The sequence below is a fragment of the Sphingobacterium phlebotomi genome (genome assembly GCF_008180195.1).
GTDB lineage: Bacteria > Bacteroidota > Bacteroidia > Sphingobacteriales > Sphingobacteriaceae > Sphingobacterium > Sphingobacterium phlebotomi.
On record NZ_VTAV01000017.1, the window covers coordinates 1 to 57,671 of the forward strand.

General features: G+C 40.0%; 48 protein-coding genes (1 of these 48 running past the window's edge). 29 read left to right on the forward strand and 19 right to left on the reverse strand.

Features of this window, described 5'->3' with window-relative positions; genetic code table 11:
- Nucleotides 1-217: 217 nt before the first annotated feature.
- Together FXV77_RS18120 and FXV77_RS18125 are read right to left on the reverse strand one after the other, a co-directional pair.
- Nucleotides 218-2,056 (reverse strand): UbiD family decarboxylase, encoded by a 1,839-nt coding sequence (locus FXV77_RS18120; RefSeq protein ID WP_148920656.1) that lies wholly within the window; start codon nucleotides 2,054-2,056, stop codon nucleotides 218-220.
- Between the two features lie 66 nt (nucleotides 2,057-2,122).
- Nucleotides 2,123-2,980 carry a Rossmann-fold NAD(P)-binding domain-containing protein gene (locus tag FXV77_RS18125; RefSeq protein WP_148920657.1) on the reverse strand — a complete coding sequence of 286 codons (858 nt, stop codon included), beginning with the start codon at nucleotides 2,978-2,980 and terminating at the stop codon, nucleotides 2,123-2,125.
- Nucleotides 2,981-3,192: 212 nt separating this feature from the next.
- Between FXV77_RS18125 and FXV77_RS18130 the strand changes: the two genes are divergently transcribed.
- From FXV77_RS18130 to FXV77_RS18145, 4 genes are all read left to right on the forward strand, one after another.
- Complete coding sequence (locus FXV77_RS18130; protein WP_148920658.1) at nucleotides 3,193-4,437, forward strand: deoxyribodipyrimidine photo-lyase; 1,245 nt, start codon at nucleotides 3,193-3,195, stop codon at nucleotides 4,435-4,437.
- A gap of 129 nt (nucleotides 4,438-4,566) precedes the next feature.
- Complete coding sequence (locus tag FXV77_RS18135; RefSeq protein WP_148920659.1) at nucleotides 4,567-7,296, forward strand: 2-oxoglutarate dehydrogenase E1 component; 2,730 nt, start codon at nucleotides 4,567-4,569, stop codon at nucleotides 7,294-7,296.
- Between the two features lie 48 nt (nucleotides 7,297-7,344).
- Complete coding sequence (gene odhB / locus FXV77_RS18140) at nucleotides 7,345-8,577, forward strand: 2-oxoglutarate dehydrogenase complex dihydrolipoyllysine-residue succinyltransferase (protein WP_148920660.1); 1,233 nt, start codon at nucleotides 7,345-7,347, stop codon at nucleotides 8,575-8,577.
- A gap of 86 nt (nucleotides 8,578-8,663) precedes the next feature.
- Entirely contained in the window at nucleotides 8,664-9,674 is a 1,011-nt protein-coding gene (locus tag FXV77_RS18145; protein ID WP_148920661.1) for a hypothetical protein, read from the forward strand.
- 19 nt (nucleotides 9,675-9,693) lie between these two features.
- On the opposite strand, the gene FXV77_RS18150 is transcribed toward FXV77_RS18145, so the two are convergent.
- Complete coding sequence (locus FXV77_RS18150) at nucleotides 9,694-11,631, reverse strand: LTA synthase family protein (protein ID WP_148920662.1); 1,938 nt, start codon at nucleotides 11,629-11,631, stop codon at nucleotides 9,694-9,696.
- A gap of 146 nt (nucleotides 11,632-11,777) precedes the next feature.
- On the opposite strand from FXV77_RS18150, the gene FXV77_RS18155 reads away from it, so the two are divergent.
- From FXV77_RS18155 to FXV77_RS18170, 4 genes are all read left to right on the forward strand, one after another.
- Nucleotides 11,778-14,396, forward strand: a complete 2,619-nt coding sequence (locus tag FXV77_RS18155; protein WP_148920663.1) for a valine--tRNA ligase — start codon at nucleotides 11,778-11,780, stop codon at nucleotides 14,394-14,396.
- 195 nt (nucleotides 14,397-14,591) lie between these two features.
- Nucleotides 14,592-15,035, forward strand: a complete 444-nt coding sequence (locus FXV77_RS18160; RefSeq protein WP_148920664.1) for a DUF4488 domain-containing protein — start codon at nucleotides 14,592-14,594, stop codon at nucleotides 15,033-15,035.
- Nucleotides 15,032-15,445, forward strand: a complete 414-nt coding sequence (locus FXV77_RS18165) for a DUF6157 family protein (RefSeq protein WP_148920665.1) — start codon at nucleotides 15,032-15,034, stop codon at nucleotides 15,443-15,445. The genes FXV77_RS18160 and FXV77_RS18165 overlap by 4 nt, the downstream gene beginning before the upstream one ends.
- Nucleotides 15,446-15,493: 48 nt before the next feature.
- A complete protein-coding gene (locus FXV77_RS18170; RefSeq protein ID WP_148920666.1) occupies nucleotides 15,494-16,243 on the forward strand; it encodes an isocitrate lyase/PEP mutase family protein in 750 nt (249 codons plus the stop codon).
- Nucleotides 16,244-16,268: 25 nt separating this feature from the next.
- Here the strand turns inward: FXV77_RS18170 and FXV77_RS18175 are convergent, their stop codons facing one another.
- Together FXV77_RS18175 and FXV77_RS18180 are read right to left on the reverse strand one after the other, a co-directional pair.
- Entirely contained in the window at nucleotides 16,269-16,988 is a 720-nt protein-coding gene (locus tag FXV77_RS18175; protein ID WP_148920667.1) for a hypothetical protein, read from the reverse strand.
- Nucleotides 16,988-17,554 (reverse strand): RNA polymerase sigma factor, encoded by a 567-nt coding sequence (locus FXV77_RS18180; protein WP_148920668.1) that lies wholly within the window; start codon nucleotides 17,552-17,554, stop codon nucleotides 16,988-16,990. Before FXV77_RS18180 ends, FXV77_RS18175 begins: the two co-directional genes overlap by 1 nt.
- 124 nt (nucleotides 17,555-17,678) lie before the next feature.
- On the opposite strand from FXV77_RS18180, the gene FXV77_RS18185 reads away from it, so the two are divergent.
- The 4 genes from FXV77_RS18185 to FXV77_RS18200 all read left to right on the forward strand — a co-directional run bounded on the left by FXV77_RS18185 (nucleotide 17,679) and on the right by FXV77_RS18200 (nucleotide 23,193).
- A complete protein-coding gene (locus FXV77_RS18185) occupies nucleotides 17,679-19,673 on the forward strand; it encodes a PKD domain-containing protein (RefSeq protein WP_148920669.1) in 1,995 nt (664 codons plus the stop codon).
- Nucleotides 19,661-22,264 (forward strand): CHAT domain-containing protein, encoded by a 2,604-nt coding sequence (locus tag FXV77_RS18190; RefSeq protein WP_148920670.1) that lies wholly within the window; start codon nucleotides 19,661-19,663, stop codon nucleotides 22,262-22,264. Before FXV77_RS18185 ends, FXV77_RS18190 begins: the two co-directional genes overlap by 13 nt.
- A 395-nt stretch (nucleotides 22,265-22,659) precedes the next feature.
- Nucleotides 22,660-22,941, forward strand: coding sequence for a DUF4342 domain-containing protein (locus FXV77_RS18195; protein ID WP_148920671.1), 282 nt, complete (start codon nucleotides 22,660-22,662; stop codon nucleotides 22,939-22,941).
- 36 nt (nucleotides 22,942-22,977) lie between these two features.
- Nucleotides 22,978-23,193, forward strand: a complete 216-nt coding sequence (locus FXV77_RS18200) for a YqaE/Pmp3 family membrane protein (protein ID WP_148920672.1) — start codon at nucleotides 22,978-22,980, stop codon at nucleotides 23,191-23,193.
- A gap of 24 nt (nucleotides 23,194-23,217) precedes the next feature.
- Here the strand turns inward: FXV77_RS18200 and FXV77_RS18205 are convergent, their stop codons facing one another.
- The 4 genes from FXV77_RS18205 to FXV77_RS18220 all read right to left on the reverse strand — a co-directional run bounded on the left by FXV77_RS18205 (nucleotide 23,218) and on the right by FXV77_RS18220 (nucleotide 26,175).
- Nucleotides 23,218-23,685 (reverse strand): PepSY-like domain-containing protein, encoded by a 468-nt coding sequence (locus FXV77_RS18205; RefSeq protein ID WP_148920673.1) that lies wholly within the window; start codon nucleotides 23,683-23,685, stop codon nucleotides 23,218-23,220.
- 19 nt (nucleotides 23,686-23,704) lie between these two features.
- Entirely contained in the window at nucleotides 23,705-24,148 is a 444-nt protein-coding gene (locus tag FXV77_RS18210; RefSeq protein ID WP_148920674.1) for a PepSY-like domain-containing protein, read from the reverse strand.
- 73 nt (nucleotides 24,149-24,221) lie between these two features.
- Nucleotides 24,222-25,499 (reverse strand): sensor histidine kinase, encoded by a 1,278-nt coding sequence (locus tag FXV77_RS18215; RefSeq protein WP_148920675.1) that lies wholly within the window; start codon nucleotides 25,497-25,499, stop codon nucleotides 24,222-24,224.
- 4 nt (nucleotides 25,500-25,503) lie between these two features.
- Complete coding sequence (locus FXV77_RS18220) at nucleotides 25,504-26,175, reverse strand: response regulator transcription factor (RefSeq protein ID WP_148920676.1); 672 nt, start codon at nucleotides 26,173-26,175, stop codon at nucleotides 25,504-25,506.
- A gap of 271 nt (nucleotides 26,176-26,446) precedes the next feature.
- Between FXV77_RS18220 and FXV77_RS18225 the strand changes: the two genes are divergently transcribed.
- The 5 genes from FXV77_RS18225 to FXV77_RS18245 all read left to right on the forward strand — a co-directional run bounded on the left by FXV77_RS18225 (nucleotide 26,447) and on the right by FXV77_RS18245 (nucleotide 36,768).
- A complete protein-coding gene (locus FXV77_RS18225; protein WP_246162516.1) occupies nucleotides 26,447-31,732 on the forward strand; it encodes a translocation/assembly module TamB domain-containing protein in 5,286 nt (1,761 codons plus the stop codon).
- On the forward strand, nucleotides 31,701-34,031 hold the full coding sequence (gene tamL / locus FXV77_RS18230; protein WP_148920678.1) for a translocation and assembly module lipoprotein TamL: 2,331 nt from the start codon (nucleotides 31,701-31,703) through the stop codon (nucleotides 34,029-34,031). The genes FXV77_RS18225 and tamL overlap by 32 nt, the downstream gene beginning before the upstream one ends.
- Before the next feature lie 69 nt (nucleotides 34,032-34,100).
- On the forward strand, nucleotides 34,101-35,045 hold the full coding sequence (locus FXV77_RS18235) for a malate dehydrogenase (protein ID WP_148920679.1): 945 nt from the start codon (nucleotides 34,101-34,103) through the stop codon (nucleotides 35,043-35,045).
- 48 nt (nucleotides 35,046-35,093) lie between these two features.
- Nucleotides 35,094-35,531 (forward strand): retropepsin-like aspartic protease, encoded by a 438-nt coding sequence (locus FXV77_RS18240; RefSeq protein WP_148920680.1) that lies wholly within the window; start codon nucleotides 35,094-35,096, stop codon nucleotides 35,529-35,531.
- A gap of 1 nt (nucleotide 35,532) precedes the next feature.
- On the forward strand, nucleotides 35,533-36,768 hold the full coding sequence (locus FXV77_RS18245) for an acyloxyacyl hydrolase (protein ID WP_148920681.1): 1,236 nt from the start codon (nucleotides 35,533-35,535) through the stop codon (nucleotides 36,766-36,768).
- A gap of 9 nt (nucleotides 36,769-36,777) precedes the next feature.
- Here FXV77_RS18245 and FXV77_RS18250 read toward each other — a convergent pair whose 3' ends face one another.
- A complete protein-coding gene (locus FXV77_RS18250; RefSeq protein WP_148920682.1) occupies nucleotides 36,778-38,001 on the reverse strand; it encodes an MFS transporter in 1,224 nt (407 codons plus the stop codon).
- A 125-nt stretch (nucleotides 38,002-38,126) separates the two neighbouring features.
- On the opposite strand from FXV77_RS18250, the gene fsa reads away from it, so the two are divergent.
- The 6 genes from fsa (at nucleotide 38,127) to rnr (ending at nucleotide 45,087) form a co-directional block, all read left to right on the forward strand.
- Entirely contained in the window at nucleotides 38,127-38,786 is a 660-nt protein-coding gene (gene fsa, locus FXV77_RS18255; RefSeq protein WP_148920683.1) for a fructose-6-phosphate aldolase, read from the forward strand.
- A gap of 211 nt (nucleotides 38,787-38,997) precedes the next feature.
- Entirely contained in the window at nucleotides 38,998-41,103 is a 2,106-nt protein-coding gene (locus FXV77_RS18260; RefSeq protein ID WP_148920684.1) for a ribonucleoside triphosphate reductase, read from the forward strand.
- A complete protein-coding gene (gene nrdD, locus FXV77_RS22565; protein WP_148920685.1) occupies nucleotides 41,100-41,273 on the forward strand; it encodes an anaerobic ribonucleoside-triphosphate reductase in 174 nt (57 codons plus the stop codon). Before FXV77_RS18260 ends, nrdD begins: the two co-directional genes overlap by 4 nt.
- Entirely contained in the window at nucleotides 41,266-41,949 is a 684-nt protein-coding gene (locus tag FXV77_RS18270; protein ID WP_148920686.1) for an anaerobic ribonucleoside-triphosphate reductase activating protein, read from the forward strand. Before nrdD ends, FXV77_RS18270 begins: the two co-directional genes overlap by 8 nt.
- 47 nt (nucleotides 41,950-41,996) lie before the next feature.
- Nucleotides 41,997-42,443 carry a Fur family transcriptional regulator gene (locus FXV77_RS18275; RefSeq protein WP_148920687.1) on the forward strand — a complete coding sequence of 149 codons (447 nt, stop codon included), beginning with the start codon at nucleotides 41,997-41,999 and terminating at the stop codon, nucleotides 42,441-42,443.
- Between the two features lie 514 nt (nucleotides 42,444-42,957).
- Nucleotides 42,958-45,087, forward strand: a complete 2,130-nt coding sequence (gene rnr, locus FXV77_RS18280) for a ribonuclease R (RefSeq protein WP_148920688.1) — start codon at nucleotides 42,958-42,960, stop codon at nucleotides 45,085-45,087.
- A gap of 116 nt (nucleotides 45,088-45,203) precedes the next feature.
- Here rnr and FXV77_RS18285 read toward each other — a convergent pair whose 3' ends face one another.
- Nucleotides 45,204-46,508, reverse strand: coding sequence for a MutS-related protein (locus FXV77_RS18285; RefSeq protein ID WP_246162517.1), 1,305 nt, complete (start codon nucleotides 46,506-46,508; stop codon nucleotides 45,204-45,206).
- Nucleotides 46,509-46,664: 156 nt separating this feature from the next.
- On the opposite strand from FXV77_RS18285, the gene FXV77_RS18290 reads away from it, so the two are divergent.
- Nucleotides 46,665-47,051 (forward strand): DoxX family protein, encoded by a 387-nt coding sequence (locus FXV77_RS18290; protein WP_148920689.1) that lies wholly within the window; start codon nucleotides 46,665-46,667, stop codon nucleotides 47,049-47,051.
- 77 nt (nucleotides 47,052-47,128) lie between these two features.
- Here FXV77_RS18290 and FXV77_RS18295 read toward each other — a convergent pair whose 3' ends face one another.
- A complete protein-coding gene (locus tag FXV77_RS18295) occupies nucleotides 47,129-47,608 on the reverse strand; it encodes a GNAT family N-acetyltransferase (RefSeq protein WP_148920690.1) in 480 nt (159 codons plus the stop codon).
- A gap of 110 nt (nucleotides 47,609-47,718) precedes the next feature.
- On the opposite strand from FXV77_RS18295, the gene FXV77_RS18300 reads away from it, so the two are divergent.
- The gene (locus FXV77_RS18300; RefSeq protein ID WP_148920691.1) at nucleotides 47,719-48,318 is read left to right on the forward strand and encodes a nitroreductase family protein; all 600 of its coding nucleotides are present in this window, start codon (nucleotides 47,719-47,721) and stop codon (nucleotides 48,316-48,318) included.
- Here the strand turns inward: FXV77_RS18300 and FXV77_RS18305 are convergent, their stop codons facing one another.
- The 5 genes from FXV77_RS18305 to FXV77_RS18325 form a co-directional block, all read right to left on the reverse strand.
- Complete coding sequence (locus tag FXV77_RS18305) at nucleotides 48,319-49,524, reverse strand: NAD(P)/FAD-dependent oxidoreductase (RefSeq protein WP_148920692.1); 1,206 nt, start codon at nucleotides 49,522-49,524, stop codon at nucleotides 48,319-48,321.
- An 83-nt stretch (nucleotides 49,525-49,607) separates the two neighbouring features.
- Nucleotides 49,608-50,354, reverse strand: a complete 747-nt coding sequence (gene pstB, locus FXV77_RS18310; RefSeq protein ID WP_148920693.1) for a phosphate ABC transporter ATP-binding protein PstB — start codon at nucleotides 50,352-50,354, stop codon at nucleotides 49,608-49,610.
- Nucleotides 50,344-51,201, reverse strand: coding sequence for a phosphate ABC transporter permease PstA (gene pstA / locus FXV77_RS18315; protein WP_148920694.1), 858 nt, complete (start codon nucleotides 51,199-51,201; stop codon nucleotides 50,344-50,346). The genes pstB and pstA overlap by 11 nt, the downstream gene beginning before the upstream one ends.
- On the reverse strand, nucleotides 51,191-52,081 hold the full coding sequence (gene pstC / locus FXV77_RS18320) for a phosphate ABC transporter permease subunit PstC (RefSeq protein ID WP_148920695.1): 891 nt from the start codon (nucleotides 52,079-52,081) through the stop codon (nucleotides 51,191-51,193). Before pstC ends, pstA begins: the two co-directional genes overlap by 11 nt.
- Nucleotides 52,071-52,853, reverse strand: a complete 783-nt coding sequence (locus FXV77_RS18325) for a substrate-binding domain-containing protein (protein WP_246162518.1) — start codon at nucleotides 52,851-52,853, stop codon at nucleotides 52,071-52,073. The genes pstC and FXV77_RS18325 overlap by 11 nt, the downstream gene beginning before the upstream one ends.
- A gap of 430 nt (nucleotides 52,854-53,283) precedes the next feature.
- Here FXV77_RS18325 and rpsL point away from each other — a divergent pair, with 430 nt between their 5' ends.
- The 4 genes from rpsL to rpsJ all read left to right on the forward strand — a co-directional run bounded on the left by rpsL (nucleotide 53,284) and on the right by rpsJ (nucleotide 56,773).
- Nucleotides 53,284-53,691 (forward strand): 30S ribosomal protein S12, encoded by a 408-nt coding sequence (rpsL, locus tag FXV77_RS18330; protein WP_105715705.1) that lies wholly within the window; start codon nucleotides 53,284-53,286, stop codon nucleotides 53,689-53,691.
- A gap of 19 nt (nucleotides 53,692-53,710) precedes the next feature.
- Entirely contained in the window at nucleotides 53,711-54,178 is a 468-nt protein-coding gene (rpsG, locus tag FXV77_RS18335; protein ID WP_148920697.1) for a 30S ribosomal protein S7, read from the forward strand.
- Nucleotides 54,179-54,280: 102 nt separating this feature from the next.
- Nucleotides 54,281-56,404: an elongation factor G gene (fusA, locus tag FXV77_RS18340; RefSeq protein ID WP_148920698.1), complete on the forward strand. Its 2,124-nt coding sequence runs from the start codon at nucleotides 54,281-54,283 to the stop codon at nucleotides 56,402-56,404.
- Nucleotides 56,405-56,467: 63 nt separating this feature from the next.
- Entirely contained in the window at nucleotides 56,468-56,773 is a 306-nt protein-coding gene (rpsJ, locus tag FXV77_RS18345; protein ID WP_002993539.1) for a 30S ribosomal protein S10, read from the forward strand.
- Nucleotides 56,774-56,841: 68 nt separating this feature from the next.
- On the opposite strand, the gene FXV77_RS18350 is transcribed toward rpsJ, so the two are convergent.
- Both FXV77_RS18350 and FXV77_RS18355 read right to left on the reverse strand, forming a co-directional pair.
- Complete coding sequence (locus FXV77_RS18350) at nucleotides 56,842-57,453, reverse strand: porin family protein (RefSeq protein WP_148920699.1); 612 nt, start codon at nucleotides 57,451-57,453, stop codon at nucleotides 56,842-56,844.
- A gap of 78 nt (nucleotides 57,454-57,531) precedes the next feature.
- Nucleotides 57,532-57,671 carry the final stretch of a porin family protein gene (locus tag FXV77_RS18355; protein WP_148920700.1) on the reverse strand. It continues 451 nt past the right edge of the window, so only the last 140 of its 591 coding nucleotides appear in the window; its start codon lies off the right edge, out of view; the stop codon is at nucleotides 57,532-57,534.

Here is a 57,671-nt window from a genome sequence, read left to right on the forward strand (position 1 = left end):
ATAATGACACAAAGAAACATATTAAAAAATTAAATTCATAATTTTTTTTTATTTCTATTAAAAATAAAACAACAAAACAAAGATTTGTTTAAAAAATTAATATAAAAAAATTGATTTCAATACAAAATAGTATTTTCACAATCGTCTATTCCCTGATCCGCGAACCACCATGATTATGCCATTACGGAACATAACGTCGTTATCGCTTGTATCTTCGTTAAATAACCCCATACAAAGATCCCCCCTTGGCACCAAGACGATCTACCCTTCGCTCCACCGTTTCATCTTTTATCAAATCCGGCGCATGATGTGGTTTGCGTCGCGCATCGATAATAACGGGGCCTTTGCAACCCCAATGTTTAAAGGAAGTAAAACTATCGATACCATAGATATCATAGGCGGGATTACTGCGTGTAAACGTTACCCAAACAAAATTATTGACAGTGTCTGCCGTGAAGGCAGCATCATCCGCCAGTACGATCAGTTGAATACCATCCCAATCTTGTGATTGCGCGTCCCTACACCAATCTTCAATAGCATCACCTTCTCCCCGGTATGTTGTAAAGGGCTTCCCGTCAACCACGATAACACCCGGTAGCGGCATTTTTGCCTGATTAAACGGCCCCGGAAAGTCCAAGGAAGATGGAATCTCTTTCCTTAACTCCCGCTTCTTCTTTCCTACTGCTGCAAACGTAACCTTTGAACCAGCATTCAGTCCATCGCCGGAATAATCCAACGTATCAATAGTCGTATTCGTTAGAAAGTGTAAATCACGAGTCAAATCTATACGCTCCAGTATGTGTATAAAAAAATCTGGTATATCATGAATATCCAGTTGCGGATTATCCTCACGCGCAGCAATAAAAAGATATTTTGCCAAACTGAGCTGATTCGTTCCTAAGAGCTGATTGGCAATCGTTAAGACCTCCTGTGGACGGTCCACCTCTTGGTACGGTGTATAACGTTCACTTCCTATCGCAAACAATAATGGATGCACACCTGCAGGGTCGACCGCGTGGACAGCATGCAGACCATTTATCTGCTGCGGGATCGCATTCCCTGTGATTTCATGAATCAATGCACCGAAACTGGTGTCTTCCTGCGGTGGTCTGCCTACTACCGTAAACGACCAGATGGGATTTTGACGATGGTAAACCCTATGCACTTTCATTAGCGGGAATGGATGTGTTAAGCTATAATAGCCAATATGATCACCAAAGGGCCCCTCGGGTTTCGTTTCATTGGGATATACCGTGCCGGTAATGACGAAATCCGCATCTGCGGAAATACAGAACCCTTCTTCATCATAAAAATAACGAAACCGCCGGTTACCCAACGTCCCGGCAAAAATCATCTCGGAGAGACCCTCTGGCAATGGCATTACTGCCGATAATGCGTGCGACGGTGGGCCGCCAACAAAAATACTGACCTTTAAGGGCATCCCAAGCTCGTTAGCCTTTGTTTGATGCACACCGATCCCACGATGTAATTGATAATGGAGACCGATTTCTTGATCCAACACATAGTCGTTTCCAGACAGCTGGATACGATACATCCCTAGATTTGCTTGCATAATACCTGGGTGCGAAACATCTTCTGTATACACTTGCGGCATGGTTACAAAAGCACCACCGTCCATCGGCCAATTGACGACTTGAGGTAATGCAGAAATCTGCGTCTGCCCATATAAAATAGGAGCTCCACTCCTCTTCTTCCACGGCAGCGCACCAAGTGCAACCATGGACGAGCCGACATAAGCAAAGGGATTTTTCAATACCGACATGGGGTTCATCTTGACATCGACCAATTTTTTCACATGGTCTAATGTATCGCGAAACATAAATTTGGAACGGCCGAGTGTCCCAAAGAGATTGGAAACCGCCGGAAATTTAGACCCTTTGATGTTTTCGAAAAAAAGTGCGGGTCCTTCAGCGTCAAACACGCGCATGTGAACAGCCGCCATTTCCAAATAAGGATCGACTTCCTCTTTGATCCGCACCAAATGCCCGTTTTGTTCCAAATCAGCGACACACGCTGCTAAACTGTTGTATCCCATGTCTTGCGAAATATAGTAAACAACAAAAATAACAGAATAACCCGAAAACAGGCATGGCGAAGGAAATTACTCTGCTAAAAGAATTTCTTTTAGTGGTGTAAATTTGAACGGTAAATAGTTGCTCCAGCTATTATCGACTACCCCATTTACTTGCATAAGCCGCAAAAACTCCGAAACCTCTGTATTGTCATTCATATTTCGCCGATATATCAACCCAAACAACCAGTTCGGCAAGGATATAATCCGTTGCACTTTCAATTTCATCTTTAATTTTCGATAAAGGCGATACAAATCAACGGTCGAGATTGCCTCTCCTCCTCCCAATTCTATCACATTGTAATGAAAATTAGGCACGTGTAAAATAGCTTTTAACCACCGTATAAAGTCGTGTATTCCGATAGGCTGAAGCAACCCTCCACCGTATTGTTTGGAATAAAACACAGTCTTGCGAACGGATATCTGCTGGTAAATATCATAGAGTAAACAATCTTTGCCCACAACAATATTTTTCAAAACCACCGTATAGTCCATTTGAAATTCTTTCAACAGATCTAAAATGGGCTGTAAGTACTGTCTGTCCATCAGCCTCGCTACATAAACCAATCTATTGCAATTTAGACGCTTTATTAAGCGGATAAAATTACGCAAGTACAACAATTCCACTTTTACGTTTACCATATCATCCAACGTCGGAACCTGTGTAAAATAAAAAGATGCATCTAAATAGGGAAGCTGGATATCATCTCCTGCGTCTCCCTTCAATAGATCTACTTCAGCTATTTGAGCGTGGATCGGGTCAGACATACGCTGTTCAAACAACTTTCTATTTCTCGTGATAGCGAATAAGCGAAAATTCTCATCGGCCATCAAGCTGGTGCATCGCCGTCCTATATAGTTATTGAGTCCGCTTATCAATATGTCCATAAAAAATTTAGTTATATAATCATCTGATTTCATAACACCATACGACGGTGAATGTTCACAGCAAACTTCATTTGTTACAAAAAAATACGTCTTTATATTTGCGTTACCATTTGTCGCTCCTTTGTAAAAAGACCTCATACGCGTGAATAGCATGATATTTTACCCTATATTTGTGCTAATCGTTAATATCCCCGCTTGGCATTTTTTCTGGTATGACAAAAAAAGTAATTTTAGTTTGGTTCAGGAATGATTTACGTGTTCATGATAATGAAATTTTGCATGAGGCAGTGCAAAAGGGCGACATCGTCATACCGGTTTATTTTTTTGACCCCCGTTATTTCAGAACAAACGACTTAAAATTTCAGAATACGGGCATTATCCGTGCCAAATTTCTTTTGGACACCGTTGCCCATTTTAAATACACCCTACAAGAAATTGGAGCAGACTTACTGGTTTTTCACGAAAAGCCAGAAGATGTAATGGGTACGCTCTGTGCCAAATATGAAGTGACCGAGGTATATCACCACCGAGAAGTTGCCCAAAGAGAAACGAGCATATCAGAACGTGTGGAAGAGGCGCTTTGGAAAGAAAAGATTAATTTGAAGCACTTTATAGGCCATACTTTATATCATAAAGAGGATTTACCCATCCCTATTAGAGATATCCCCGACTCTTTTAACTCGTTCAAGAAAAAAGTAGAAAAAGAGAGCTTTGTACGCCCTGTGCTACCGGCTGTCACTCATATTACGACACATCCGCACTTGGAGGCCACCCACATCCCTACATTGGAAGCGTTAGGTTTTCCACAGGAGGTCTTAGCTTCGTTGGATGATATAGAAGTTCCTTTACAGGGTGGAGAAGGAAAAGCGCTAGAAATGATTGAAATGACGCTTTCTGCAGATTATAATGATATAAACGATTATAACCTTGTATCTCCTTATATAGCAACTGGAGCAGTCTCGCCGGCTCTTTATTATCATAAAATCAAAGCGTTTTATGATCCGTCGAACAAAAAGAAATATGATCGATTACTGATGCGCCTTTTATGGCGGGATTATTTTCGATTTATGTTAAAAAAATATCCAAATATATTTTTTAAGCCAAGTTATTCAGACAAAAGCACGCTGGTTACTTCTGGGGATGACCTAAGGGTGCTTATGCGTAGTGGCAGACATCACCCTGTTATCGACGAACTGATCCATGATCTACAAACAACAGGCAACTTGCCCTATGAGTACCGAGATATTTTAGCTGCCTATATGCTGCAAGAATGGGACGTTAGTCATTTGACTGGGGCGAGTTTTTTTGAAGAATACCTATTGGATTATGCACCAGCAACAACATACGGTTACTGGCTTCATTTTGCTGGATCCGGCACTAGTCCAAAGGACAATTTAAAAATATCGTGGGAAGAGCTTCTGAAGAAGAATTATCAAACAAAAAAGGTTGTAAAATAGCCTTTTGTCATATAATTTCTATACACAACACTATTTGCCATTTAAACTTGTTTTTTATTGCATTTATCCATGACATAATATTTAATATTTGTTAACTTTGGGCAAAATTTTTATACGTAAGATTTCCTCATGGATAAATTAACATATTTGAGTAACGCAGATTCAGGATATATTGACTCGTTATATCAAGCATACAAGGAAGACCCTAATTCAGTAGATGTCAGTTGGCAAAAGTTTTTTGAAGGATTCGATTTCGGACAAACCTACGGAGGAGAAACCATTGCCGAACAAACTCCCGAACACACCATTAAAGAAATCAAAGTATTAAACATGATTCATGGTTATCGTGACCGTGGACACCTGTTTACAGAGACCAACCCTGTTCGTGAGCGTCGCAAGTACTTTCCTGGGAAAGAATTGGAAACGTTCGGTTTATCTGAGGCAGATATGGATACGGTTTTCAACGCCGGTGTGGAAATTGGTCTCGGCCCTGCAAAACTTAGGGATATCCGTCAATTTATTGAGGAGACTTACTGTCGCTCTATCGGTGCAGAATTTCGTTATATCCGCCATCCCGAAAAAATCAAGTTTCTACAAGATCGGATGGAAGCGGATAGAAATATGCCTAACTTCCCGATAGAAAGTAAAAAACGTATTTTAAAGAAACTAAACGAAGCTGTCATTTTCGAGAGTTTTTTGGGCACGAAGTTTTTGGGACAAAAACGGTTTTCGTTAGAAGGTGGCGAGTCCTTGATACCTGCATTAGACTCTGTTATTCAGAAAGGCTCATCGCTTGGCATCGAAGAATTTGTGATCGGAATGGCACATCGTGGTCGTTTGAATGTGCTGTCCAACATTATGGGAAAGCCTTATAAAACCATATTCTCTGAATTTGAAGGGAAAATGTACGAAGCAGATCCAGAAACCCAGTTTGGTGGCGACGTAAAATATCACTTAGGTTTTTCTTCCGATATCACCAGCCAGGAAGGCAAAAACATTCACCTTAGCCTTGCACCAAACCCCTCCCACCTAGAAACAGTGGATGGTGTGGCTGAAGGTATGGTACGCTCCAAAATCGACATGAAATATGCTGGTGATTCTTCCAAGATAGCGCCAATCCTTATCCATGGGGATGCAGCTGTAGCAGCTCAAGGCATCGTTTACGAAACTATACAGATGTCAAAACTGGATGGCTATAAAACAGGTGGTACTATCCATATTGTGATCAACAATCAGGTAGGTTTCACGACCAACTATAAAGAAGGAAGGTCGTCGACTTATTGTACGGATATCGCGAAGGTAACGCTATCTCCTGTTTTCCATGTTAATGGGGACGATGTAGAAGCATTAGTCTACGCAATCAATCTGGCGGTAGAATATCGTCAGAAATATAAAACAGATGTTTTCATTGATTTATTGGGATATAGACGATATGGACATAACGAAGCAGATGAACCGAAGTTTACACAACCTTCGTTATACAAACTCATTGAAAAGCACCCGAATACCTTGGCTATATACGTAGACAAACTTATCAAACAAGGTTCTGTCGATGCTGAATATGCCAAAACATTAGAAAAAGATTTCCGTGCTATTTTACAAGATCGTCTGGATGCGGCAAAAACCGTAGAGGAAATTAGTGATGAACGCCCGATGTTTGCTGGTGCCTGGAAAGGCCTTCGTCCGTCAAAATCATCGGATATTGGCAAACCGGTGATTACCAAAGTTACCAAGACATTATTTTTAGAATTGGCAAAGGAACTGAACACCTTGCCAAAAGATAAAAAATTCTTCCGGAAAATTACGAAGGTGTATGAGGATCGGTTAAAGATGATCGACACCGACAAATATGACTGGGCTATGGGCGAGCTAATGGCTTATGCTACCTTGTTGAATGAAGATTATCGTGTCCGTATCTCCGGACAGGATGTACAACGTGGCACGTTCTCTCATCGTCATGCTGTAGTAACACTGGAAGATTCAGACGAAACGTATACACCGCTCAGTAAATTGAAAGGGGGAGATAAATTCAATATTTATAACTCGCTTCTTTCAGAATATGCTGTACTCGCTTTTGAATACGGTTATGCATCAGTTAATCCAAATTCATTAACGATTTGGGAAGCACAATTTGGTGACTTCGCCAATGGTGCACAGATTGTATTTGATCAATATATCTCCTCGGGAGAGACCAAATGGAAACGCTCAAATGGACTCGTTATGCTTCTTCCACACGGAATGGAAGGACAAGGACCGGAGCACTCTTCTTGTCGTATCGAACGTTATCTGGAGCTGAGTGCAAACGACAATATTATTGTAGCGAATTGTACAACACCAGCAAACTACTTCCATCTGCTACGTCGTCAGCTTCACCGCGACTTCCGTAAACCGTTGGTCGTAGCAACGCCAAAAAGCCTATTACGTCATCCGAAAGCCGTTTCTTCCCTTGCTGATTTTACGCAAAAAAGCTTTCAAGAAATAGTAGACGATGCAAACGTAACGGCTAGATCTGTAAAACGTGTCGTTTTATGCTCGGGTAAGATCTATTACGATTTACTGGAAAAACAAGAAACGGATAAACGTAAAGATGTTGCATTGGTGCGTGTAGAACAATTATTTCCGATTGCATTCGATCAACTTGACGCGCTGCGTAAAAAATATGCGAAGGCAGAATTTGTATGGGTACAAGAGGAGAATGAAAACATGGGAGCATGGCCTTTCTATTGCCGTAAACTCAGTGGTTCATCGCTGAACCTAAGCGTTATTGCCCGCCCGGAAAGCGGATCTCCGGCTACAGGCTATATGAAACGTCATTTGGCACAACAAGCAGAGATAATTAATAAAGCATTCGAAATATAAAACATATCAACAAGTATCCTTGTTGTTGATATAATAGAAAACAAAAATATGAGCTTAGAAATCAAAGTGCCTGCCGTAGGAGAATCGATCACAGAGGTGACCTTGGCACAATGGCTAAAACAAGATGGCGATTACGTTGAAATGGACGAAAACATCGCTGAATTGGAATCCGACAAAGCAACTTTTGAATTACCTGCAGAAAAGGCAGGAATCCTTAAAATTATTGCACAAGAGGGTGACACTTTAGAAATTGGTGCGGTAGTATGTACCATCGAAGATGGGGATGCTCCAGCTGGGGGTGCAGATAAAAAAGAAGAAGCTCCTGCTGAAAAAGAGGAAACAACTGCACCAGCAAAAGAAGAAACGGAAAGCTCAGATTCTTATGCTGCGGGAACAGCATCTCCGGCTGCAGCGAAAATATTAAGAGAAAAAGGAATCGACCCGTCTACCATCAAAGGTACGGGCAAAGATGGCCGTATTACCAAAGAAGACGCTGAGAAAGCGCAGGCAAAACCGGCAGCACCTAAAGCAGAAAGCAAACCTGCCACGGAGCCAGCTGCATCTGCACCTGCTCCGGGCTCACGCAATGAACGTCGGGAAAAGATGACGTCGCTGCGTAAAACCATTGCGAAGCGTTTGGTCACGGTGAAGAATGAAACGGCGATGTTGACTACGTTTAACGAGGTAAACATGCAGCCTATCATGGATCTCCGTGCGAAATACAAAGATGCCTTTAAAGAAAAACATGGTGTTGGGTTAGGGTTCATGTCCTTCTTTACGAAAGCGGTAACCATGGCGTTGAAGGAGTGGCCAGCGGTTAACGCACGTATAGAAGAAAACGAAATCGTTTATTCAGACTTTGCCGATATTTCTATTGCCGTATCTGCTCCTAAAGGTTTGGTGGTTCCGGTTATCCGCAACGCAGAATCCATGAGCTTATACCAGATAGAAAAAGAGGTCATTAACCTAGCGACAAAAGCACGTGATAACAAATTAACTATTGAGGAAATGACAGGTGGAACATTTACGATCACCAACGGGGGTGTGTTTGGCTCCATGATGTCTACACCGATCATCAACGCCCCTCAATCGGCTATTTTGGGCATGCATAACATCGTGCAACGTCCAGTAGCAGAGAATGGGCAAGTGGTTATCCGTCCGATGATGTATATTGCATTATCGTATGATCACCGCACCATCGATGGTCGTGAATCCGTAAGCTTCCTCGTTCGCGTGAAGCAATTACTGGAGGACCCTGCACGGTTATTATTGGAAGTGTAAAGATACGCTCATACTTTTTAAAAGGTCGTCTTCTTCATAGGACGACCTTTTTTCTGAAAATACGTATTGCTGAACAAATATTGCTCATGAAAGAATATATACTCGTTTTAGCTATTGCCCTCTTGTGCTGCGGCGTTACCTCAATATCCAAAGCACAGCAACAAATGGGTTTAGAAGTCGATTTCTTTGGATATGTTGATAACAGAGAATATAAATCCAGTTACACAGAAGACAAGACTTTCCTAGGCACCATTTTATCGCCTAAACTGTATTTTGCCTTAGACAGCAACCACCGCATTTATGGCGGGCTTCATTATAATCAAGACTTCGGCATACATCAGGAAAATAAGGAACGTATCTCCCCAATTGCTTACTATAATTTCCGCAATAAAAATATTGATTTTGCATTAGGACATATGCCCCGTCATGAGCGATTGGCAGACGTGCCCCGAATGGTATTGGCGGATACCTTTATGTATGACCGTCCGAATATAGAGGGTATGTATTTTGCATTTCAGAATCGATATATCAAGCAAGCTATCTATATCGATTGGCTAAGCAAACAAAGCTATCATCAGCGGGAACGTTTTGTAGTCGGCCTTTCGGGAAAATATACTTTCGGCAGCTTCTATGTAGCCGATGATGCACTACTCTACCATAACGCAAAAACGAGCAATGAGGAGCTTGAAGATAATATACAGGATAATGGTATCGTGCTTTTGCGTATAGGTGCTGATTTAAGTCGCAAGACATTTTTGGATTCCCTTACTGTAGATGCCGGTATGGCCATTGGCTTCGACCGCGTACGCAACGAGTACGACCTCCGTGTAGCAAGAGGCTTTATTTCCAACATTTACATCGGATATAAACAGTTTTTCCTCGGCAATACCTTATATCTTGGTGATGCCCAAAATCTTCCCAATGGAGATTCGTTCTATCACCGTGATACCTACGATCGTCTTGATTTGGGCTGGACACCTTTCAGAAAGGGAAATCTGGAAGGGAGATTTACAGCATCGTTCCATTTTGCCCCCGATCAGGTCAGTAACCAACAAGCATTTACCCTGCGATACAGGTTCGGCAAAACGTTATTTTAAAGTAATGGACTTGGCCTTCTTAAGGTACAACCAAATGGTTATGGATCATACGGTTATTATATTGCTGGATGAAAGCCTTCAAGCTACGTTCTAAGCTATCCGCGACCTGCGTCTCGTTCGTCAATATATCATGTTGCTCTAAGCGATCTTCTTTCAAGTTAAATAAAGAAATTGGTTTTTCTCCATCGTGCGTCATAAAATATTCGTCTTGGAAAAAGCTATAGGTACCGCTAATGTTATTAACCAAGAAATTATTCCTATCATTGGAAAAAGCATCAAAACCAAACGAAAAATAGGGTTTATTATAGCCGAGATAATTCATTACAGTCGGCATAATATCAATTTGCTGCACCAATTTATCCGAAATACCGCGCAAGTTTTCATCTTTTCGGTGATAGAAGATAATCGGAATAGCCACACTATTAGCGGACGTCTTATATTCGGGCAAATGGCTTACGGTCGCGTGATCAGCACAGATAACGAACAAAGTATTGTCAAACCATGGCATTTGTGAGGCCGTCTTGAAAAACTGCCGTAAAGCATAGTCGGTGTAACCCACAGGCTCCTGCACCGGGAGAGGACCTTTCGGAAATTTGCCCTCGTATGGAGCGGGTACCTTAAAGGGGTGGTGAGATGACAAAGAAAAAAAGCCAGCAAAAAAAGGTTGCTGGAATCCGTTCAGCTCTTTTGCCATAAATTGCATGAAAGGCTCATCCCAAATCCCCCATATCCCATCAAAATCTTGGTCATTATTATATTCATTCTTCCCAAAATAATGCCGGACTCCCGCAAGTTGCATATATGCCGAAAATCCCATACTACCATTGGGCGCTCCATGGAAGAATGCGGTTTCATACCCTTCATCGCCCAATAGCTTCGCCATACTTGTTGTCTTATTTCCAGAGTAGATAGACAGTACAAAAGGCTCGCCTATCGATGGAATTCCTGTGATAATCGAAGGTAATGCATCAATAGATTTTCGGCCGTTCGCAAATGACCTAGAAAACGTATAAGAATCTTCAATCAAGGTATCCAAAAACGGTGTGTATCCTTTGTAATTTCCGTCTTGTATATCTTTGTTCAACGCCCCGATATGCTCCTTCGCAAAACTCTCCAGAATCAATATCACAACATTCATTTTCTTAAATTCAGCAGTGTCATCGGGTTGATGAACAACCGGATAAATCTTTTCTAGTTCTTCTTCGGTATAATAATGCGCCTCCTGGAGCTGGACGGCCTTTAATGTTTTTAATATACTAAAGGGTGTATTCAACACGATATTCATTTCTTCGGGGTTATGTACGTAATCGCCCGCATTACTCAGTGTGATTGGACGCGTACTGTGCGCCCATCCGCCACGAACCCCTCCTACAAACATAAAAGCAACCAATAGAAATAATGCAGCATGGGTGGTATAAAATGGGAAAGAACGTTTTTTTTGAGGGCGGTATACGATAACAATACAAGCAATGGCTCTTACCACGAACACCAAGGCAATAAATAGCAGCACCAATTCCCAATACCCCCATACAAAATCAAAAGCCAGTTTAGTGAGATTCTCTTCGTTGGCAAATTGGCTAAACACTGTTCCTGTTGTCCTTTTTAATGTAAAAGGATAATAAGCATAGTCGATCAGATTTAATGCGACGCCGAAACTATTGGTAATAATAAAAACCCATTGCGCAATTTTTTGATATGAACGAGCATACTTAAATAAGAAAGGTATTGCCTGCATTAAAATATAGAGGATATTCAGATATAACAAAGCGACCACGTCAAACTTAACCCCGCCCCATAACATCAGGAGGAAATCATCAGTGTCTACATTAGGAAAAAGCGAACTATTATAAGCGTAAAATCCTATACGCAACAAAGCGTACAAAAGCAATAATAGAAGAAATTGAATAGCTAACAACCAAAAGGTGTTGACCAAGTTATAAGACACCCTATATTTCATCAGACAAAGTAAAAAAGAAATCTTCCTAAAGATAAATTAACATAAAATTAACTACAAATTTACGTAATATTATACATTAAAAGGTTATTAGTACAATTGCTGCTAATTCTGTATTTTTGCGTTTCGATTTTTGAACGATTACAATAATGAGCATAGCAAAAACTTATAACCCAAAAGAAGCTGAAGAAAAATGGTATTCTTACTGGATGGAGAACGGTTTTTTCCGTTCTACGCCCGATGAACGCGAACCATACACGATTGTGATGCCTCCACCAAATGTCACCGGTGTGCTGCACATGGGGCATATGTTGAATAACACTATTCAGGACGTCTTGATACGCCGTGCGCGTATGCAGGGTAAGAACGCTTGCTGGGTACCCGGTACTGATCATGCCTCTATTGCTACAGAAGCTAAAGTGGTCGCTATGCTGAAAGAGCGGGGCATCGATAAAAAATCGTTGAGCCGCGAGGATTTTCTGAAACATGCTTGGGAATGGAAAGAGAAATACGGTGGTATCATCTTAAAACAACTGGAAAAATTAGGTGCATCGTGCGATTGGAAGCGCACGAAGTTTACGATGGATCCTGATTTATCTGAAGCCGTTATCGATACCTTCATTAAGTTTTACAAAGAGGGTTACATCTATCGTGGTGTACGTATGGTAAACTGGGATCCCCAGGGAAAAACTGCGCTTTCAGACGAAGAGGTTATCCGCAAAGAAGTCAACCAGAAACTATATTATGTTCGCTATAAAATCAAAGATAGCCAAGACTATATCATTATTGCCACTACTCGTCCCGAAACGATCATGGCAGACACAGCCATCTGTATCAATCCCAATGATGAACGCTATCAGCATCTCCAAGGAAAAACAGTCCTTGTTCCTTTAGTAAATCGTGAAATTCCGATTATCCAGGACGAATATGTCGAAATGGAATTCGGTACAGGTTGTCTGAAAGTAACACCAGCACACGATTTGAACGATTACGAATTAGGACAGAAGCATAATCTTCCTGTTATCGATATTTTGAACGATGACGGAACGCTAAATGAAAAAGCGCAAATACTCGTTGGTGAAGACCGTTTCATTGCACGAAAGAAAACGGTTAAAATGTTAGAGGAGGCTGGTCAGATTGAAAAAATCGAAGACTATAAATCGCAAGTCGGTTTCTCTGAACGTACGGATGCTGCTATTGAACCAAAGCTCTCTATGCAATGGTTTTGCAAAATGGATAAGTTAGCTACACCGGCTTTGGAATATGTGGAAAATGGAACGATCAAATTGATTCCGGAAAAATTCTTTGCTTCATACAAGCATTGGATGGAAAACGTAAAAGATTGGTGTATTTCCCGTCAACTGTGGTGGGGACAGCGTATTCCTGCTTGGTACAACGAAAATAATGATTGGGTGGTCGCCAAAACAGAAGCAGAAGCTGTACAAGCTTTTGAAGCGCAAGGAAAATCTGCAACGGGTCTCCGTCAAGAGGATGACGTATTAGACACTTGGTTTTCCTCAGGTTTATGGCCGATGTCTGTATTCGATGGGGTACGCCATCCGGAAAACGAAGAATTCCAATATTACTACCCAACCAATGATTTGGTAACGGCACCGGAGATTCTGTTTTTCTGGGTTGCGCGAATGATTATCATGGGGCATGATTATACACAAAAACCTCCATTCCGAAATGTATATCTAACGGGGATCGTGCGTGATAAATTGGGTCGAAAAATGTCCAAATCACTAGGCAATTCACCCGATCCCATTGAGCTGATGGAACAATATGGTACCGATGGCGTACGTGTGGGTATGCTTCTCTCCTCTCCGGCCGGTAATGACCTCATGTTCGACGTGGCTTACTGTGAACAGGGGCGGAATTTTGCCAATAAAATCTGGAATGCATTCCGTTTGGTCAAAGGTTGGGAAAGTACCGATACACCGGCTACGGCGGCACAAAAAACGGCCGCAGAATGGTTCGAGAACCGTTTCAACCAGGCCGTCGTCGAAATCGACGAACATTTTGCAAATTATCGTCTTTCAGACGCTTTGATGGCAACCTACAAACTCATTTGGGATGACTTCTGTGCTTGGTATTTAGAATTGGTAAAACCGGCTTACCAAGCACCTATTGAGCAGGAAACCCTTGAAACTGTTAAAGGGTTCTTCCAAAAGGTATTGACACTGGCTCATCCTTTTATGCCCTTCCTGACTGAGGAGCTATGGCATGATGAATTATTTGGATCGCGAGAAGTCAAAGATTGTGTTATCGTGGCTCAATATCCTACTGTACAAGCTTATGACGAGCAAATCATCAGGGAATTCGCTACGGTACAGCAAATCATTTCGGAGGTGCGTAATGTACGGAACACGAAGGGTATGTCGCCTAAGATCGCCCTGCCATTGGCCATAAACAGCACCGAGATTGATTTCGCAAAATACCAAGATGGCATTATCAAATTAGCGAATGTTTCGGATTTAACCTTCGTGCAGGACAAGGTAACCGGCGCATTAAGTTTTCTTGCCGGAAAGAGTGAATGCTACGTAAAACTCGATACGGAGAATATCGATGTAGAAGCGGAACGTGAACGTATTACAAAAGAAATCGTTTATCTTCAAGGGTTTCTGGTTTCTGTTGACAAAAAGCTATCCAACGAACGTTTCATACAAAATGCCAAAGTGGAAGTTGTGGAAAACGAACGGAATAAAAAAGCTGATGCCGAAGCTAAAATTAAGATTTTAGAAGAAAGCTTAGTTAGTTTGGGATAGATCAGCTTATTACATACAATCTTCTTAACACCAGGAATTCTCTGTCTTTAATGCACTAAAATATAGTTTCTATAATTAAGCAATAGTCAAATATCAAAACGGTTGTTAATACAAAAACAAAAATATTTCAAATATTATCATTATAATTATGTGTAATTAACAGATATAGGTAACTTGAAATAAAAAGCCACATACATGAAAAGGATAAAAATCATCTTAACAATTGGTCTTTTCTTGACTTGCTTTGCTGTAGAAGCGCAGGAAAAAGAAAAAGCGCTCGACGGTGTTTGGGAACTTAAGAAAAGTACCAGAGGCGATGGCGAAATCATAAATATCCCCATGGGATTCTTTAAAATTTTTGATTCCAATGGAAATTTCTCAAACATGCGACTTAACCAAAAGGGAGCATTTCTTTCACATAAAGGAACATATGAAGTGACCGGAACAGACAAATATGTTGAAACAGTAGAAATTCAGGCAGGATCTGGAATCGATAAAAAGCAAACTAGTCTGCATTATACCCTTTCCGAAGACAATTGTACTTTAACCTTAACGGGAGACGTCTTATTAAATGAAGGAAACCATCGCCATAAATTATATGAAGTCTGGGAAAAGGTCAGCATATACGAGGAACGATGAAAACCCATACAACAAACTATATTGACACCTTCATTACCGTAGCGGATGATACTAAAGCGGCTTCTGGAACGATACCACCATCCAGAGGCGATAAAAAGACGATTGCGGAAATGCAGTATGAACTGTTGGCGCAAAACCCTTATAAATTTTCATCCGATGATGTGCTGTTTCAAGTGTTTGCTGATCGGAACGATTTAACTGAAGCAGAATACGAACAGGCGCGAAAACATTTTTTTTCCAAAGGGCAACCTTGCTTCCGAGCCTCTCCCCTAACGAAGACATATGGTTTTGGTGTCCATTATGATAATCAGGGAAAAATGGCTATTTATGGTATGGAAACTCAAGACTACGAAAAGTTTGTCGCCGATAAACAGCTAAAGCATGTTAAAGCGATGAAATCTAGCAAATAGAAAACCAAACCTCCTTCCTGCTGTTCTTCTAGTAAAAACACATTAATTATGTCTTATACTATATTTAAACAGCTTCATCAAGAAAATCAGGTATTAGTACTAGGAAACGTATGGGATGCGCAAAGCGCGAAAGTAGCACAAGACGCGGGATTTAAAGCACTGGGCAGTTCTAGCCACGCTATCGCTAATCTTTTAGGATATGATGATGGAGAACAGATATCGGTGGACGAAATCCTTTTTATGGTGGAACGAATCGTGAAAGCCGTTGACATCCCCGTATCGGTGGACTTCGAAGCCGGTTATTCCGACGATCCTGATACTGTAGCCAAATATGTGCAACAATTGGTTGACATAGGGGTGGTAGGCATCAACCTGGAAGATGGAAAAGTCATTGATGGCGAACGAAAATTATTAGATGCTCCGTTATTAGCGGAAAAAATCAAAGCGATCAAGACCAATACACCTGATGTGTTTGTCAATGCTCGGGCAGATACTTACACGACAAAACACGCACAAGCACTGGAAGAATCCATTAAGCGAGCTACTTTATACGAAGAATTCGGCGCCGACGGACTCTTTATTCCGCTTGTGGAAACAAAAGAAGATATTCAAAAAATAGTTTCGTCTACCCAGCTTCCGCTCAATGTTTTCTTAACCGATAATCTACCCGATTTGGACACATTACATCAATGGGGTGTGAAACGACTAAGTCACGGAGCGAAAATTTATGAATGGCTGGTTGAAAAGAATGTAGACGTATTTCAGTATTTTGTAAATGACCCTAGGCTTCCAAAATAAAATTAGGGCTTTACAAGCCCCAATTTTATTTCATCTTATCTAGTAATTTTTGTGCTTTATCGTAAATTTTAGATGATTGATCGATATTCGATAATCTTTCCTTTGCTTGGTCTGCTTGCTCAGATTCCATTAGTGCAACAGCTAAATAATAAATAGCCTCTTGTTGAAAAACGGATTCGCCATCGGCCAAAGGCAATAGATACTTCTCAGCTTCATCAAATTTCTTCTCGCCTATTAAACTAAGTCCGAGGTAGAATTGATACTGTAGAACCGCTTCGTCTGTTTGAGATAACTCTAATAAAATCGAGGTGCTTTTAGGATAATCTTTAGCATTAAAAGCCTCCACAGCGCGCTCATAACTATCTGCTTCGCTACTTTGGTTTCCACGTACAACTTCCGAACGCATTTCGGGGAGTTCATATAATGCAGTATCTGATGGGAAGAAGACAAATTTCGCAACAATTAGGATACAGGCTGCAGCAGCCACGGGTATAAGCCACTGTTTCCAAGAAACAACTTTGCCTTTTTCTCTTCTATATTTTGTATCCACTTCCGCAATTGTAGTACGCAAGGCCTGCTCGCCGGACGAAAGCCTACGGGTAAGCAAATCGGTTATTTCTTCCTGCAATGCCAACTCTGCCCGAAATTCAGCATCACTTTCATAAAGCATATCAAATAGCTCTTTATCTTCAGCTGATAAGACCTTGTCAATATAATCCTGAATAAGTTCTTCTCTGGGTTTCATTATTTATTGTCTTTAAAAAAAGGATGAGCTTTAACTTTGTCACCCAATTTTGCCATACATTCACTTTTTTTCTTCCTGAGATATGCATACGTAAGTCCGAGAGACACTGCTATCTTTTCTTGATTCTTAGATACCATGCAACGCTTAATAATTTCTCGGCACCGTTCGCCTAACGTATCTAAGAGTTCCATCAATATGTTTTCTTTTTCAACCAATGTCATGTGTTCCATATACGCTGTTTGTGAATCATCTTCCATATCAAATACATGGTTCTCCACATTTGTTACCTCTTTGTTTTTTCTTTTTTTCAATTCGTTCAGCCATTTTCTTTTGCAAACCAACAACAGAAAAGATTCAAAAGAGGTCGTTAATTGAAAATCTTTATATTTCGCCATATGGTAAATATCCACCAATGACTCCTGTAGAATATCAAAACCATCGTCATCACTCCCGCTATTATAACGGATTAATGCAACTACTTTATCCGCAAATTTTCGATAGATATGCTGTATCCCCTCTCCATTATTCTGGAGTAGAAATTGAATATATTTTTGATCGCTGTGCATCAACTTGGTCAGATTTTTTTCATTATAATAAATTGTTAAATTTTACCTATCGGTTTTCTTAAGTTTATAACAAATTAAGTTATTTTTGAAAATAATACAAAAGATTTTTACCAATTGGTAAGTTATGAAAAGAAAACTCTACTACCTGTTTGTGGCTTTTTATTGCCATGTTGCTTTCGGGCAGGACAGCTTGTTGGTACGGCAGGACACGTTTCCATCATCTATCCAAACGGAATATCTAACAAATAGTATTAAGTTTACCCCGGTTATACGACCGCTGGTTCCCATTCCGGGAGGCCGCCAGGCCTATTACACTTATTTATGGGATTTTGGAGATGGTCAATTCAGTACGCAGGAGTCGCCGGAACACCAATACGAAAAGTCCGGTGAATATGATGTTTCCCTATATATTGTTAACAATTACGATAATGGTCCTCGTCCGAAAAAGCCTAAAACGAAAGTGAAAGTCGAATCCAAATTAGCACATACAGATAAACTTCCGAATACATTCGAACGCAATTTTTTCAAATCGAACGAAGTTTTTCAACTATTCAAGAACGCCAACGCCGTACCTGGCGAAGACATGTCGTTAGTCGTTGGCGTGAAACCAAATGCTTCTAAGGGAAAAATCTTGGTGTTAACTAACGAAAAGCTAATCAATCCCAATGGTTTCGTTGTTGCTAATCAAAGTCGTTATCATAATGAAAATATTCTTTCTGTTGAACGCAAGAGAGAATTGGAATCACTATGGGCAAATGTAACGCATACCTCCATTACGCAAAGTGGTAGCCCCGATTATGGCATCCGTGAGGAGTTAAATTTTACAGGCAATGAAGCCGCACGTTTTTTCAACAGCCTGTTGGACGAATACAATACCGTTACCCAATACGAAATCGAGGGCGATGTGGGGGATACCCAATTTTCTATTATCAATCTGGATATTACCCCCGAAATGCTTGCGGATACGAACGCCATTGTCACGGTTACTGGAATATATCTTGCGGACGGAGGCAACCCTGTTATTCATAAACTTGACGTACCCATCATCAAATCACATGATCCTAATAAAATGTCTGTAAGACCTGCCCTAATGGATTATCGTTTACAGTTTAAAAAGAAAGTGCTGACCTATAAAGTGCAATTTCAGAATGATGGCGAAGGTGACGCAAAAAGTATCCGTTTAGAAATGTATTTTCCCAATCAAGTAGATCTTAATACCTTTGAACTAGTCAACCTTTACCCAAAATGCGACACTTGTTTAACCGAACAAGATTTGGGATGTTATACGTATCAGATTAAAGATGACGACAAGATCATTTTCCATTTTCGTGGAATTGCATTACCCGGGACAGCTTCGCCCACGATTACGGATCAAGATAGCACAAAAGGGTTTATCCGCTTTACATTGAAATCGCATAAAAAATTGCAAAACAGGTCACTCCCGAGCTATACCAATATCTACTTTGATAAAAACGATCCCATTCGTACCAATACTTCAACTGCCCGTTTCCGTCCGGGATTATCCCCGATAGTGACATTGGGGTTAAATGCACCCGCCAAACATCCCAATGATGACATCGGAAAATTAACAAAAGGACTGACTTTGGGTGTAGGACTTGCACCTATCGCTCCTTATAAGAAGCCCTATTGGCAGGTCGAACTTTATGCGAGTACATTCGGGGTGGATTATGCCGCCTCCTTTTTGGACCGAAAAGGGGAAATACCGCTGCCCAACGAGAGAGGGGGCGTAACTTACTATGGGTACAGCGGTATAGATAGCACCGCTAAAAAAAAATACCTCAGCCTACAAGTACCCGTACAGATTCGCTACAATATTAGTCGATACGTATCCGCAGGCGTGGGTGCACTTGTGAAAACAAATGTTAATTTGCAAAATGATCAGCAAACAACCTATCATTTAATAAATGCTAACGGGGTGCAAACAGCGCATACAGTAGACATACCAACGGAGAAGGAGAAGCTGTCACCTTTGTTATTTTCACCTTTGGCAGACCTAAATATAGGGCGCACTTATTTGGGGCCTGCATTCGGCGTACGCTACCATTTTGACAAAATGTATAAGAGCAATCTCAATTTCTATTTGGTGTGGCGATTGTAAGGACATTCCTACTCGGGTTTATTTTCAGTTGTTTCGCTTGTAAGAACCAAACGGAGGTACATGTACTGGACAACACATCGTTGGATTCCATAGCAACCTCTTTAATCGATTCGCTTGGAGAATTGGCATACGATCATTATGCTTCGTTTGAAAAACAACCCGATATCCTCCTCAAACCGATAGAAAATAAGGTGCTTAACGAAGCACAGAAAGAAACATATATTTGGATTTTAATCAACATGGCATATAGTTTTCAAGAACACAGCCGTTTTTTAGCGTCCATCAAATATTATGAAAAGGCATTATTGTATGATAATGAAAACAACGTGCTGAATCTAGCGGATAGATTAACCTATATATACAAACCACTTGCTAATAATTACACGGTGATTGCGGACTACGAAAAGGCAGAAAAGTTGCAGTTAAAAAGTATACATGAAGCACAGAACAACGAAACAAAAGCATCGTTCTACCACAACCTTGCTCTCCTATATGTTTACAAGGGTGAAAATGAAAAATCAAAAGACGCGGCGCTTTCCGGGTTAACATACAGCACAGAAAACGGTTATTTGAAAGTTCTTTTACATTATTCCCTGTCTTCTGCCTATGTTACTTTGAATGATATAGATTCTGCTAAATGGCATAATAATTTTGCCCTTCAAGTCGCAAATACATTGCCTATGGACGAAAACTTGGCCTTGAGCAAAATCCCGGTGCTTGAACGAAGATCTTTATTTCTATTACAAGAAGATCAAACAGATTTAAGCAGAAAATATCTCTTAGAAGCCTTATCAGTGGAAGAAACCTTTTTTCCTCACACCCGTTTTAGAGAAAAAGCCAATCTTTATAATTCACTTGGTGAGAACTTTTTAATAAAAGACGAATTTACACAAGCTAAAGTCTGTTTCGAAGAAGCAAAGAAGTTATTCAATGACCACGTCGTTTCATCCGATATTTCAAGCTATACTAAAATCTCCGTATTAAAAAACTTAGGTTTGATTTGCGCGAAACAGCATATAGATTCCGCATTTTATTATTTTGAGCAAGCAATTGAAGAAGATTTTGCTTTCCAACAAAACATTACAAGCAAAAGCAGTCATATTACCGGAAATAAATGGAACCAACATCTTTTAAGCCTGGTTTTCAATCACATTGGAAATCCAGAAGATTTTGATCAAGAAAAGCTGGCCAAGCTCCTGTGGTTGACAGAACTAGCAAAAGGTCGTATGCTTTGGAACGACATCAATAGGGCAACGTTTTGGGAAAGTGATACCGCCGAGTTAAGCCAAGGAATGAGACAACTCCAGCAGCTTTATTTGATACGGGATAACCTAATGGATAGTACTGATATCAAAGAAATAAATCAATCGATTCAATCCATGCTCACTGATTTTCAATTAGAAGAGCAGTATTTTACAAGAAAAGTGGCACTGCCAAACTTCGATAATTTCCAAAAACAACTGACCGGCAGCTTATCTATAACGTATTCCTATTTCATCCATTCGGATAGTAGCTTATCCATATTCAAGGTAGATAACGGTAAAATTTCCTACAGACATCAGAAGAATATAGGTCTATTAGACTCCATTGCTCAATTTAAAACAGATTATTTTTCGACATCCCCTCATCTCTTCAACAACAATCCAAAACGTTATTTTACCAGAGCACAACACTTGAAAAACCAGTTATTACCCTTCCTCCCATCGCGACCTATAACACTCCGGCTCTCGCTTCATGATGAGTTGTATGTTCTCCCTTTTGATGCACTAAGCGAATCTAACAGGTTTTTGATTGAAGACTTCGATATTCAATACGTCAATTCCCTTTTAATTAAAGATTTGTATCCCAACACATCATTTTACAATCCTCAAATCAATATTCTGTACCGGGACAAATACAGCGCTCCACTTGCTGATCTTCATTTTGTAAAAAAAGAAGTGGACAACCTCCAATCGCATTATAAAACGACAACTTTCTCTTATGAAGATTTACCTTTAAGAAAGTTGGAACATGCCTTCAAAACATCATCTATTATACATATTGCAGCTCATACAGTTGTCACACCAAAGCAAGAAGCCAGATTGCTCCTTCACCAATCGATTTCCGCCGATCAACTTCGCTATTATCATATCAAATCACCATTAGTCGTTCTATCGGCCTGCAATACTGCATCAGGCAATCTTCTTCCCTCCGAGGGATTAGAAAGTATCAATAGGGCGTTCTTAAGTAAAGGGATTCCGGGCGTTATGGCAACACATTGGTTCGCTAGCGATGATGCTATGCTTGGTATCATGGCAAAATTCTATAATGAATTGACCACATGTAAAAGTCCTATCCGTGCTCTCGCAGAAGCTAAAAGACAGTACCTTTCCGAACAATCGGCGTTAGGTTCTAATCCTTGGTACTGGTCTAATATTGCGTATACCGGAACAGATATAAAAATAGACTTGCAAAAGTATGCAAGTCTACGCCAATCTGCATGGAAAATTTTAGTTCTTTCCCTTGTTCTAGCCAGTTGCCTTTATGGCATATTAAGGTTTACAAAGTTTAAAAACAAACAATATAAAACCTACCATAAACATCAGAAATGATTCGTTTGGTATCATCCTCTGCTGTATGCTTTCATGGCTTCCCTGAGGCACGTCAAAATTCTTTTCCATAATTTAAATCATTTGATGTTTTAAACCTCTTTTTTTCTTTTGAAGTGTTGATGTCGTTTTAAGAACAATCATCCTCGATAAAAGTTTTTCCATAATGTTAATTTTTTAGTGAATAAATTTGTTAATTTCATAGATATATCAGCTGGCGACCGGAAATGTTACCATCTAAATCAAAGAAATCTAATTCATATTTTCTATTTCACCGAGTGATACGCTGCTTTTACCGATAAATGGGTTTGGCACACCTATTCTATCTAGCGTCGTTTTGGCAATTGGACTATCTTTGGAGTATACAAAAAGAAATAAATAACTACATTAAAAGTATCATGGAAACGAAAAAAACATTCACATTAGACAGCGATAATATCTGCAACGCATTTCAAAAAACCATTGACTGGATTCAGGAAACCCAGCTCAGCATAACATCAAAAAAGGGCAAAGCATATATCAAACTTCCGTTCATTATCGCTTTGGTTATCGCTATACTTGTTCCGTTTGCCTTAATTATAGGTATTATTTTTGCTTTGGCTTTTGGTATAAATATCACTTTTGAACGCTACAGGAAAAAAGAGACATCCGTTCAAAACAAAGAAATAAAATCTTATTAATCGACGAAATTGACAAAACATTAAAACAATAACACAATGATATTGATTGCAGTCTTGTTCCCTTGGCTATCATTCTTTTTAAGAGGAAAAATATTGATTGGTTTTATCTGTCTTATCTTGCAGTTTACGTTGATCGGTTGGCTCCCTGCAGCGATATGGGCTGTAGCTTCCCGTATCGATGGGAAAAATAAGAACCGCATCCGACAATTGGAAAGGCAGATGCAGCGTCCAGTTTATTATGAGAACAGATAGGGCGCGATTCCTGCCCCCTGTCTGTTAATTATCTACTCTTACAAAATCACCGTTGGTATCAAAAATCAGGTCAGTATCCGAAGTCACTAAATCTACGTCAAAACCACGCGTATTCTTTTCGATTCCATTAATGTTTTCCTTATCTGCATTAGGTGCTGGATTAGGATAGTTATCCGCTACATAAGCAACAATTTTAGGTAAGATAAAGCCTGTTGGGATATAAACTCCATCGTCTCCGTCTACCTCAATCCAATTACCGTCCGCATCAAAGTCTACTTCGATTTGATTACCCTGCTCACCAAGCTTCACGGAATAGTTTCTTCCATCCTTTTCAACTCTCGAATAAGATTTCCCTGCGAAATACTCAGAAATAAAATCTTGAGATTTTTTTGGCAATTCTGCTTCCGAAATCACCTTATCGTCATCACAAGAAACTGTTATGAACGATACTATTGCCAATAAAGACAATCCAAATAGTGTTTTTTTCATCATATATAATTATCTAATTCATTTAATCATCCACACGGATAAACTCGCCTTCTTTCGAAAATTCCAAATCCAGTCCGTTCGAGATCTCTATTTCATATCCCCTTCTTCCCCTCTTTATTTCTTTCACAAACGTATTTGGAAAGCTTTTATGGATATGTTGAGAAATGGCGGGTGATATAATTTGTGTGGGCACCGGTATTCCTTTCATCTCCACCTCTTCCCATTCTCCATCAGCATCAAACTCAATTTTCGACCCATTTTTTAAAACCACTTTATATTCTTTCTTAAAAAGGTACTCCGTGTCCATTGTGATAGTAGCCACATCTTTTTCTGAAAAATGCTTTTTCACAAATGTTTGTGCTTTAACAGGTAACTTCGTAAATAATATAACTTTGTCTTGTGCGGAAGTGGTTGTTACCGTGAATAGTAACAATATTAATGTGGTTATTTTTAATGGTGTTTTCATCCTAATACATTCCTTTAGTGTTACAAAAATTCTAATTAATTTGGGAAAGTTTTAGGAATGAAATCGTTTTCACCTACTTCTTCAAAGAAAAAATATGCATGTTCTCCTCAAAGCGATAATCAATAGACAATTCAGCATAAGTATCTACAATAGACTTCACAATGGCAAGCCCAAGACCATTTGATTGGCTATCCTGTGTACCTTTATGAAAGCGGTTGAAAATTTTCTCTTGATTTAGAGGGGCTTGATTTCCAGTATTAGCCACTGAAAGATGGTTCTGGCCTATAGTTATAGATATTATTCCCCCTTTAATATTATATCGTATAGCATTTCGGAACAAATTAGAAATCAGCACAAGTGCCAAATCCTTGTTCATCGATATATCAAAAAAACCATACTCCGCTACTTGCAGCGTTATATCCTTAAAGGATAGAAAATCCTGAAAGTCTTCACTGATTTCTTTGACTAATTGATTTAGATTAATCTGTCTAACATCCTTATACTGTTTATTCTCAATTTTCGACAGCATCAACAATGCTTTATTCAAATTTACAAGCCGTCGTAACGATGATTTCGAATCCGCCAATTGTGTTAGTTGGCTTTCGGAAAGTGATTCATCCTCCATTAACAGTTCCAATTTATTGATCGTGATGGCTAAGGGTGTCTGTAGTTCATGCGCAGCATTCTCAATAAAACGCTTTTGCTCGTCAAAGACCTCTTCATTTCGTCGCCACATCTGATTTATCTCTTCATTGAGTTGGTTGAACTCCACAATATTGGTAGATACAGGCTTTAAATAATCCTTTTTCCCAAAGCGATAAAGATTCAAATTCTCCAAGATAATTCGAAAGGGGCGCCAAGCTCGTCGAAGAACCAATTCATTAATTAAATATACCCCCAGAACGAGTACAAGGTACAGCACAACGAGTGCGGTAGTGAGATTCAGTATCAAATCATCTTCCTCAACCGTAGATGTACGGATTTCCAAATGATAAGGTTTCTGATCCGGTGCGTAGAAGCCCGTACGCAACACTCGATAGGGTTCCATCTCATCATCATAGGGCATATAGAAAAATTCATTATCAAGATAATTCTCCTCCGAAAAATCATCACCATCACCAACGGGTGTAATCCGGAATTGGTTAATGCCGTATGCATTTATTTCCAGAAGGTTCGGGTCTTCATACACCTCTCTTAGGATCAATATTTTTTGGTTTTTCAATCCATCATCCACATTGTCGTATACCTCTTCCAGAATAAAAGCATAAAACAAAGCTGCCCAAATCGTGATAATAATTAGGAAAGCGATGCTCAAATAACGTAGCGTATAATTCTTAAGAGAGACCTGCATCGTATTATACCAATTTATAACCTACGCCATAGACTGCTTGAAAATCAATTTCTGCCTGATGGTTCTTAAGCTTTCGTCGTAAATTTTTTATTTGTGAATAGATAAAATCAAGATTATCCGATTGATCGGCATCATCACCCCAAACGGCTTCCGCAAGTGATGTTTTCGTAACCAGCTTTTCGGGACGTATCATAAAATAATATAATAAGTCATATTCCTTTCTGTTTAATTGTACCTCTTCTGTTCCGATAAGAACTTTACGTTCTTCCGGAAACAATTTGACATCTTTAAATTGAATAGCTTGTTCACCGTGATGATTTTTCCGGCGGATGATCGTTTTGATACGAGCTAATAGCTCCGCCAGATGAAAGGGTTTCGCTAAATAGTCATCTGCTCCCAATTCTAATCCTTCCACCTTATCCTCCACGGAATCCTTGGCCGAAACGATAATGACCGAATCGTCCTTTCCCAATGCCCTTACTTCGGTCAACAACTGCATACCTGTCCCACCGGGCAACATAATATCGAGCAGCACACAATCGTAGTCATAGTTAGCCAATTTAGCCAATCCGCTAGCATAATCGCTAGCTGTCTCCACGATATATTTTTCGCCTTCGAGAAACGATTTAATCACATCGCAAAGGTCAGTTTCATCTTCGACAATCAGTACTTTCATAGTTAACTAAATTACAATATTACTCTTTTATCATTAATAGTTCGCAAACCTTATTTTTGTTTGTTAATTTGTAGTGGCAAATAATTAAAGGTAGAAATGAACATTTCTGTTCTTTTTACGTTTGTTGATTAAAGAGGATTGCAAAATAAAGTCACATAAAATTTAATAGAAAATCGCTTTGAATCGATTCGGACGAATAGCTTTAAAAACAATATTATGGATTATCGGCAGTATTATTGCCCTTCTGTTATTAATTATTTTACTTATACGAATGCCCGCGGTTCAAAATTATGTAGTGGGCAAGGTTACGAACTATCTGGAAAAAAAGATTGGCACACCGGTTGATATCGGTTATATCAATATTACTTTTCCTAAAAAGCTCGTACTGGAAAACGTCTATTTTGAAGACCAATCTAAAGATACGTTGATTGCCGGCGAAAAATTATTGGTCGATATCAATATGTTTAAACTGTTGAAAAATACCGTAGAGATACAGCAGTTAGAATTAAAGGGTATTACGGCAAAAATAAACAGATCACTACCCGATAGTAGTTTTAATTTTGATTACATTGTCGAAGCATTTGCTTCCGAAGAAGAAAGTACTGCAGATGTCGATACCACCTCAGCCCTTATTTTCGATATCAATGACGTACTTTTTGAGCGCATTCATTTCGTTTATCAAGATGACGTTATTGGTACAAGTGCCGACATCCGGCTACAGCATTTCGATACGAAAGTAAAAAAGTTTGATTTAACGAACAATATGGCATTTTCACTGCCTAACATAAAATTGGACGGACTCACGGCTCTGGTTAAACAATGGGCCCCTGCATCTGAACAAGAAACTCCTTCAGCAGAAGATTTTGGTATTAAGGATGCATCCGTCGAAGCATCTTCTTTGCTTCCGGATCTCGAAATAAAAAATCTGGATTTGAGTAATATTCTGGTGGAATACCAAGACTCGTCGGCTGCTATGGACACCCGTTTTGATATCCGCAAGTTAACCGCAGATATCAAAGAAATAGATCTTAATAAGGAAATTGTACGTTTGGGTAAGGTTAACTTGGATGAATCTGATTCCCAGATATTATTGGGTAAAGTTGCATCAACGCCGACTGTACAAACAGAAGCGGATACCACATCGGACAGCAGTTCCATGAACTGGATTGTATCTGCTGACAAGTTTGCTATCGATAAAACCAATGTCTGGTTTAAAGACGATAACGAACCACGCATGAAAGGGTTCGACTACTTCAACATTAAAATCAGTGATTTCCTTGCAGAGCTAGATGACCTTTATTATTCCAGCGATTCTATTTCCGGTTCATTGAAAAACCTTTCTATGGCAGATCATTCCGGTTTTTCCATCAAAAAGTTACAAGCAGACTTTGTATATCATAATACAGGTGTAGAAATTCGGAATTTCATTGCACAAACACCCAAAACCACTATCCGGGATTATATCAAGCTGTCCTATCCATCATTGGATGCTCTAACAGAAAATCCAAGCCAGGTCCTCGTGGAAGCCAACATCAAGAATTCCACATTTGATATGGGCGATATCCGTTATTTTGTACCGGATCTGGACACGATGGAGGTCATGAAACCACTTTTGGCTCGCTCTTTTTACATCAACGGCAATGTAAAAGGTCGGATGGACAACCTTACCATACCCAATATAGAATTTAGAACACTAGACCGCACACATTTGATAGCCAGTGCAGTTATCAAAGGGTTGCCCGATACCGACAAACTCTATATCGATTTGAACTTGAAAAAATTTACGACCGGCAGAGCGGATATAGAACGTCTAGTTGCGAAATCGATGATGCCTGACAGCTTACAACTCCCTAATGCTATCAGCCTGTCGGGTACATTCAAAGGAGGAATGTCTGGTTTCGATGCGAATATGAGTCTCGTAACGGAAAAAGGAAATGCCACCGTGAATGGTAATATGCAAATGGGTGCAGATACCACTTACAACGCCTATGTAGCCATCGACGATTTGAATATTGGAAATATCCTAAATCAAGATTCTGTTTTGGGTATATTATCTGCGGAAGCCACCGTAGTGGGAACCGGATTGGATCCCAAAAACATGAACGCCTCTGTAGACGGACGCTTAAACCATTTGGATGCGATGGGATATGCCTATCGTGATATCCAACTGCACGTGGATGCTAAAGATGGGGATATTGCAGGTACGCTAAACAGCCCTGACCCCAACATACAATTCAACATGGATTTTGCAGCAGACATGCGTAATACCTATCCGAAGGTAAATGCTACACTCCTGATTGACAGCGTGAATCTGCAAAACTTGAAACTGATGGACGATGATTTTCGGTATCATGGAAAAATTGTCGCTGATTTTGAAACAGCCGACCCTGATTTCTTAAACGGTTCTTTAGACATTGTCAATTCCGCAATCGCATACAACGACGCCCGTTATACGTTAGATAGCATTTCCTTGGTAGCAACAGCAGACACCAGTAGAAACACACTAATTCTAAGATCAGAATTTCTTCAAGCGCACATGGTTGGAAAATACCAACTCACGGCATTGGCTCCAGCCATACAGGACATCGTACAGATTTATTACAATCCCAGTAATGCTCCAAAAGATACGACCTCGTACAACCCGCAGAGTTTTGAGTTTAGTGCGACACTCAACCACTCTCGTTTTATACGCAACTTTCTCCCCAATTTAGAAGAAATGCGTGATATCACCCTAGACGGCACATTCAATAGTGCTTCTCAAAATTTTATGGCCAAGCTCATTGCCCCAAAAATTGTATACGAAGGTATATCCATAGAAGACGTAGGTGTCGATTTAACAACATTTGATAGCACACTATATTATTCTGCTCTCATCCACAAAATCAAAATGGGCAATATAGAATTGAATAATACCGTGGCGAGCGGTAACGTTGTAGAGAATAACATCGACTTAGGATTGTGGATAAAAGATAAGGAGGATAAAGAGCAATATCATTTGGGCGCTAGAATGCAAGCTGCTGAAAATAATTTTATTTTTAGTCTACACGAAGATGGACTGAAACTAAACTATGAAGATTGGCATATCGACACTACGAATACGATTAGTTTTGGCGAGAGTGGTATTCATGCCCATAACTTCCGTTTAACAAATAACGGACAAGAGCTTCTGGTGCAATCGCAGGATTCCACGTTAAATGCGCCTATCGATGTCTCGTTTGATAATTTCAGAATCGAGACTTTTACGCAAATGTTGGAATCCGAGGTTCTCGATTTAGGTGGAGGTATAAATGGTACTGCTACGATATCCCGGTTAGAGGGCAATCCTGTATTTGTTTCTGACTTGACCATCGACAGGTTTTACTTCGGAAAAGATACCGTGGGCAACGTGTTAGTCAAAGTGGATAACATCAAGGAGAATACATTTTCTGCTGATATCGAGATTCAAGGAAATGGCAACGATGTGCAGTTATTAGGAGATTTCATCAGTCCGCCGGATGGACCGGCAACGCTAAACGCTACACTATCCTTGAAGCCTATGAAGATGACTACTATACAAGCATTTAGCTTGGGTTATCTGGAAGACTGCGAAGGTGACTTGGTGGGCGACTTGAAAATTACAGGTACGGTGGATGCACCGAAAATCAATGGTGGACTTACGTTTCAAAACAGCAAATTGAACGTAGCAATGTTGAATGCAGATTTCCTCATGGACAACCAGACGATACATTTCAATGATAAGGGTATACAATTCAAAAAATTTGAAATCAAGGATTTGCGCGGTAACACCACTTTATTAAGCGGCTCTATTGCTACGACTACCTATACTGATTTTGACTTCAATTTGAATTTGAACATGAATGATTTTGCAGCGGTCAATTCAACAAGAGAAGATAACGATTTATTTTTCGGAAAACTATATCTGACTTCGAATCTTCGTATAAGGGGTAATTTAGACCAACCGCGTGTGGATGGGGATATTAAGGTCAATGAGAACACTGACTTTGTACTCATTGTACCCAATGACGACCCAGGTATTGCACAGCGGGATGGTGTTGTCAAATTTGTGAACCGTTCGGATACGGCTCGCGCAAACGTATTTGCCCGATTGGATTCTATGACAACAGCTACGCAATTGTCTGGTATGGATATCGCCCTCAATCTAGCTACCGATCCGGAGGCGAAATTTAAGGTTATATTAGACGAAGGCACGCAAGATGCGCTCAATATACAAGGTATCGCAGAGTTAAATGCGACTATTAATGCAAGTAACAAAATCACGATGTCAGGCACCTATACGGTAGAAAAAGGAGATTATACATTCTCACTAGGACCCATTTCGAAGCCATTCCTTTTCCAGAAAGGAAGTACTATTACCTGGAATGGTGATCCTTTAGATGCTCGTATGGATATTACCGCCATATACCGAAATCGTTTTCCAACATTGGAACTGGTACAATCACAAATTGGCGGGGAAAGTCAAAATCTATATAAGCAACGTATTCCTTTCGATGTAAAATTAATATTAACAGGTGAGCTGTTTAAGCCAGAAATTAACTTTGATATTGATTTGGACGAAAATAATGCTATCGTTTCCCAAGATGTTGTAAGTAAGGTTAATATTGCCTTAGCTAATATACGTGAAGATCCCGCGGAATTGAACAAGCAGGTGTTTTCATTAATCGCGCTCGGTCGTTTTATGTCTGCTAATCCATTTGAGAGTCTATCCGGCGGCGGCGGAGCTGAAGCGATGGCACGGAATACCGTGAGTTCGTTCTTAAGTAGTCAACTAAATAATCTCGCTTCCGACCTCATTAAAGGGGTAGAACTTGATTTCAATCTGCAATCAGAAGAAGATTATTTAACGGGGAATGCACAAACCCGAACAGACTTAAATGTCGGTGTGTCGAAGATGTTATTTGATGATCGTTTAAAAGTTACTATTGGCTCCAATTTTGAAGTCGAGGGAAATACACGTCCGGGAGAAAAAGCATCGAATATTGCGGGAGATATTTCGTTAGATTATCAACTTTCAAAAGACGGACGCTACTTCGCCCGCGTATACAGAAAAAATCAATATCAAGCAACACTGCAAGGACAGTTTGTCGAAACTGGTATTGGTTTTATCATTACGATGAGCTACGACAAGTTCAAAGAACTTTTTATGAGCTCCAGCGCCTTAGAACAATATTACAATACGGACAGTCGGGGTTTCCGTCGTCGTTTCGATGTAGAACGCATGGAGACTGACTCTGTTTACAGAGACAGCGTACGCTTAGTAATTCGGGATAGCCTTATGAAAAATAGCCCCGAATTCCGCAAACGCATAGAGGAACGTCGGAAAAACGAACAGCTACAACGTCAGGAAAACAACACCGACAGTTCTACGACAGGCGAACCAGTAGATTCGACCCATCGTGCTATTCGAAAAGAAGAAATAGAAGAGCAAGAAGAACAGGAAACGGAACAAGAAAAGAAAGATTCAACGAATAAACAAATAGATGTTACAACAAATGCCATCCGAGACGATGAAGAAGAAAGGAGTTCGCATGAAGACTAATCTGCACCGTATCGCAATGGGTTTGATCGCCGTGGTTTCGGTGGCTAGCTGTAATTCAACCAAATATCTTGCGGAGGATGAAAAGCTTTATAATAAAGGACATGTAGTCATCCATCCCCAAGACAGCATTCCGAAAGAACGAAAAGAAGCATTTGAAGTATACCTTGAAGAAATACTTCGCCCCAAACCGAATAAGAAGATTTTGGGCATGCGTTTCAAACTGGGCCTATACAATATGGGAGGCGGATCTGATTCCGCCTCCGGAGCCATCAATAGATGGTTAAGAAAACAGGGAGAAGAGCCCGTTTTGCTCAGTGATGTAAACCGGGAGTACAACGAAAACCTCTTGCGCAACCGGATGGAGAACTTTGGTTTCTTTAATGCCTACGTTACATCGGATACTACGATAGATGGCAAATTGGCGGAGGTAACGTATAATGCGTTCCCCGGAAAGATTTATCGTATCGCCAAAGTCGATTTCGAAGTAGATTCGACCAAGCAATTGGGAAAAGATATCTTGAGTACAAAACCTCAGTCCTTACTACATGTTGGAAGCAACTACAATTTAGATGTTATCCTTAACGAAAGAGACCGCATCGACAATGACTTAAAAAATAAAGGGTATTATTATTTTTCGCCTGATCATTTATTGGCAGAAGTGGACAGTAGCAAGGGAAACTACGAAGTGGACATGTATTTAAAAATGAAGCCCGAAACACCCGAGCGAGCGAAAGAGCCTCAAAAAATAGGCAACATTTTTATTTACCCCAATTTCCAGCAAACAACTCAAGGTTTTCAAACAACCCGACCAAGACCGCAGCAATTATATAATAATCAGTATTATATTATAGATCCGCAAGATACCTATCGTAAAAAAGTATTAGCCAATCATATCTTTTTTAACAAAGGAGATACCTATACGCGTTGGGAACACAACAGGACAATTAGTCATCTTGTCAATCTCAATGCTTTTAAATTTGTTAAAAACACGTTCGTTGATAATCCAGACTCTGCCAACACCATGGATGTTTATTATCATCTTACCCCGATGCAACGTAAATCCATTCGTTTTGAGGTAATTGGAAAAACGGCTTCTGTATATAATGGTACCGAGGCGAATGCTAACTGGACACTCCGAAACGCATTCAAAGGATTCGAAACACTTACTGTGAGTGTCTTTGGCGGTTATGAAACCCAAACAGGGGGCAGTGTAAATCTGAATTCAGCCTATATACGCTATGGAACAGAAGTAGGTATCGTATGGCCACGCTTGCTATCACCTTATAAGTGGGCTCCATCCAGACGTTATATTCCGAAAACGTATGCAAAAGTCGGGTATGAGTTTTTGAATCGTCGAAATGCTTATACACTTAATTCACTCACGATGAATTATGGTTATAACTGGAGGGAAGACGACCAAAAGCAACACGACTTGGCTGTTGCGGAAATTATCTACGTGCAACCGCGTAATATTTCTGATGATTACCGTGCCCAGATGGACACCGTTCCGACATTACGCCATATTGTAGACCCTCAGTTTTCATTCGGCCCCAACTACTCGTATACCTTTACCAATTCGATGGAAGCGACACGTAAGCACACCTTTTATGTAAAAACAGGCTTAAATACTTCCGGAAATGTCTTGGGATTGATTCAAGGTGCCAACTATGATGAAGGTGCTAAAGAGATTTTTGGAACTCCTTACGCGCAGTTTATCAAAGCGGAAGCCGATTTCCGTCACTATATGAAGCTTTCTTCTACCTCCCAACTCGCCTCTCGATTGATGGTGGGATTGAGTCATTCCTACGGAAACTCACGTTCACTCCCCTATTTAAAGCAATATTTTACCGGTGGACCTAATGGGTTACGTGCCTACCGTCCAAGGGCTGTCGGTCCGGGTTCAGCATTACCTGAAAATATTGGCGAAAATAATTTCTTTGCGGACCAAACGGGAGATTTCAAGCTGGAACTTAACACGGAATACCGGGCACAGATAGCTGGTATGTTGCATTGGGCTGCCTTTATAGATGCAGGCAATATATGGTTACAACGTGAAGATGAAAATAAACCCGGTGGAAAACTGTCCAAAGATTTTTATAAAGAACTGGCGGTGGGTGCTGGCGTGGGATTACGCCTTGATTTGGATTTCTTGATTATCCGTACGGATTTCGCTATGCCAATACGTGTGCCGTATCGGGATCCAGGAGATCGTTGGGTATTCAAATATATCGATTTCCGTGATTCTCAATGGAGACGTGAAAATCTCGTATTTAATTTAGCCATAGGTTATCCATTCTAGAGGAATAAAGAAAAGTTTCGTACATTTATCTACACATCAAATCTTCACCAACAACAAAGGAGAAAAAATATGCAGACAAAAATAACAGTTATTGGAGCAGGCGCTGTTGGTTCTACCACAGCGGACAATCTTGTACGGCGGAACATCGCGGAAGAAATTGTGCTGTTGGATATCAAAGACGGTGTTGCAGAAGGTAAGGCGCAGGATATGATGCAAACAGCGGCTCTTTTAGGATTTGATTCTACCATAAAGGGAGTCACGAACGATTATACACAAACGGCTGGTTCGGCAGTGGCTGTTATCACTTCCGGTATTCCTAGAAAACCTGGAATGACACGTGAAGAACTTATAGGAACCAACGCCGGTATCGTCAAATCTGTCGTAGAGAATTTAATAAAACATTCCCCCGACATCATTATCTTAATCGTGTCCAACCCGATGGATACGATGACATATCTCACACTAAAATCGAGCGGTCTGCCCAAAAACAGAATTATAGGCATGGGCGGTGCACTGGATTCAGCGCGTTTCAAATACCAAATTTCGCAAAAGCTACAAGCTTCGGCAAATGACCTGAATGCGATTGTTATCGGTGGACATGGCGACACAACCATGATTCCGTTGATACATCACGCCACGTGGAACAGCATCCTTGTTAACAGCTTCCTAACACAGGAAGAACAAGACGACATCGTGAAAAAGACCATGGTTGGTGGGGCTACGTTAACTGCGTTGATTGGTACTTCTGCCTGGTATGCGCCGGGAGCAGCTGCAGCAGCCATGGTGGAAAGTATTGTACGTGACCAAAACAGGCTTTTTACAGCATCTGTATTCCTAGAGGGTGAGTACGGTGAAGAAGATATCAATATTGGTGTGCCCGTCATTATTAACAAAAAAGGTTGGGATCGTATTGTTCCCTTGGAATTATCAGAAGAAGAGAAAGTATTGTTTAAAAACAGTGCAAATGCCGTGAGGAATATGAACCAAGTATTGAAAGATAGTAATATCATATAACGCTCTTTTTTGCATGGGTTTTATTTTTATATTTCCTAAGTTTAACCCATGCAAAAAATTCCGTTAGAAATATTGGAACTACAAGGCGATGGTTACCACATATTGATTGATGTTTATTTATTTGACCAACCTTTTAAAATGGTGCTAGATACGGGAGCATCAAAAACCGTTCTTGACAAAACCACACTTCTACAATCCGGTATCCCGGAGGAAAAAATTGAAAACACCAATATCATCTCGACAGGATTAGGTACAAACTCTATGGAAAGTTTTATACTGGAGCTGCCAACTTTCGAAATAGGGAATTGGAAAATAAAGAAATTTATAACAGCGGTACTAGACCTGAGTGCCGTTAATTATGCTTATCAACAGATGAACCTGCCTCCCGTTATCGGTGTGCTGGGTGGAGATATTCTCGTTTCCTATGCTGCTCGGATTGATTATCGAAAACGACTTTTAACATTACGGGATCGTAAAGTAAGTTGAGATGTGGGGTGTTTTATTATTCTTCTGCGGTTTCCTCACCGCTTTTCCATTTGGCGCATTATCGCGAGACACACTTTCGGTAGATACTGTCCACAAACTAAATGGTGCGGGGCGATTTGTACATCACCTTGGGGTGGAACTTCGTCCAGGTTATGTGTTGCCTAATGTTCCTTTTTACGCCGGATTCAACAATCAACAAAAACCTATTCGAAACGCATTATCCGGACACATAAAATACGCCTTTCGATTCCCAGATGGATCATTAGGCGATCAGATTTATGCCCATACTTATCAAGGAATAGGCGTGTCTTTTTATAGTTTCGGCAATCCGCAGGAATTGGGTTCTCCCAAAACAATGTATTTTTTTCAGCGTTCCAATATCACACAACTTGGTGCAAGAACAGCGTTAGATTATGAATGGAATTTTGGTTTATCAACTGGCTGGAAACCACACCATTTTACACAAAATCCCTACAATGTCGCGATTGGCTCTAAAACCAATGCTTACCTAAACGCTGGACTATATTTGAGATGGGCATTAACCCAACATACAGATTTGGCAACGGGCATAGATTTCACTCATTTTTCAAATGGCAACACCAATTTCCCCAATGCAGGACTCAACATGATAGGGTTAAAACTCGGCATTCTATATGACTTTCGAAAACGAGAGCCAACCGCAAAGCTTGCCAGAATTCCCGATTCTCTGCTCACGCAATATCCCAGACATATCAACTATGATTTCGTTCTTTTCGGTTCATGGCGTCGAAAAGGAGTCGAAGTTATGGGGCAACCTGTCCCTTCACCGCATCAATATCCGGTTTTGGGAATGTATTTTGGCCCAATGTACAATTTAAGTTATAGATTTCGCGTAGGTGTTTCTATCGATGCTGTATACGATGGCAGTGCGAATGTTTATACTAAGAATTATTTTTCGGCTGCCGCCGGAGAAAAGTTTTTTAAACCATCTGTAGATAAACAGATGGCATTAGGGCTATCAGCAAGAGCCGAATATATCATGCCGATTTTTACTATTGGTGTAGGTCTGGGAGGCAACGTATTACATAAAGGCGGAGACCTCCGGGGCACTTATCAAACATTTGCCCTTAAGATAGCGACCACCAAAAATTCATTCTTACATATCGGCTATAATTTAAAAGATTTTCACGAACCTAATTATTTGATGTTGGGTCTTGGCTACCGATTTAAAAATAAAGCACCATCGTTGTTGTATTGAGAGAGGATATTATATTTTTTTAAACAATCTTCGATGAATGTGTAGCCGTAGATAGGTATAAAAGCTTAACGCAATAACAGTACCTGCTGTTCCCATCACGTAGAGCGTACTTTTAATTCCAATATATTCAGCCAGTGCGCCTACCAATAATGTTCCTATGGGAACGACACCTTGAAAAGCCATTACATAATAGCCTATTACCCTGGCACGATAGCTGGGTACCGCATGGGTCTGGATGTAGGTGTTAATGGAAGAATTTTGCATCATCATGGCAAACGCGACCATCATCGTAAACATCAAAGCTAACGGTAGAATAGGTGCAAAAGCTAATAAACAAATTGCCGTACCCATTAAAAAAGCAGAAAACAAAACGCGATACCGGAGATTATCACCTGTTTTTAATCTTGCCATATTGATGGCGCCGATCATCGCTCCAAAACCTGCTGCACTTTCAAACCAAGAGAAAGTAGACTCGTCTCCCGAAAAAAGATCTTTAGCCACCGCCGGCAGCAAAGACGTATAAGGTATAACGAATAAGCTTGAAAAAACCAATACGATAATCAATGATGCAATATGTGGAGAACGTCTTAAATAGCTAAACCCCTCGATAAGCGCCCGCCAGTTGCTTTCCTTCGTAAGTTTCGACGGATCTTCTTTCACACGCATCAGCAGGAGACATATAATGACCGGCACAAAACTGATAAAGTTGATACCGAAACAAACAAATTCGCCATACTTAGTCAACAAAATACCACCAATGGCCGGTCCCACCATCCTAGCAGCATTGAAAATAGAAGAATTCAGCGCGATGGCATTGGGTAAATCTCGTTTGTTATCTACAAGCGATATCATCAATGATTGGCGACCTAGTACATCGAATGCATTGATAACTCCTTGTATAAATCCTAGTGTAGATAGGATAAAAACAGTTTCCAGATGCAGCCCTACCACCAAGGTTAAGACACCGGTCTGTATCATCAATCCGATTTGCGTAAGGAACACCAACTTATACTTTTTATGCTTATCAACAAACGAACCGACAAATGGAGAGAGAATCAGAGACGGAAGCAAGGCAATAAATTGTACGAAACCTAACCAAAAAACAGAGTTTGTCATTTCATATACCATCCAACTGATAGCGATCCGTTGCATCCAAGTGCCTAAAAGTGATATCGCCTGACCAATGACGTGTAATCGAAAATTAGGATAAGAAAGCGATCTAAATATGTCCATTAACGGCAAAAAAATGTTTTGATTAAACTTAACCAGATTGAGAATAATATAGTTACTTTTGTAACATACATACGTATATTATGTTTTAAAATATTTTAAATCATTTATAAAATCATCTATTAAACATGAAGTTTTTTATCGATACCGCAAACCTAGCACAAATCAAAGAAGCACAAGACCTTGGTGTGTTGGATGGTGTGACCACTAATCCCAGCCTTATGGCAAAAGAGGGCATCAGTGGTGAAGAGAATGTAATTAATCATTATAAAGCCATCTGCGATATTGTAGATGGGGATGTAAGCGCCGAGGTCATCTCGACAGATTATGACAATATCATCAAAGAAGGTGAAGCTTTGGCTGCTTTAAATCCAAAAATTGTGGTGAAAGTTCCCATGATCAAAGATGGTATTAAAGCCATCAAATATTTTAGTAAAAAAGGCATCAAAACCAACTGTACGCTCGTTTTTTCTGCAGGCCAGGCATTATTAGCTGCAAAAGCAGGAGCAACATATGTATCTCCTTTTGTTGGACGATTAGATGATATTTCCGTAGATGGTCTGGGGTTAATCGAAGAAATTCGCCTGATCTATGACAATTACGGTTTTAAAACAGAAATCTTAGCGGCTTCTGTACGCCATAGTGGACATTTATTGGGTTGTGCCAAGATTGGAGCGGATGTAATGACAGGACCTTTATCTGTTATCCTGTCCCTATTAAAGCACCCATTAACCGATAGTGGACTGGCACAATTTTTAGCCGACCACGCGAAAGCAGCAGGAAAATAACGACTGATAAGAGCCCTCCTGACGGTGTCGGGATCATTTTTATGCTTAAAGCCCCTCCGAATCTTCGGAGGGGCTTCTTTATTACATTCTTTTTTATCACATTTTCGAGGATTTATGTCTCTGCTCATAAAACAACAGCCATTTCCGTCTTAAATTTGTTAGGAGCCTCCACTAACGGGAGAAAAACAACATCCCCATACAAACAACCGCTATGGAAAAATATGTAATCAAGCGAAATGGTGTTTATGCACCCCTCGAAACTTACAAAATACAAGACGCTATCCAAAAAGGGTTTAAGAGCGTATCATATCCCATTGACGACCGGATCTTCGAACGTGTCTTGAAGGATTTGGCAGATAAGGACATCTGGGCTGTAGAAGATATACAGAATATCATTGAACGGCAGTTTTACGAACTCGGCTATTTCGATGTCATGAAATCCTTTATGCTGTACAGACATACACGTAAGTTACAACGGGAGCATATCGATCATTTCAATGATGATACGACCTATGTAAACAGTAGTCAAACCGTAGCAGAATATATCCGTCAACAAGATTGGCGCATCAACGCAAATGCGAATACGTCCTATTCAAATGCTGGTTTAATTAACAATACAGCTGGAAAAATCATCGCTAATTATTGGTTAGATAAAGTTTATAATAAGGAAGAAGGCTATGCCCATCGTGATGGTGATATCCATATCCATGATTTAGATTGCCTAACAGGCTATTGTGCTGGTTGGAGCTTACGGGTATTACTTGATGAAGGTTTTAACGGTGTGCGGGGACGCGTAGAGAGTAGACCTCCCTCCCATTTCCGCGAGGCGCTGGGTCAGATGGCAAATTTCCTGGGCATTTTACAAAGCGAATGGGCAGGAGCACAAGCCTTTAGTTCTTTTGATACCTACCTTGCTCCTTATGTTTTCAAAGATCAACTAAATTATGGCAATGTCCTTAAAGCGGTACGTAGCTTTGTGTATAATCTCAATGTTCCCGCGCGATGGGGTCAATCGCCATTCACAAATATCACCCTCGATTGGACAGTACCGGAAGATTTAAGAGCGCAGATACCCACTAAAGGAGGACGACATCTTTTTACTGAAGTGCACAACCAAAAATTAATAGATTTGGCTCGCGAGCGCGGCGCGGCATCTCTGGAAGATCTTTGTTACCGACATTTTCAGTCTGAAATGGATATGATCAATAAAGCTTACTATACCGTGATGACTGAAGGAGATGCCAATGGACAACCGTTCACCTTCCCGATTCCCACCGTTAATATCACGGAAGATTTTGATTGGCATAGTGCGAACGCATATTTGCTTTTCGAAAATACAGCGAAAATTGGATCGTCCTATTTCCAGAATTTCATTGGTAGTCAATATATCATCGATGCTGACGGCCAAAGGATTGAAAATCCCGAAGCCTATAAGCCTAACGCAGTACGTAGCATGTGTTGCCGCTTACAATTAGATTTACGCGAGCTACTCAAACGTGGAAATGGGCTATTCGGAAGTGCGGAGATGACGGGAAGCATCGGCGTGGTTACCATCAATATGGCACGGTTAGGCTATTTATACGCTCATCAAACGGAGAAACTATACGAACGTCTTGATCAACTGCTGTTATTAGCCAAATCTACCTTAGAAAAAAAACGAAAATTCATTCAGCAGCTATATGATAATGGTTTATTTCCATATACCAAACGATATCTGAGCCATTTCCGCAACCATTTTTCGACGATTGGAGTCAACGGCATGAATGAGATGATCCGGAATTTTAGTAATGATAAACAGCACATAGTGAGCGATTGGGGAATAACGTTTGCTTCCGATATACTAGAGCATATACGTCATCGTCTTCGTATGTTTCAAGAAGAAACCGGTAATCTATACAATTTGGAGGCAACACCCGCGGAAGGAACGACCTATCGCTTCGCGAAGGAAGACAAAAAACGCTTTCTGGAAATTCTGCAAGCCGGGGAAGGTGAACATATCTACTATACGAACAGCTCGCAAATTCCGGTTAACCATACAGAAGATCCTTTTGAAGCGCTCCTATTACAGGATCAACTTCAATGTAAATATACAGGCGGCACCGTATTACATCTCTATATGAACGAGCGTATCAGTTCGCCCGAAGCCTGTCGGGAGTTTGTACGTACGGTAATTTCCAACTTCAAACTTCCTTACATCACGGTCACACCAGTATTCAGCATTTGTCCGGTGCATGGTTATCTAACAGGCGAACATGAATACTGTCCACAATGCGATGACATTATCATTTCAAACCATCAACAAATACATACCGTATGACAAGTAACACCGCAAAACAGTTGTTGATTTTGCAGCAAAACCAACAGCAACGCAGTAAATGCCTGGTTTATACTAGAGTTATGGGTTACCACAGACCCGTAGAGAGTTTTAACATCGGCAAAAAAGGAGAGCATCGTCAACGCACGCACTTTAAAGAGCAGCATGACTAAACCCATTTACAGCATTACACCTTTTACTTTACTGGATTATCCACACCACCCAGCCTGCATCGTTTGGTATGCAGGCTGTAACATGCGTTGCTTATATTGCTACAATTCAGATATTGTCTTGGGAAAGGGTAAACTCACGATAGAAGATACCCGATATTTCCTACAATCCCGGAAATCGTTGCTGCAGGGAGTAGTCTTCAGTGGAGGCGAATGCACCTTACACCCCACATTAATTAATCTCGCTCGTATAGCTAAGGAAATGGGGTATTATATAAAAGTCGATACCAACGGCACAAAGCCCAACGTATTAAAACAGTTATGGGACGAAGGTTTGCTGGATTATGTAGCGCTGGATTTTAAAGGAATCGATAAAAAGTATCGCGAGATTACTCTTTCGGATACGTTTGCCTCTTTTGCCGACAGCTTATCGTTATTACAAAAAAACGCCATTCCTTTCGAGGTACGAACCACCTGGCATGCAGATCTGCTTTCCATCGAAAATATGGAGGCTATGATTACTTACCTGGATCAACAAGGATACAAAGGAACATATTTCATTCAATATTTTATGAATGGTGTTAAGACATTATCTCCTCTTCCTTACGCAAACAACAGTGCATTTAATCCAGTTCAATTATCCACAGCAAAGATCGAAGTTGAAATCCGCAGGTCATAAGGATAGAAAGATAGGTGTTAAAAAAAATCCGTAAATTTACCCCTATCATGACGAAGGAAAAAACAGAAAAAAGTAAAGACTTTACAGAACTTCTTCGGGAAAATGGTTTAAAAGTCACCTCCCCAAGACTGCGTGTTTTGAACGAAATAACGCATAAAAAAGCAGCAATATCCCAACCCGATTTAGAAAAAATCGTAGGAAGGGACATCGATAGAGTAACCTTATATCGTATCTTATCAAGCTTCGAAGAGAAGGGGATTGTACATAAAATCTTCGATTTAAATGGTACAGCAACCTATGCCATGTGTACTTCGAATTGTACAGAAAACCACCATCACGACCAACATGTTCACTTTATTTGTTCGGTATGCAATAGTGTATATTGTCTCGATGAAGTATCTCTTCCAAAAATCACTTTACCTCGCCATTTTGCACTCCATTCCCTGGCCATAAACGCCGTCGGGTTATGTGCAAATTGTCAAAAAGAGAACTAAATATCCTTTCCAAAATACGTTATTAAGCGAAATGCTTTCCGAAATTGGAAAGCATTTTTTTATTTAAAAACATAAACTAAAATAAGATAATAACAAAATATTAATTTTTACCAAAATAAACATAATATATTAAAAACAAACATATTATATAAAGTAAACAAAACTAGAAGTATAAATAATTAATTTTATCTATATCCTATTAAAAACAGCTTTTAGAGTTCAAATCGCCTCTATTCCTTTCAGAACGAGCCCTAAATAAATATATATTTAGCAAAAAATATATTATTACGCATATAATCAAATAATTAAATATGCTAAAATAAATAAAATAAACACAAACATTACAAAACTGTAAATGCGTCGTTTTTGAATAAACGCGAAGAACTTTTTTTACGTATCTTAGTTTATGTAAATGAGACATCGATACCGCTCCATCGGAAGGTTACGCAAACCCTTCCCTCCTGTCGGTTTTTGACAATAGAAAGCGTCGGTATCGAGCAATAATTTTAGACACATGAAACAAAAAAAAGAGAACGCCTACAAAGAAGTACTGACACATCTTATCGTCGACATATTCGAAAAATCAAACAACACACCACTCAACTATAAACAGGTAGCTGCAAAACTCAACCTTAGCGACAGCGACTCCAAAAACGCCATTGCAGAGATTCTTACTGACGAATCCAAATCCGGCAAATTCCTGCAAGTGGAGCGGGGCAAATTTAAGTTACGCCAATTGAACGTCTACATCCAAGGTAAGGTCGATATGACTGCTGATGGGTCAGCCTATATTATTCCTGAAGACGAATTGGAAAATGACATTTATATCGCCCCTCGAAAATTGAGACAGGCACTTCATAACGACCTCGTAAAAATACATGTTTATGAACGAGGAAAAGGACGCAAGCGAGAAGGGGAAGTAGTCGAAATCATCCAGCGAGCGAAAACGGATTTCACCGGAACGATAGACATCTCCAAATCTTATGCATTTTTCCTGCCTGACGACAGAAAGATGATCCACGATATATTCGTTCCACTAGACAATCTAAACGGTGCGCAACACGGGGAAAAAGTTGTTGTATCGATTATCGAGTGGCCAAAGAATGCCAAAAATCCAATTGGAAAGGTTAAAAGCATTCTAGGTAAAAAAGGAGAGAACGACACCGAAATGAATGCCATTCTTGCAGACTTTGGTTTTCCTCTATCATTTCCATCCAAAGTGGAAGCGGAAGCAAACGCTATTTCGGAGCAAATACCAGCTGATGAAATAAAGAAAAGACGTGATTTCCGTGATGTTCTTACGTTCACGATAGACCCTTTTGATGCAAAGGACTTTGATGACGCCATTTCTTTCCAAACGCTAGATAATGGGAATTACGAAATCGGCGTTCATATCGCAGATGTTTCCCATTATGTGCAGCCAGATTCGCTATTAGATAAAGAAGCTTTTGACCGGGGTACGTCGGTATATCTTGTTGACCGTGTTATCCCTATGCTTCCCGAACGTTTGTCAAATGGTGTCTGTTCACTGCGCCCACACGAAGACAAGCTGTGTTTTTCGGCTGTATTCGAAATGGACGATAAAGCAAACGTTTTAAACCAATGGTTCGGACGTACAACTATCAACTCCAATCGCCGCTTTAGCTATGAAGAAGCGCAAGAGGTTATTGAAACTCGACAAGGAGACCATGCTTCCGAAATTCTTAAGCTTAATGAACTCGCCTATATCCTCCGCGAACGCAAGTTTAAAAATGGTGCGATCAGCTTTGAAAGCGAAGAGGTTAAATTCCATCTTGATGAAAAAGGGAAACCATTGGGCGTCTACACCAAAGAAAGAAAGGATGCACATAAGCTTATTGAAGATTTTATGCTCCTTGCCAACCGAAAAGTTGCTGAATACATCGGAAAGCAAGGAAGAGGTAAAAATAAGCTAACGTTTGTCTATCGATTCCACGATACACCAAACCCGGAAACGTTGACCACTTTTTCGCAGTTTGCTTTACGGTTTGGACACAAGCTCACGATTAAAACAGATAAAGAGGCTGCCCGATCACTGAATGCACTCTTGACAAAAATCGAAGGTACGAAGGAGCAGAACATGTTAACAACACTCGCTATCCGATCGATGGCGAAAGCTATCTATACGACCAAAAGTAGTAGCCATTATGGGCTCGCTTTCGATTATTATACGCATTTCACCTCTCCTATCCGTCGTTATCCGGACGTGATGGTACACCGTTTGTTGCAATTTTATCTCGATGGTGGAAGGAAAATCAATGCGGAACATTACGAAAAAATGGCAGAACATTCCTCCCAAATGGAGAAAAAAGCTGCCGAAGCGGAACGCGCTTCCATTAAGTACAAACAGGCTGAGTTTCTGGAAGACCAGATCGGTGTAGAATATACAGGAATCGTATCGGGTGTAACCGAATGGGGCATGTATGTGGAGATTCAGGAAAATAAATGTGAGGGCATGGTACGCCTACGCGATATCACAGACGATTTCTATACACTTGACGAAAAAAACTACGCCATCATCGGCCAACGGAAGAAAAAGAAATATCAACTGGGTGACGAGGTACGCATCAAAGTAAAGAAAGTAGATCTGGAAAAACGACAGATTGATTTTACGTTGGTATCGTAAGGAAATCCATGATGTTCTAAAAAATGCGACACTGACAACAGTGTAAATGCTTGTCTTCTAATGAAGCCGGCATTTATACTTTTGTTTTTATTTTTTCTTTTAGATGTTAGCTGTTCCTATTGAGCTGATTTAACCTTTTCAAATGTATCGAATACCTTCTCCCGCTCTAAAAACCACATGCCCAGTTTTTCGTCCGCCACACCCGACGCCAAACAATATGTAAAAACGACACCTTTATCGTCTTGCATTTCCGTTTTCAAAAATCTAAACGCCACTTGCTTATTTTTCTTCAATTCTGTTGATAACTCAGCAATGTGAGAAGATATAAAAAAGACGGCATCTTCAATTCCAGCAATACTGTCCATTAATTTCAAAGTCGCTTCATAGGCATCCTGGTAATTTGTTCCTTTAAAAAGTTCATCCAGAACAATTACTATTTTCCCTTTTTTCTCCAATGTTCCTGCAATCATTTTCAACCTACGCACCTCATTAAAAAAATGGCTATATCCCGCAATAAGGTTATCACCTAGATTAATTGTGGTTATTAAGCCTTGAAATAGCATAGCTTGCATACTATCTGCAGGAACAGGCAAACCTAAATGAGCCAGATAAACACATGCACTTATACTTTTTAGCAAAGTGGATTTACCCGTCATATTGGCTCCCGTTAAAAACCAGATGTTTTGACACCTTTTTACCTCAACATCGTTCTTTATCGGATTTTCAAGTGCTAAATTATAAAGGCCCTTGATGTTTAGTAGGTTTTCCCCTTCATCCTTTTCGATAAATTGTGGAAACACAAGCTGTTTTCTTTTCAATGATTTTGCTACACTTCTTAACGCATCTAGCGTGTACCACATAGCAAAAATTTCTGTTATGTCGTTTCTCTTTACATTCCTAAAGATATAATCGTATTTTATAATAGCGTTAAGGGTATTTTTGCCTAAAGAAACCTTTTGCAACTCTTCTAAATTGAAGTCCGCCGTTATTTCGGAGAACGAATGCGACAACCTTGCCAGTAGCCCTATCGGTTTGTCTGAACAACTAGCATTTTCAAAAACGACAGAGAGATTTATAATAATCTGTGCAACTTCTTTAATAGATTGTGTAATCAACAAACGTTCTTTTTCATAGGTGAGAGACCAAAAATTAGTAGCGAATTTATCCACATAGTAAGAAAATTGGCTCTGAGAATAAACCTCTTTCGGAAGACTGAGGTATCGTTCGAGATCATCCATCATATATTTATCGAAGAGCTTATCCATATCTACCGCAGCTAGATAGGCAATAGCTTCTTGTCTATGTTGGATTTGTTCTTGATCATTCAGCGGATGGAGAAAATAATCGTATAGGACATCTCTTCCTCCAACTGTAATGGTATTATCAAAAAAATCCAACAAGCTGGAAGCGTTCCAACTCATAGCGTTTAAATCAGAAAGAGTCTGCTTATCAATTGTAAACATAGACATCGATATAACTTCATTAGTGTTGTTCTGTTTAAATATACAAATTTCTTGTCCTATGTAAAGCTTATCATCTGAAAATGCTCGTAGCTTAGATGACCAAAAACAAACAACATGAAGAAGGGTAAAATTATTTTTTGGGCTTCAACAATTTTCATATTCTTGTTTGAAGCTGTGATGCCACTTAGTTCGGTTATTTTTGTTCCCGAGCAGTTCAATGTCGGCACAAAACCGTTGGGGTATCCTGATTATTTTGCGTATTCGCTTATGATCTGTAAAGTACTCGGTGCGACAGCCTTAATAATTCCCAGCCTGCATCCGAAAATAAGAGAATGGGCGTATGCCGGTTTGACGTTTAATTTAATTTTTGCCTCCTTAAGTCATGCTGTAGTAGATGGTAACATTGGTTTTATTTTACTGCCGATTGTTATTGGAGGGATACTCGCTGTTTCCTATATCTATAATCAGAAGGTGAACCGTCATTTAATCGCACAATCATAATGTAGCAAAAAAAATATACTTGTGGAAATAAAAAGGTAATTTTTGATGGTTTTATGAAATAATAAATTTTCTGCCGATTATTTGCGAAGAACAAGTTTTTCTGTAGGAATGCCGTCTTCCTCTCCTACGAAATAGCTTTTGAAACCAAATTTTTCTAAGAGCCGTTTTGAAGCCACATTATCGGGGTCTATAACCCCGATAATATCATCGTTAGGTGCTATCTCCGCAGCTCGTTCCAAAAGTTTTTCACATATTTTTGTTCCGACGCCCTTTCTCCAAAAGGCGTGCTGCAGGAGATATCCTATTTCGAATACGGAGCAGTCGTATTTGTATCTTACGAGCTTACAATCTCCAATCAATCCAACATCATGATCTATAACTTTAAAATAGCCCAGCAACTCATTTTCTTCATTAATCTGCATAATAGAGGCAAATTTTTCCTTTGCTTGTTCTACCGACATCCCTTCTCCAGTAATGTATTTCATAACACGACCGTCCGCAACCAGAGAACAGTAGATGTAAAAATCCTCCCAAGTGTATTTTAGAAGTTGAAGCATAAGAAAAGTTATATATATTGAAATTACATTATTTAAACATTTGGTATCTATATCCAAAAGACGAAATAATTAGCTTTGCCAAACATAAACAATTAATAACATTTCAGCGTATGCATTTTTTAGACATTGCCAAAAACAGATATAGCACAAAACAATATAATCCAAACGAAAAAATATCAGAAGATATCGTTCAACAATTAACGCATATCTTACGGTTAAGCCCCTCCTCTATCAATAGCCAACCTTGGAAGTTTACGATTATCTCCGATACAAAAACCAAAAGTGCATTAGCGAAGGTATCATACCACAATCTGGAAAAAATCAAGCAAGCAAGCCATTTAGTTGTATTCAATGTAATTGATAACGTAGAAAAATTTGAGAATGAGCACCTCTCGCAATTACCCGAAACCGCGGCAAACTTCTACAATCAACGTGTAAAATCATTAGGTGAAGCGGGCATCAAAAATTGGATGCAGCATCAAGTTTACCTTTCGTTGGGCTTTTTCCTCGCCGCCTGCGCAAGCATGGAAATTGATTCGACTCCTATGGAGGGTATTCAACAGGAGGAGTACAACAAAATATTGAAATATGATGGGTATACAGCGCTATTTGCGGTTGTGATCGGTCATAGAGATGTAGCGGATTTTAACCAGCCTACTCTCAAACCAAAATTCCGACGACCGCTAGAGGAGGTCGTGGAGCGTATATAATTATCTCCCAAACGCGAAATATGGTGTCAGTAGGTGTTTTTTCCCTTGCAGCCAGTTGGAAACCATCTCCATCCCTGTAACGGAAAAAGTGATACCATTTCCACCAAATCCTAACACGAAATAGGAATTTTTAAAATCCTTATGTTCGCCGATGTACGGTAGTCCGTCTTTGGTTGTGCCGAAAGTACCCGCCCATGCGAAATCTGAATAGAAAGGGACATGAGGTAGGTACCTCTCAAATAAATTAAGTAGTTTCTGCTCCTTTCTACTGATCAAAACATCACGTTTCTTCTCGTCACGGAATTCTTCATCCTCCCCACCGATAAGCATTCGGCTATCGTCTGTTGTCCGAAGATAGATATATGGCCGTGCCGTATTCCATATCAGTATATCTTTATATTTCTCACTTTCTTCGGATATCACTTCCGATACAATCGCATAAGTACTGACCAGGTCGACGAATTTTTCCTTAATCATAGCTGCGCTCTCATAACCCACACAGTATACAATTTTTTTACATTTAATTTTAGCGCCGGTGTTTAGCATCACTTCGTTCTGACGCACTTTATAGGTGACGTTGGCGAGTTCGGTTTTGTCGTATACCTCCAAACCTTTTTTTACATTGTACGCAAGCATTTCGTGAACAAACAGAAAGGCATCCATGCTCGCGCCTTGTTTGGACGATATACCGCCGTATGCCTTTTGCAAGTCGTATTTTTTGAGGATGTCATCCGCTTCCATCCATTTCACGTCAAACCCTACTTTCTTTCTTGCTTCAAATTCTTGTGTTAGCCATGCTACATCCTTTTTCAAAGCAGCAAAATAAAGAGAATCTTTCTTGGTAAAACCTGCCTTGGATTTAATTTTTCGGACGAGTTCACTCAATTGGTCTATTGCCTGGTAGCAAGCCCTATAGCTTGCCACAGCACCTTTCTCCCCTATCATTTCAATTAGCTTATACAAAGGCGTGTCAATTTCATACTGTAGCATGGAAGTTGTTGCCGACGAACTGCCATTGGCAATCTCCCTTTTATCAATCAGTATCGTTTTAAAACCATCTTGTACACATTGATGTGCAATTAAGCTTCCCGTAATACCGCCGCCCACGACCAAGACATCACATACGGCATTTTCCCTTAATGATGGAAAGCTGTTTATCACGCCATTTTTAACTAGCCAAAATGGTTCATTAGATTTTAAGTCCATAAATATCGATTTATACCTTATAACAAAATTATAAATCAATAGTTTTAATAACCCCTTCCATACAATTTTAAAACTAGTCCGCCCTATCCAAACTGACCATGAATATAATTGGCAGTCATTTCATTTTCCGGAAAATCAAAAATCTTACGGGTAGACCCCTCTTCTTTAATTTCTCCTAGATATAAGAATACCGTTTTGTCCGCAATACGTTGGGCCTGCTGCATATTGTGCGTCACGATAATAATGGTATACTTCTTTTTTAGGTACACAATTAATTCTTCAATTTTCAGTGTACTAACAGGATCAAGTGCTGAACACGGCTCGTCCATTAGAATCACTTCCGGTCTTAAAGCCACGGCTCTAGCTATACATAAACGTTGTTGCTGACCGCCCGAAAGACGCGTTGCGGGCATCTTCAAATCATTTTTAACTTCTTCCCAAAGAAAAGCCTCGCGCAAGGCTTTCTCCACGATTGATTTATCACACGGCAGATTATTGATACGCAAACCATAAGCAATATTCTCATAAATACTCTTAGGAAAAGGATTCGCTTTTTGAAAGACCATACCTATTCTCTTCCGTATCTCTGTAACAGGAACTGATCTTGCGTATAAGTCTAGATCCTCCAACTTTAGTGTGCCCGTAATCTTGGCATCGGGGGAGAGATCGTGCATCCTATTAAAGGAACGCAATAACGTACTCTTTCCACAACCAGATGGGCCTATTAAAGCGGTTATTTCATTTTCGACAAATTGTATATCGATATTTTTCAGTACCTGTTTGGTTCCAAAACTTATATTGAGCTTTTCAGCGGATAGCTTAACTTTCATTTTTCCTGTATTTAAATCGAATATAGAAGGCGGTCAAATTCATAAGAAACACAACGATAATCAATACCAGGGCCGTTCCGTAGGCGATAGGTCGTACTTCATCGATGGATTGATGTTGCGTAGAAAGCATATAGAGATGGTAAGGTAAAGCCATAAACTCCTGGTTCAGATAACCACTAGAGCTGTTAATGTAGAAAGCTGCTCCAGTAAACAGTATTGGCGCTGTTTCTCCTGCAGCTCGTGATAAAGTAAGCACTACCCCTGTCAGTATACCCGGCATAGCAGAGGGCAATACCACATCTTTAATAGTCTCAAATTTAGTTGCTCCTACGGCCAATGCTGCTTCCCTTGTACTATTAGGGATACGCATTAACGCTTCTTCCGTAGTCGTTATAATATAGGGCAAGGACAGTAATCCCAATGTAAGTCCTGCGGCAAGCAAAGACGTTCCCAATTGTAGAGCTTGAACAAATAAGGCTAATCCAAATAATCCATAAATGATCGATGGAACCCCCGAAAGATTACGAATAGAAGCTCTGATTGTCCGTGTCAACCAGTTATCTTCCGCGTATTCATTTAGATAAATAGCACAACAAACACCAAACGGAATGGCGAACAGGGCAGTAAGAATCGTTAACATGACCGTACCAATAATAGGTGTTAAAATTCCACCTCTGGTCATCCCATTGCTAGGAACCTTACTTATAAAATCCCATGATAGTTGTCCCGCTCCTTTTGAAACGATTTCCCAAATAACAACGATCAGAAAAAAACACACCAACGCGGTGCTTAATAACAACGTTCCCCATTCTATAACAGCAGATAGTTTTGACGGTTTAAACAGCATGGTATTTCCTAAAACGGTTAATAAAATATTCACCTAACATATTCGCGGCCAATGTCATTAAAAACAATACCGTGGCGATTGCATAAAGGGCAAAATAATGTGTAGTTTGATACGGAACCTCTCCCATCTCTATAGCTATAGTGGCCGTCATCGTTTTGACAGAGTCAAACATACTGGTCGGCAAAATAGAGGCATTGCCCGTTGCCATCAGAACAGTCATCGTCTCTCCAATCGCTCTACCGACCCCTAGCATAACTGCAGCGATAATACCAGGTGCTGCCGCCGGAATAATTACCTTACGAAGTGTTTGCCATTTAGTCGCTCCCACTGCGTAACTGGCTTCTTTATATGTTTTCGGTACGGCATGTATAGCATCTTCCGCTATCGTAATAATAGTCGGCAATGCCATTACCGCTAGTAAAATCGCTCCATTCAAGGCATTCAATCCATTCGAAAGATCGGCTAAATTTGCTATACCCGGGCTTACAATAACTATCCCTAAGAAACCTATTACAACAGAAGGAACTGCAGCCAACATTTCAATGGCAGGTTTCAATAAATTTTTTACACGCGGCGTAGCATATTCCGCAATATAGGCTGCTGTACCGATTCCTAGCGGAATAGCAATAAGCATAGCGCCAAAAGTTACTATCGTCGTGCTAAGAACTAAGGGTAGCATTCCATACTTCGGCGTCTCGGATGCCGGACTCCATTCCATACCGGTAATAAAGTCTAAAGGTTTTACATCTAGAAAAAACGAAAAGGAATTATATACCAGCATCGCCAGAATACCTCCTAATAAAATCAAAACCAAAAAACCTGTTCCTTTAAATACAATTTTGAAAAGAATATCTAAGGATAAACGAGCTTTATATTTCATCTTGTTGACTGTCTAATATATAATATCCGTGATCCTCGATGAGCTTTCTACCAATAGCACTTCGTTCGAAAGCAATAAAAGGACGAACCTTATCCCAAGATTCAGCTAAGATAAATTGGTATAAGGGACGTTGAAAAAAATAGCTTCCTTGGTTAATCGCTGCTTCATCCAATGGAGAAACCGCTTTTTCGCCTTTTTTTTCGATAATCTTTAACACTTTTATTCCTTGAGACGCTAAAGGATCGTGAGCGACATAACCAGCTCCTACATATCCTATTCCTGTTTTATCTGCTTTTACACCTTCAATAATTTGTGCGTTTCCAGTCATTTCTTTGGCTGTATTAGAAAATTCGATCGCTAGCTTTTTCTTAATAAACGTGTGTGTTCCTGAACTACTTTGACGACCATAAATATTAATCGGGTAGTTTACATCAGTCAGTTCCGACCAATTTCTCACTTCGCCGCTTAAAATCTTAGCTAACGTTTCAACATCAATTTCCGCTATGGGCAGATCTTTATGAACGACAAAAGCAGTAGCGTCTTCCGCAAAGACTACCGTTTTCAATGCAATCTTTTTTTCTTTAAACTGCTGTCGTTCTTCTTCGGAAAGGGGTCTAGATGAGTTCGCGATATCTGCCTGTCCATTTAAAAGTGAAGTTATACCCAATCCGGACCCACCGCCCGAAATGGCAATGCTAAAAGTAGGATCTTGTTCCGTGAATTGCTCTGCAAGATTAACAGCAAGATTAACCTCTGTATCCGAGCCCTTCATCTTTATCGAGTTGCTGCTATTGCTGCAAGAAATAGACAACAATGTTACAAGGAGTCCTATGTGTGGAAACAATTTTAATAGCCTCTGTTTCATCTTTACAAAGATTAAAAACATATATTAATAAATTGTTAATTATATATTAACAACTCATTCTTTGTTTAATATAAATATTACCTAAAAACGAGCTTAACTACACCCTTTTGCGTGAAACTATCTTTAATCTTTTTCTTAGCTGGTAATAATTTAGGCGCATTCGATCATAATAGAGCGCTAACATCAGTAAGCCAACCGAACTACCATGGAATTTCTAAAGATCCTTCGACAGGTCTAATAAAATTTTATACCCTAACTATTTAATATTCAAAACAGAATCACTATCTTTGCAGTCTTAAAAATTAATTTTCAACAAATTAAAAACAAAAACAGGTAAATGCCTACTATTCAACAATTAGTTAGAAAAGGTAGAGTAGCTCTGGTAGACAAGAGTAAGTCTCCAGCGTTGGACTCATGTCCACAGCGAAGAGGTGTGTGTACACGTGTATACACGACTACCCCTAAAAAACCAAACTCAGCAATGCGTAAAGTCGCTCGTGTACGTCTTACCAATGGTAAAGAGGTGAATGCCTATATTCCAGGTGAAGGACACAACTTACAAGAGCACTCTATCGTGTTAATCCGTGGCGGTCGTGTGAAAGACTTACCAGGTGTTCGTTACCACATTATCCGTGGCGCTTTGGATACCTCTGGTGTTAATGGTCGTAACCAACGTCGTTCTAAATACGGAACTAAGCGTCCTAAACCAGGACAAGCTGCAGCTCCGGCAAAAGGTAAAAAATAATTAAACGGAGGGAAAGAAAATGAGAAAATCAAAACCAAAAAAGAGAATCATTTTACCTGATCCAAAGTTTAATGACGTTCAGGTAACACGTTTCGTAAATAATATGATGGTAGACGGTAAAAAATCTATCGCTTATTCCATCTTTTACGATGCAGTAGAATTAGTAGAACAAAAAACACAAGAGAACGGTTTAGAGACTTGGAAAAAAGCGTTGAACAACGTTATGCCAGCTGTAGAGGTTAAGTCTCGCCGTGTAGGTGGTGCCAACTTCCAAGTTCCTATGGAAGTACGTCCAGAGCGTAAAATCGCTTTGGGTATGAAATGGTTGATCTCTTACTCTCGTAGACGCGGTGAAAAAACCATGCGCGAAAAATTAGCAGGAGAAATCATTTCCGCTTCTAAAGGTGAAGGTGCTGCTGTGAAGAAGAAAGAAGATACGCACAAAATGGCGGAAGCAAACAAAGCGTTCTCACACTTCAGATTCTAATATCGTGAAATTGATTACACAACTATAAGGGATTACACAGATGGATATTATTGAAGTCTGTGTAATCCTTTTTTGATCTGTGTGATTTCATTTAAAAACAAAATGGCAAAAGATTTAAGTTTAGTAAGAAACATCGGTATCGCTGCTCACATTGATGCCGGTAAAACAACAACAACAGAGCGTATCTTATTCTACTCTGGTGTTAACCACAAAATCGGCGAAGTGCACGAAGGTGCTTCTACGATGGACTGGATGGCGCAGGAAGCTGAGCGTGGTATCACGATTACTTCTGCCGCTACGACGGTATTCTGGAATTATCGCAACAAAAAATACCAGGTAAACGTTATTGATACACCGGGACACGTAGACTTTACCGTAGAGGTAAATCGTTCATTGCGTGTATTAGATGGATTGGTATTCTTGTTCTCAGCAGTTGATGGTGTAGAGCCACAATCCGAAACAAACTGGCGTCTGGCTGATGGCTATAAAGTACCTCGTATCGGTTTCGTAAATAAAATGGACCGTTCAGGAGCTGATTTCTTGAAAGTTGTTAAGCAAGTGAAAGAAATGTTAGGTTCTGAGGCTGTTGCATTACAATTGCCTATCGGTGCAGAAGATAGTTTCGAAGGTGTAGTCGATTTGATCAACAACCGTGGGATCGTATGGAATGTGGAAGATAAAGGAATGACCTTTACAGAGGTTCCTATCCCAGATGATATGGTAGACGAAGTTGCGGAGTACCGTGAGAAATTATTGGAAGCTGTTGCTTCTTATGACGAGTCGTTGATGGAAAAATTCTTCGATGATCCGAATTCATTAACGGAGCGCGAAATCCTTGACGCTTTGCGTAAAGCGGTATTGGATAATGCTATCGTCCCTATGGTATGTGGCTCATCTTTTAAAAACAAAGGTGTACAAACCATGCTTGATTTAGTGATGGAATTATTACCTTCTCCATTGGATATCGAAGCGGTTAAAGGTACAGACCCTCGCAACGAAAACGAAATCGAGCGTAAGCCATCTGAATCTGAACCTTTCGCAGCGTTAGGATTTAAGATTGCTACTGACCCCTTTGTTGGCCGTCTTTGCTTTATCCGAGCATATTCGGGCGTATTGGAAGCGGGTTCTTACGTTTTAAATACGCGTTCAGGCAATAGAGAACGTATCTCCCGTATCTTCCAAATGCATGCCAACAAACAAAACCCAATCGAGCGTATTGTTGCTGGTGATATTGGTGCTGTCGTTGGTTTTAAAGATATCAAGACAGGTGATACGCTTTGTGATGAGAAGAACCCAATCGTTCTCGAATCTATGGTATTCCCTGAGCCGGTTATTGGTTTAGCGATCGAGCCTAAAACACAAGCTGACGTGGATAAATTGGGTATCGCATTAGGTAAACTAGCTGAAGAAGACCCTACATTCGTTGTAAAGTCGGATGAAGAAACTGGTCAAACGGTTATTTCGGGTATGGGTGAGCTTCACTTGGATATCTTGATCGACCGTTTGAAACGCGAGTTTAAAGTCGAAGTTAATCAAGGTGCTCCGCAAGTAGCTTACAAAGAGTCTATCAATGGAACTACGGAACACCGTGAAGTATACAAAAAACAATCCGGTGGTCGTGGTAAATTTGCCGACATCAAAGTGGTGGTTTCTCCTGCTGATGAAGATTTTGATCCGATTAAATCACCGCTTCAATTCGTCAACGAAATCGTGGGTGGCTCTATTCCAAAAGAATATATCCCTTCGGTACAGAAAGGATTTGAAGTATCTATGAGCAATGGTGTATTGGCAGGTTATCCACTTTCAGGCATGAAAGTTCGTTTGATCGATGGTTCATTCCACGCAGTCGACTCCGATTCGCTATCATTCGAACTGGCGGCTAAGATGGCTTACCGCAATGCGTTACCTAAATGTTCTCCGGTATTGATGGAACCTATCATGAAGATAGAGGTATTGACTCCGGAAGAAAACATGGGTGATGTCATGGGTGACTTGAACCGTCGTCGTGGCCAAATGCAAGGTTTGGATACACGTGGTGGTGCACAAGTTATCAAAGCGCACGTACCTCTTTCGGAGATGTTTGGTTATGTAACGCAATTACGTACGATTACTTCTGGCCGTGCAACTTCTACAATGGAGTTTGACCACTATGCAGAAGCACCTCGTAACGTACAGGACGACGTAATCGCTAAATCGAAAGGTAAGATTAAAGCTATTGAAGATTAATAATAATTTACCGACCACTGGTTGTGAATAGCTCTAATCAGTGGTCATATTAAACAAATAAAAATGAGCCAAAGAATCAGAATTAAATTGAAATCTTACGATTATAACTTGGTTGATAAATCAGCTGAGAAAATCGTGAAAACGGTAAAACCTACAGGTGCAGTAGTAAGTGGTCCTATTCCATTGCCTACAGAGAAAAAAATCTATACGGTTTTGCGTTCACCACACGTTAACAAAAAAGCACGTGAGCAATTCCAATTGTGTGCTTATAAAAGATTGTTGGATATCTATTCATCAAACTCTAAAACTGTTGATGCATTGATGAAACTTGAATTACCTTCAGGTGTTGAAGTGGAAATCAAAGTGTGATAGATTTCAGTTAAACAAAAATAGGCTGCTTTTTTCAAAGCAGCCTATTTTTTTAACAAGGTTGTTTCTTAGAATTGATAGCCTACACCAATAGACCATACACGGTTTTTAACAGTAGCTCCTTCAATATCTTTCATCATATTAGTCAATCCCAATCCATAACCGATATTAATCAAAAAACCATTGTTCAATTTGTACCCACCTAAAAAGTTAAGTCCGGCATCAAAAATATTGAGTCCGGCATCATCAAAACTTCCACTTTCACTAATGTTACCAGCAGACGTCTTTACACGAACACCCAAACCAGCGTACGGACCAGCACCAAAAAACAACTTTCCTACCTCTCCGGTCGGAATATAATATACAGCATTTACAGGGATTTCAATATACATTAAGTCTTCCTTTACTTTCTCATTAACCCCAACAAACTCACCTGATACAGTGCCACCTTTGCCTTGAAACGAAACCCCAGGTTGAATACTGAAATTATTCGCCACTGTTATATCTGCATAACCTGTCACATAAAATGATGTTCTCGTATCCGATGTAAACGTAATATTTCCCCCGCTCGCTTTATATTTAGCAAGATTAACGCCGGCTTTCAATCCATAAGAAGTTTGCGCAGTAGCAGCGGTTATACCACACAATACAACAGCCATAAATGATAATATTCTCTTCATAAATTATAAATTAATAAAAACAAATATAACAAAAAAGGCTATCTTAATGATAGCCTTCTTCGAAAATTCTTGTTCCTATTAGAACTCAAAACCTACTCCAGCAGAGAACACGCCGTTTCTAAGATTACCGCTTCCTACATTATTCAAATTTCCAAGACCTAGCCCATAACCTGCGTTAACCAAAAAACCATTAGTTAACTTGTATCCAGCTAAAAAGT

Coding starts and splice junctions, on each gene's coding strand:
- FXV77_RS18195 (WP_148920671.1), top strand. CDS start 22,660: ATGGAAACGAAAAAAACATTCACATTAGACAGCGATAATATCTGCAAC.
- fsa (WP_148920683.1), top strand. CDS start 38,127: ATGAAGTTTTTTATCGATACCGCAAACCTAGCACAAATCAAAGAAGCA.
- FXV77_RS18210 (WP_148920674.1), bottom strand. CDS start 24,148: ATGAAAACACCATTAAAAATAACCACATTAATATTGTTACTATTCACG.
- rpsJ (WP_002993539.1), top strand. CDS start 56,468: ATGAGCCAAAGAATCAGAATTAAATTGAAATCTTACGATTATAACTTG.
- pstC (WP_148920695.1), bottom strand. CDS start 52,081: ATGAAATATAAAGCTCGTTTATCCTTAGATATTCTTTTCAAAATTGTA.
- FXV77_RS18240 (WP_148920680.1), top strand. CDS start 35,094: ATGCAAAAAATTCCGTTAGAAATATTGGAACTACAAGGCGATGGTTAC.
- FXV77_RS18125 (WP_148920657.1), bottom strand. CDS start 2,980: ATGGACATATTGATAAGCGGACTCAATAACTATATAGGACGGCGATGC.
- FXV77_RS18350 (WP_148920699.1), bottom strand. CDS start 57,453: ATGAAGAGAATATTATCATTTATGGCTGTTGTATTGTGTGGTATAACC.
- FXV77_RS18290 (WP_148920689.1), top strand. CDS start 46,665: ATGAAGAAGGGTAAAATTATTTTTTGGGCTTCAACAATTTTCATATTC.
- FXV77_RS18305 (WP_148920692.1), bottom strand. CDS start 49,524: ATGGACTTAAAATCTAATGAACCATTTTGGCTAGTTAAAAATGGCGTG.
- FXV77_RS18205 (WP_148920673.1), bottom strand. CDS start 23,685: ATGATGAAAAAAACACTATTTGGATTGTCTTTATTGGCAATAGTATCG.
- FXV77_RS18200 (WP_148920672.1), top strand. CDS start 22,978: ATGATATTGATTGCAGTCTTGTTCCCTTGGCTATCATTCTTTTTAAGA.
- FXV77_RS18145 (WP_148920661.1), top strand. CDS start 8,664: ATGAAAGAATATATACTCGTTTTAGCTATTGCCCTCTTGTGCTGCGGC.
- FXV77_RS18135 (WP_148920659.1), top strand. CDS start 4,567: ATGGATAAATTAACATATTTGAGTAACGCAGATTCAGGATATATTGAC.
- fusA (WP_148920698.1), top strand. CDS start 54,281: ATGGCAAAAGATTTAAGTTTAGTAAGAAACATCGGTATCGCTGCTCAC.
- FXV77_RS18275 (WP_148920687.1), top strand. CDS start 41,997: ATGACGAAGGAAAAAACAGAAAAAAGTAAAGACTTTACAGAACTTCTT.
- FXV77_RS18245 (WP_148920681.1), top strand. CDS start 35,533: ATGTGGGGTGTTTTATTATTCTTCTGCGGTTTCCTCACCGCTTTTCCA.
- FXV77_RS18270 (WP_148920686.1), top strand. CDS start 41,266: ATGACTAAACCCATTTACAGCATTACACCTTTTACTTTACTGGATTAT.
- FXV77_RS18175 (WP_148920667.1), bottom strand. CDS start 16,988: ATGAAACCCAGAGAAGAACTTATTCAGGATTATATTGACAAGGTCTTA.
- FXV77_RS18155 (WP_148920663.1), top strand. CDS start 11,778: ATGAGCATAGCAAAAACTTATAACCCAAAAGAAGCTGAAGAAAAATGG.
- tamL (WP_148920678.1), top strand. CDS start 31,701: ATGAAGAAGAAAGGAGTTCGCATGAAGACTAATCTGCACCGTATCGCA.
- FXV77_RS18130 (WP_148920658.1), top strand. CDS start 3,193: ATGACAAAAAAAGTAATTTTAGTTTGGTTCAGGAATGATTTACGTGTT.
- FXV77_RS18235 (WP_148920679.1), top strand. CDS start 34,101: ATGCAGACAAAAATAACAGTTATTGGAGCAGGCGCTGTTGGTTCTACC.
- FXV77_RS18180 (WP_148920668.1), bottom strand. CDS start 17,554: ATGCACAGCGATCAAAAATATATTCAATTTCTACTCCAGAATAATGGA.
- pstA (WP_148920694.1), bottom strand. CDS start 51,201: ATGCTGTTTAAACCGTCAAAACTATCTGCTGTTATAGAATGGGGAACG.
- FXV77_RS18285 (WP_246162517.1), bottom strand. CDS start 46,508: ATGAGTTGGAACGCTTCCAGCTTGTTGGATTTTTTTGATAATACCATT.
- nrdD (WP_148920685.1), top strand. CDS start 41,100: ATGACAAGTAACACCGCAAAACAGTTGTTGATTTTGCAGCAAAACCAA.
- FXV77_RS18165 (WP_148920665.1), top strand. CDS start 15,032: ATGAAAACCCATACAACAAACTATATTGACACCTTCATTACCGTAGCG.
- FXV77_RS18185 (WP_148920669.1), top strand. CDS start 17,679: ATGAAAAGAAAACTCTACTACCTGTTTGTGGCTTTTTATTGCCATGTT.
- pstB (WP_148920693.1), bottom strand. CDS start 50,354: ATGAAAGTTAAGCTATCCGCTGAAAAGCTCAATATAAGTTTTGGAACC.
- FXV77_RS18170 (WP_148920666.1), top strand. CDS start 15,494: ATGTCTTATACTATATTTAAACAGCTTCATCAAGAAAATCAGGTATTA.
- FXV77_RS18120 (WP_148920656.1), bottom strand. CDS start 2,056: ATGGGATACAACAGTTTAGCAGCGTGTGTCGCTGATTTGGAACAAAAC.
- FXV77_RS18300 (WP_148920691.1), top strand. CDS start 47,719: ATGCATTTTTTAGACATTGCCAAAAACAGATATAGCACAAAACAATAT.
- FXV77_RS18325 (WP_246162518.1), bottom strand. CDS start 52,853: ATGAAGGGCTCGGATACAGAGGTTAATCTTGCTGTTAATCTTGCAGAG.
- rpsL (WP_105715705.1), top strand. CDS start 53,284: ATGCCTACTATTCAACAATTAGTTAGAAAAGGTAGAGTAGCTCTGGTA.
- FXV77_RS18225 (WP_246162516.1), top strand. CDS start 26,447: ATGCCCGCGGTTCAAAATTATGTAGTGGGCAAGGTTACGAACTATCTG.
- rpsG (WP_148920697.1), top strand. CDS start 53,711: ATGAGAAAATCAAAACCAAAAAAGAGAATCATTTTACCTGATCCAAAG.
- FXV77_RS18250 (WP_148920682.1), bottom strand. CDS start 38,001: ATGGACATATTTAGATCGCTTTCTTATCCTAATTTTCGATTACACGTC.
- rnr (WP_148920688.1), top strand. CDS start 42,958: ATGAAACAAAAAAAAGAGAACGCCTACAAAGAAGTACTGACACATCTT.
- FXV77_RS18260 (WP_148920684.1), top strand. CDS start 38,998: ATGGAAAAATATGTAATCAAGCGAAATGGTGTTTATGCACCCCTCGAA.
- FXV77_RS18160 (WP_148920664.1), top strand. CDS start 14,592: ATGAAAAGGATAAAAATCATCTTAACAATTGGTCTTTTCTTGACTTGC.
- FXV77_RS18220 (WP_148920676.1), bottom strand. CDS start 26,175: ATGAAAGTACTGATTGTCGAAGATGAAACTGACCTTTGCGATGTGATT.
- FXV77_RS18295 (WP_148920690.1), bottom strand. CDS start 47,608: ATGCTTCAACTTCTAAAATACACTTGGGAGGATTTTTACATCTACTGT.
- FXV77_RS18150 (WP_148920662.1), bottom strand. CDS start 11,631: ATGAAATATAGGGTGTCTTATAACTTGGTCAACACCTTTTGGTTGTTA.
- FXV77_RS18215 (WP_148920675.1), bottom strand. CDS start 25,499: ATGCAGGTCTCTCTTAAGAATTATACGCTACGTTATTTGAGCATCGCT.
- odhB (WP_148920660.1), top strand. CDS start 7,345: ATGAGCTTAGAAATCAAAGTGCCTGCCGTAGGAGAATCGATCACAGAG.